This window comes from Paenibacillus fonticola DSM 21315, assembly GCF_000381905.1.
GTDB lineage: Bacteria > Bacillota > Bacilli > Paenibacillales > Paenibacillaceae > Fontibacillus > Fontibacillus fonticola.
Window position 1 is genome coordinate 1 of the sequence record NZ_KB907270.1, and the last position, 57,671, is coordinate 57,671.

Here is a 57,671-nt window from a genome sequence, read left to right on the forward strand (position 1 = left end):
GGCATCGGGTGGAATACTGTCGACTAGATGGTGGATCGAAAAAGCAATGTCATTTTCTTGTAATTTAACTTCTAAATCTAGCGGCAAAACCAATTGATTCATGTTATAATCTTTAAACATAAGGACACTTCTTTCTGATTGGATTTTGTGTGGTAACTTAATTTTATCAGAAGGTGTCCTTTTTTACGTCAAAAATAATAAAAGCCGGTAAACTTTTACTCATCGTAAAAGCTTGCCGGCTATTTTTCGTTAGCGGAGGGTTTTGTCCCAGCCTCGCTATAGCTGCATTAATAAGTCAGCAAGGAGAATACATCGATACCCGGCAGTTTCGCCCGGCCGTTCAACTCGCTCAGCTCGATTAGAAACGCTGTTCCTACCACATTACCGCCCAGCTCGCGCACCAGCTTAACCGATGTGGAGATTGTACCGCCCGTAGCTAACAAATCATCAGCAATCAGGACATTTTGCCCCGGCTTAACAGCATCGCTATGCATGGCCAGGCGATCGGAACCGTATTCCAGATCGTAGCCTACCTCGATGGTGTCATAAGGCAGTTTGCCGCTCTTGCGAATCGGTATAAATCCTACACCAAGGGCATAAGCCAATGGAGCGCCCACAACAAAGCCACGCGCTTCAGGACCGGCGATCAGATCGATTTTCAAGTCCGCCACCATGGTCTTTAGCTCATTGATTGCTTCGCGGTACTTCTCTCCATTGTTAAGCAATGTTGTAATATCCTTGAAGCTGATCCCCGGTTGCGGGAAGTCGGGTATAACGCGAATGTAATCTTTAAAATCCAATACAATCTCCTCCTAATAGTTAGCGCGTAACAGCAGGGTTATATACAAGTAAAATAAATGCTATGGCTACGAAACAATTTGATGATTTGCCATCAGCCATTGGGTAATTTGCGGTATTCCGGCAAAGTGCAGGATCTGCTCCATTTCAGCAAGCTCCCCCAATTCCAAATACCGTCGCGACGAGTCCAGCGGCTGCTTTACCGGTGCCGGATTCATTATAACCATCCCCGATTGACGATAAATAAAGCCTAATTCTTCAAATACCTCCAGCGTCATTAGCAGCATCCGCCTTGTCAGACGGGTACGCGCTATCAGAGCTGCTATCAGCTCATCCTCCCGTACGGGAGAGGCTGCCTGGTGCCTGAGCAGCGCATAAATTTGCTTGAATGTATCTCGCGAAGGCGGTTCAATCGCTTCCTGACGGGACCTTGCCGAATGAAATAAATACACTCTTTCAAGCGATGAGAACATGCCCATCATTTTATGCCATATCTCGGAAGATTCCGGCGTTTCCAGAATAAATAGTATTTTCACATCACGTAGACCCTGTTCATTCATTCCGGCTGCCGCATGGCCCGGAATTACACCAGCTTCCTTATCATATATCCAATAAGGGGTGGAGTTCAATTCATTATTTTTGAGCAAGCTGGTATGCTCCATCATAACCGTAGCGATCATATGCTGTTCGAGCGACCGCTGCGATACAAGACGGCTTCTAACCTCATCCATAGCGGCAGCCGGATCGTGGGAACCCCGATGATCAAACACTTGAATATGCGGCACGGCAAGATCTTGGAGCAGCAGCTGCGGTTTGCGGGAGCCGTTCCATTCGTTGATCTCGGCTTCTGCCACTATATCGACAATGGCTTCTTCTGTAAGATGATAAGCCAGCTCGCCTTTACCGAACGCAACAGCCTCCATCATTGCGCCATTCTGGTTCAGCATCAGCTTCATATGTTTGCCTTCCTTGCCAAGAGGTTTACATTCCAGCAGTCTGGCGCCGCGAATAAGAAACCTGGGACAAGTGTTCCCCATGCCAAACGGGGCAAGGCCTGATATTTGCTCTATGACAGGGAGCGTAATGTCTGACAATTTGCATTCTAAATCCGTGTGCATGACCGGCACAAAATGCTCCTCTCGCAGCACTCCGGCAGCAAAGGCGTTCAACTGCTCTTCAAGCCCGGCCAATTCACTGCGGTGCAATGTCATTCCAGCGGCGGATGGGTGCCCTCCATAATGGTCCAGCAAGCTCTTGCACTCGGTTAGGGCTTCATAAATGTCCAGTCCGGGAATTGAACGCGCCGAGCCTTTGCATATGCCTGTATCCGGATCAATACCTAGAACTATAGTAGGGCGGTAGTATCGATCTAATATTTTGGAAGCAACGATCCCAATGACCCCCGGATTCCAGCCCTCCCCAGCCAGAACAATAACATGGGGAATCGATCCCTTGGCTTCCTTCTGCTCCAATTGAGCAATTGCTTCCTGGACGATGCTGTCAACGAGCAGCTGACGCTCTTTATTCAGGATGTCCAATTGTTCGGCAATCTTCTCTGCCTCTTCCATACTTTGCGTTGTTAACAGAGCGACCGCCTCATTAGCATGGCTCATTCGTCCGCTTGCGTTAATACGGGGAGCCAGGCCAAACGCTACATTATTCGCAGAGACATCTCCCTGTATCTCGCCTTTGAAATAGCCAGACGCTTGAATCAAGGCGGTTATACCTGGAAAGCTCGAAGATGCCATCGCTTTCAGACCGTCGGTCACGAGCAGGCGATTCTCGTCTATAAGCGGCATCAAATCCGCGATTGTCCCTAACGTAACGAGTTCCGTCCATTCGGCAGGCGTGTCTGCCCCGAGCAAGGCAGTGGCTAATTTATAAGCCACGCCGACACCGGCAAGCCCTTTAAATGGATAAGTACAGTAGGGCAATTTAGGGTTTATAAGCGCGTAAGCGGCCGGCAATGTATCCGGGGGTTCATGATGGTCCGTAACGATAACATCGATGCCTTGCGCTTGAGCATAAGCGATTTGCTCTACCGCACTAATCCCTGTATCCACCGTTATTATAAGGGTGAAACCGCGCTCATGAAACTGCTCCAAAGCATGTATATGAAGCCCATATCCCTCTTTCGACCGATGTGGAATGTAGTAATCATAATTTGCGTTTAAATGACGCATTAAACATATCATAAGAGCGGTTGATGATACCCCGTCCGCATCATAGTCCCCATAAATTAATATTTGCTCGCCCTGTTCCACTGCGCGCTTTATGCGTTCTACCGCCTCTTTCATCCCGCTTAGCATAAAGGGATCATAAAGATCATGAATCGTTCCCTGTAAAAATTGCTGCGCCGCTTGTATGCTATCGATTCCTCGGCTTACGAGTAAAGAAGCTAGTATTTCCGGTATTTCCAGCTGCCTGGCTAACGCTACGGCAGCAGCGCCATCACTATGTAAACCAACCCAACGGTACTTCGATTGAAGCAACCTGCCAGCACCTTCCTTCTTGCCCAATTGCTGCTGCCATTGACTGGCTCATTGCAGCAGAGTAGGCATATCATTATTTGATCCTTCATAATTGCTCTTGTAAGGATAGCCCGGATCATAAGGCATCACTTGAATGCTTACATCACTAACCTGTGGAAAGCGATTAAGCAGCAATATTTTGGCACGATTGACGATATGATTCGCCTCCAGGACGGATATACGGGGATTCACGCTAATGATAACGATAACGGAAATATAATGGCCATTATCCTGCAATTTCAATTCGTCCACCGTAATGACGCCGTGAACCCGTTGCACTGTTTCGACGTATTGCGATTTATCCTCTTTATGCACGTTAGATTGTTCCCTGGCATATAGAGCACCTGTGATCAAGCGGTAGCTTCTCCACAGTACAAGGCAAGCTGCAGCCAGGGCAGCTGCCGGATCTAAATACAGCAGCGCCTGCACCCCCCATTGATCTCCAGCCATCGCGCCAGATACGCCGAGAAGAACGATCACAGAACAATACAAGGAGTTTCTGTGCATTTCAATATAAGAACGAGAAGAATTTTCCCGCTGATTCTTATGCTTAAAATGCTGAATTTGAAATATAACTTCCTTTAATGCTATTGAAATGACGATAGCTATCCCGGATATATATCCGGGAGCGATCAAATTACCGCTGAACATGGACGCAATGGAAGTGATAATGACTTGCAGGGCACCCATGAACAAAAATACCGCAAGAAAACACGCTATAAGGGGCTCTGCTGTCCCATTTCTTCTCCCCCCGTACAGATAAGCCTTCTGCTTATCAATCGCTTTCGGCAACTGAATTTTCTCGGCAATGCCCGCTGCTGCATCTGATGCTGAATACAGCGCATCAGCAAGCAATGCGCGGCTGTCAAAGAATAAGCCTGCGACTCCTTTGAACACAGCCAGCGTGACATTGCTTACAATGCCAAGCCAGGCGGCAGAATCAGACGTTACAGCTTGTTCGCGAATCATATTAACCCTCCTGAAACACGTTATGACCGTAAAGAGCGGCAAAGCCGCGTCCTAGTCGAGACGCGGCTTCGCTCCTGCCAAGCAAATGCCTAAACCGCCTGTTAAGACGCTTTGGCCGGTTTGTTTTTTTGCCTGCTCTTAAGTACAAACCACAACGGGCTGGCAATAAATATCGAGGAATATGCCCCGAACAACAGCCCAATTACCATGGCAAGAGAGAACATTTTGATCGATGCTCCTCCAAGCAACAACAAGAAGAGAGCTGCAATAAATACAGTTAATGCTGTATAAAGTGACCGCATAATCGTTTGAGACACACTCTTGTTCACTATAGTAATCAAATCTTCACGTGTCTTCAGTTTGCTGAAGCGTAAATTTTCTCGAATCCGGTCAAAGATAACGATTGTATCGTTAATCGAATAACCGATAATCGTAAGAACCGCTATGATAAAGGTCAAATCTACTTCCAGACGGAAAATGGAGAATAACGCTACAACCATAAAGGCGTCATGCAAAAGTGATACGACGGCAGCGACCGCAAAACGCCATTCGAACCGGATACTGACGTATACGATAATACCAAGACAAGACCATAATACCGCCAGCATGGCATTACGCGCGAGCTCTCTAGCCATTTCCGGATCTACGGTATTAACCTCAAAGGATGCTTCACTGTCGAGCTTCAGAATCTCGTTCTTCAACTGATGATCCTGATCTTCATCCAGCACCTTCGTAAAGCGAATCGTGATCCGATCTGCACCAGGGGTAACATGTGTCCCTTCCGCAATACCAAGCTCTTGTAATATCGGCTCAATTTGTTCTTTCGTGACTGTCTCGGTCAACGAAATATCCACATTAGAGCCCGCTTTGAAGTCAACGCTGTAATTAAGTCCAAATATCGACAGGCAAATAACACCAATAATTGTTAACGCAATAGAGATGGCATAACATCCTCTACTAATATGCACATAATCCAAATTTTTCAATTTACTCTTAAAGCTCACCAATATCACTCTCCTTTACACCGAAATACTTCGGTTGCAGCAACTTGCCAGCTTTGAGCAGCAGGTTGAGCAGGAAACGGGTGAAATAGATGTTCGTTGCGATACTGAGCACAATCTCTACAATCAGGACGAGTGCGAAGCCTTTGACTGCCCCCGTCCCGTAAATATACATCACAACCGCAACGATAATCGTCGTAATATTGGAGTCCATAATCGTACGGAAGGAATGCTTGCCACCAGCCTTTACAGAAGACAGAATGCTTTTCCCCAATCGCATTTCTTCCCTAATCCGCTCATTCGTAATAATGTTAGCATCTACAGCCATACCTACTCCAAGAACAATCGCCGCAATACCTGGTAAAGTTAAGGTAAAGTCAGCAAGCGAGAACACAAGGATAAGCAGCCAAGTGTGCACGATAAGGCCAAAGCTTGCTATCAGCCCGGGAACCCGGTACATTCCTATCATGAAAATAAGAATGAACAAGGAGGCAATTAAGCCAGCCTCAACCGTCTGTTTCAACGATTGCTTCCCTAATGTCGCTCCAACGCTTTGTGAGTATTTCTCTGAAAGCTTAAGCGGCAGGGCTCCGCGGTTAATTTCATCACGAAGATCATTCGCTTCTTGTCTAGTATAGCTTCCGCTGATTGAGGCGGTTCCGTCCGTCATTACCGCTCGCACCGTAGGGGCGGACAGCAGTTCTTCGTCAAGGAAAATAGCCAATTGCTTATTATATAATCGTTCCGTGATTTGGGCGAATTTGTCCTTATCCTTGACTTTGATCACGACTTGCGGCTGATTTAGCTGGTCCATTTCTACATAGGCAGCCCCTTCCACAAAGTCGGTGCCGACCAGCTCAATTTTTTTAAACTGTTCGGGTAAAGTTTCCGTACCGTCCTTACTGCGGAAAGTCAAAGTAGAAGGCTTCTTCATCAATTTCCGGACTTCGTTCTCATCGGTTACGCCCGCTAGCTTCAAGCGAATCCGGTTCGTTCCCTCTGTCGTTACTTCAGGCTCGCTAGTACCCAGCTGATTTGCCCGCTTCTCCAAACTCTGAGCGGTTTTCAGCAAAGACTCTCTAGTCACTTTCGCACCTGCTTCAAAAGGCTCGGCTTCATACAAAATTTCAAATCCGCCTTTTAAATCCAAGCCAAGATGTACGTTACGCAGCAGACCTGGACTAGTCCAAGCCATGATAGCGGTTGTGACGACCACGACGGTTATGAATGCGATGATTCTTTTCATCCCGTACTTCGTTCCCCTTTCGAATTCTCAATATTCCTATTATAGCGATGCAGGAAATGAGCGTCAATTTATCAAATATTGTCGATTTATTTAACTTGCCCTGTTCCGGGCAAAAAAAGAATCCCATTTCTTCAGAAACGGGATCCACGAAATGCGGATAACGTCATATAGTTCATAAATTGGGTAGATTTCAATGAAAGGATATCATTGACCAGTTGATGCAGCTCCGGGTAGCCTTCTTTCTCATATTTATGACTAACGCAATCCCAGATTTCTGTGACGGTCACGTGTTCATAGCCTATTAGCCGAAATTCTTCTACCTTGCTGCGGCATAGAGCTTCGATCGTTTCGTTCAACTGCTTCTCGGCAAACTCCTGTTGATCCATTTCATGATGCCCCTTTCCTGCGAGATAAGCTGTTATAAATTAATTCTACTCGAATAGCCATATTTCCTGCTTCGAAGTTCTTCAATGTCTATATAAACTCTCTCTAAAGAACAGGCATGATTAGACGGGCACAGCATATCCATTAATATATCAGACAAGTTGTCACTAGAAAATGCTCAATTCTGGAAAGAGGGTATCATTTTGAATAAACAGACCTTTATCCAAGGGACGATGATCCTGCTCGCGGCAGGCATTGTCAATCGCATTCTCGGTTTCATTCCTCGCATTCTTCTGCCCCGAATTATCGGTGCCGAAGGCGTAGGTCTATACCAGCTTGGTTACCCTTTTTTCCTCGTCCTGGTTACGATCATTACCGGCGGGATCCCCCTTGCCGTCGCTAAGCTTATTGCCGAAGCGGAGTCTTCAGGCCGCCCCGATCGTTCGACCGCCATACTGCGGACGAGCCTAATTTTTACTGCTTCTGCAGGATTTATCTTTACCATTATATCGCTCATCAGCGCTCCTTTTGTTAGCCGTCATATTCTTACGGATTCCCGGGTATATTATAGCTTTATCGCCATGAGTCCTATGATTGTAATCGTCGCCGTATCCTCTGTATTCCGCGGTTATTTCCAGGGAAAGCAAAATATGATTCCTTCCGCAGCATCATCCATTTTAGAAACAGTAGGCCGTATTATTTGTGTGCTTTGGTTCTCTTATTTGCTGCTCCCGAAAGGTGTGGCTTTCGGGGCTGCTGGAGCGATGCTGGGCGTAGCAGCCGGGGAAATAGTCGGGCTTGCAGTGATCTTGTGGCATTATTGGAAATTCCGTAACAAAGAGCATGCATCTATGACTGCAGCCGAACCGGATCATTCACTAGAAAAGGCACCCGCCCCGAATAATAGCAGGCAGTTTACCCTGACGCTAAAACGAATTCTCCGCATTGCTATTCCGGTTACGGGAGGCCGCCTCGTCGGTTCATTATCCTATATGTTCGAATCGATTACTACGGCGCAAAGCCTTGCCATTGCCGGCATTGCTACAGCGGTTGCCACGGCACAGTATGGAGCGCTGCAAGGAATGATCATTCCTTTGCTGCTGCTTCCCGGAGCGCTTACTTCTGCCTTAGCGGTCTCACTCGTTCCTTCTCTGGCGGAAGCTCAGGCGCGGGGCGATATGCGAACTATACATTTGCGATTGCATCAATCAATTCGTCTCGCTCTCGTTACAGGCGGGCCATTCGCAGCGATGATGTATGTGCTGGCAGAGCCGTTATGTATTCTTATTTATGACAATGGCGAAATTGCCGGCATGCTTAGAATAATGGCCCCCTTCGCCCTGTTTCTGTATGTGCAGGCTCCGCTTCAAGCGGCTCTTCAATCCTTGGATAAACCTGGGCGCGCTCTGCTCAATACGTTAATCGGTGCAATTATTAAAATATCCCTTATCCTTTACCTTGCTTCCAACCCCGATTTGGGCATCTATGGCGCTATTATAGCCATCATCGCCAACTTTATCGTCGTAACTCTCCTGCACGGATATAGCGTTACACGGGAATTGCGTTACCATTTGCCTTACTTCGATATTTCCAAAGTCGTTTGCGGCATGATCATTATGGCCGGAACCGCTGCTTATTTATTCCGCGAAATTCAATTCAGCCCGTACCCGGTCCTGCAATTCAGCGCTGCCGCTATAATTTCAGGTGTTCTGTACGTTGTTTTATGCGGGGTAATGGGACTTATCGATCTGCATGATTTGCGGAGGCTTCCGCTGCTGCGCAGATGGTTCCGATAGCCTTCAATATTTATTCAATAAATTAATATATAATTTTCCCTGATGGTTGATCGAGCAGAAAAAAACTTCCTTGAAGTCCTTAACGCCTCTTGCTTGAATTTGATTTTTCAACCAAAAACGGGTTTTTCCAATTTTGTCCAAATTCTCACTTTGAACTTTGCCGTCCATTATAAGCGACAAAGGGATTTCCTCATATCTGATTTTCGGGAGCACGGGGTTCCTTTTTTTATCTTCCCATGCTTCGCTATCCTTATTGCGTTGGCAGTCGCTATCGCTGCCAAATTCTCTTAAGTTTTTGGGCATAACACTCAATTGCCCGCTCGTCTCCAGCACGGCAAACTCCACATCAGCCACATTATCAATATTGTTGGCTCGCAAGTGCATAAGCAGATCATCGAGATTATAACGCTGTCTTTTCATTTCTTGCCGGTTAATTCGGCCATCCTCTATGATGACACTCGGCTTCCCGTCAAACAAAAAGCGAATACGACGGCTGCGGAGCGATATCATTGCAATGGCGATTTGAATGAAAAGCAGGGTCAGCATAGGAACAAATCCGTCATATAAGGGACGCTGCATATCTTCAATCGCAAATACGGCGATTTCGGCAATCATAACTGAAATCACTAAGTCGAAGATCGATAATTCGCCAATTTCTCTTTTCCCCATTATTCGCATCACAGCAAATGCTGAGAAATACATGAGTACGGTTCGAAGTACAAGCGAAATGAGATGATCAGTCAAGTCGATTCCCTCCATAACAAATTTACCTGGTACGGGCAAAGCATTATACTGATATTCTGGCCTTCTCTAGTGATAACCATGCGAAGCACGTTTTGTTCAAAATGCGGCTTCATTGGCAATTTAGCCCTTTCATTGCTTGCAAAATTTTTTTCTCAATTGTAATAAACCTGCGGGCTTGACCATACAATGGTCATATCAATTAATTAGGAGGAACGAGCCATGGATTTCTTCCGCCGCTTGATGTCATTCCGGCTTTCACACCCCACCCTTTCCGGCTTATGGTACGCGTTCTTATGGATGATGATCGGAGCCTTCGTCTTATCTCTGCTCCTGCAAACGGGGGTACTGGAAGAGCACAATCTTACTTGGCATACTTATATCGTACATTCAGCAGCCTTATTGGGAGGAGGGGTCACCTCCGGAAGGCGGGCCGGACATAAGGGATGGTACCAAGGCTCTCTCACGGGGCTTTTTTATGGCATAATCATTCTGTGCATCAGCTTCCTTGCTCTGGACAATTCACTTAGTCTGACCGACCTTTCTTTACTTCTCCCCGCTGTTCTCACCGGCGCTTTAGGCGGCATGTTTGGGGTCAATTTGCGAAAGAAAAATTAGGTATAGGAGCATATCAAACTACTGGCTGCCAAAAAAAGCAAAAAGAGCCTGCAACAGGCTCTTCTAATTATTTCTGACTTGTGTAGCATGCAGATGATTATGATTCGGATGTAGCTTCCGAAGTGACGCTATGGCTGATGGCGTTACGCTCGAAGGTCAGCTTGGTCGCGTCATTTACAAGAAGAATGACCGTATCTTCGGTCAACGATACAATCGTGCCATGCAATCCGCCAATCGTCACGATCTTATCACCCTTTTTGAGCGCTCTCAACATCGTGTTACGAGTTTGCTGCTTCTTCTTCTGAGGACGAATCAACAGAAAGTAGAAGACAATAAACATAATGGCAAACGGAACAATCAAAGTTAGAATCGAATTTCCTGCCGTCGGAGGTGCGGCTGCTAAATATTGGTACATACATATCCCCTTTTCGCCTAATATCTGTTATTCCTAAAAACCTTTCTCATTGCCAAACAAGCCATACTTCTCAAAAAACTCATCCCGGAAGTCGAGCAGCCTGTCATCCATAATCGCCTGACGAACTTGGCTCATCAGGTTAATCAAAAAGTACAGGTTGTGATATGTAGTCAATCGAAGACCGAATGTCTCATCACTCTTGATCAGGTGCCGCAAATAAGCTCTGGAGTAATTACGGCAAGTGTAGCAGCCGCATTCTGGATCCAGCGGTCCAAAATCATTAGCATATTGAGCGTTGCGCACGACCAGTCTGCCCTGACTCGTCATTGTTGTACCGTTACGGGCAATCCGAGTGGGCAGTACGCAATCGAACATATCCACTCCCCGAATGGAGCCTTCAATTAATGCATCAGGCGATCCCACGCCCATTAAATAACGGGGCTTGTTCGTTGGGAGCAAAGGCACGGTGTAATCAAGCACCTCATACATCAAGTGTTTAGGCTCACCTACACTCAATCCACCAATAGCATACCCCGGGAAATCCAGTGAAGTCAAATCCTTTGCACTCTGTTTGCGCAAATCTTCAAACATACCGCCTTGTACGATCGCGAACAGTCCTTGATCGTGGGGCCGGGCATGACTTTTCAGGCAGCGTTCCGCCCAGCGCGAGGTGCGTTCCATCGATTTTTTTACATAGTCGTATTCTGCCGGATAAGGAGCACATTCGTCAAAAGCCATCATAATATCAGGGCCCAGGGCGTTCTGAATTTCCATGGCCACCTCCGGTGACAGAAACAGCTTGTCTCCATTCAAATGAGAACGAAAATGCACCCCTTCCTCCGTTATTTTGCGCATCTCGCTCAATGAAAACACTTGAAATCCGCCGCTGTCCGTCAAAATCGGCCGGTCCCAATTCATGAATTTATGCAGCCCGCCCGCCTCACGAATAATTTCATGTCCCGGCCGCAGAAACAAATGATACGTATTGCTTAAAATAATTTGCGCATTCATTTCCTTCAGCTCTTCAGGGCTCATCGTTTTCACAGTCGCTTGGGTACCCACCGGCATAAATATCGGCGTTTCGATCACGCCATGCGGCGTATGAACCCGTCCCAGCCGGGCGCCGGACTGCTTGCATGTCTTAATGTGTTCGTAGGTTATTGCTGCTGCCAATATAATCAACCATCCTCTTAACCTTAATATATAAACATCGCGTCTCCGAAACTGAAGAAGCGGTATTTCTGCTCCACAGCTTCGCGATAGGCATTCAGTATATGCTCTCTTCCAGTAAAGGCACTGACAAGCATGACCAGGGTAGATTTGGGTAAGTGGAAGTTCGTCAGCAAGGCGTCCACCAGCTTAAAAGTATAACCAGGATAAATAAATATACCTGTCCAGCCGCTCATTGCCCTGACTGGCCCTTCGCCGCACTGTCCCGCTACGGTCTCCAGCGTTCGGGCCGAGGTCGTTCCTACGGCGATTACCCGCCCCCCTCTGGCCTTGGTTTCATTCAACAGCTGAGCCGTCTCTTCCGTCAAAATATAATACTCCTCATGCATCACATGGTCTTCCACCCGTTCTACTGACATCGGGCGAAATGTGCCAAGGCCTACATGCAATGTAACAAAGGCAATATCAGCCCCTTTACTCCGGACCTGTTCCAGCAGCTCCTGTGTAAAGTGCAGACCGGCTGTCGGAGCAGCCGCTGAACCTTCATGCTTCGAGTACACCGTCTGGTAGCGCTCACGATCATCCAGCTTCTCCTTGATATAAGGAGGCAGCGGCATTTGACCCAACCGATCTAGTATTTCATGAAAAATACCTTCATAGGAAAAGGATAATACGCGTTCCCCCATATCCCCTTCGCTTTCGATCGTTGCCGTCAGCTCATCTCCAAACGTAATTACTGCGCCGGTCTTCAGCTTCTTTCCTGGTTTGACCAGCGCTTCCCACCGGTCATGCCCTAAATTTTTGAGCAGCAAAACTTCCGCCTTGGCACCGGTATTCTGTTTCATGCCAAACAGTCTTGCCGGAATTACCCGCGTATCATTCAAGACAAGCGTATCTCCCGGCTGTAAATATTCAAGAATCTCTGGAAAAATATGGTGCTGTATAGCGCCGCTGGCTTTATTTAAAGTCAACAACCGGGAGGCGCTTCGCTCTGCAAGCGGGGTTTGGGCTATAAGCTCCTCTGGCAGTTCAAAGTCGTACAAATCCACGTTCATATTAGTGTACTCATTCCTTAACGATAGTGACATTCTGATAATAGTGTTGCAAGATGTCCCTGTAATCATACCCGGCGTCGGCCATTCCTTTAGCTCCCCATTGGGATAATCCTAGGCCGTGTCCGTTGCCGTAGCCAATAAACAGGAATTGATTGCTCTGATCCACTGTCCGAGCCGCAGCATCGGCTCCCATAACGACCATACTGCCGCCGCTCCACGACGTTACGCCAGCAGAAGACAGCACAGGCGTACCGGATGTTGCCGTACCGGAGACGGCAGTTCCGCCAGCGCCCAGTACAGTATATCTTCCGGTAGCCGCAATATCAAACAGGGTGCTTGGCAGTCCGCCCAATACCGAGCGAAATAAATCCGGGTATTTCACATCGATAATTTGCCCGTTCGCTTTCATCTGTGTAACCCGCCCGGACTGCCCGCGCTGGGTAATTTCCAAATTCAGGATGGGCGAAGGCACCTCGGTTGCTGTTCTGCCCTTGAGCGATTTCAGCAATTCATCTGACGTATAAGGTCCGCGAATCCAGGAATAGCTATTGGATTCAGCAACTATGCCTAGAATCACCGCCTGATCACCGGGATTCATTTGCGCCACGGGGCTAACGTCCGCTTGAATGAGCGGAATAGGGCGCACATTCGTACTGTTCGCGGTTACTGTCAGCTTCGATAAGCCTGCTGCTGTCGTATCTCCGGTAAGCTTGGTATTATCCTCCCGGATGTAGCCTGTTTTTCCGTTAGAAAGCAGCACATGGTACCATGATTTCAAATCCGCTTGTGCCGCCTTGTCTTCTTCGCTGAGAGTGCTGGAAAAAATGGAATTAGGGTTGTTCCATACTTCGGATGAATCAGCCGTCATCCCTCCGCTGTTGGACGAGAAGATGGCCTCCACAATCCGGTCACCCGATTTGATAACTTCCCCTGCCGTGCTGTTCACGGCCTGGATAATACTGTCCACTTCCCGGTCTACTCCGTTATAAACTTGGCTTAAGGTCGTATCAACCAGACCCGCCACCTTAAATTTATTTCCGGCATCATGATAAAGAGCATAGCTGCGCGCTGCCACAGCCTGTGCCTTCAAAGCTTCCGCAGGCCAGGAGCTGGGCACTTCCGCAGCTACGACGGAATACAAATACTGCTCCAGAGGGACCTCATTTACAAGCGCCAATTGACCGTTCACGGCACTGATCTCAAAATCTCCCCGGTATTTACGGGCCGATCTCTCCGCGACCTGGATCGTAGAGTCATCGCTATCGCTCACGATAAACTTGGCCTCCGCACCGCTTACGGCATAATGATCGATTGCCTTAGGCCCGTTTGTATCCAGTGTCACATCCCGATGAACGATGAGAGCAGGTGCCTGAGGATCGACCGGCATTAAATTTATTTGCGGTTGAGCTTGGACAATCTGCGCCTTCAAGGAGGCCAATCCCGCCTCGTTAACAGCTCCTCCAACCCACACGGCAAATTGGCTTGGTCCGGTCATAACAACCCGCGCTTCTATTTCAGGGATGGCAATCGCTTGACGGTAATTTTCAGCTTCCGCTCTGCTTCCAAACACACCCGCAGCGTAATAGTAGCCACCATATATAGAAGGCTGCTGACTGCCCGCTGCTCCTGCAAGCGCCCCTGCTACGCGCGTTACAGCCTGCTGCGCTTCTTCCACACTAGCATAGGGGCCGGTATATATTTGATAAACCGTATTCCCCCCTTGCTCAGTCGCAATCGCCATTGGCTTATCCGTACCTGTCTGCAGCTTCTTGACCGTCGCGGCGACCGTCTGCCAGTCCGTGCTTTCAAGCGCCTTGACTTTAATCCCGTCCACGCTGAAGCGTACCTGCTCGCCTGCAGCAAATCCAAGCCAGTTCACTGCTCCCGCAGCACTTAGCGGCCCAGTTTGCCACGCCGATTCCGCCTTTAGCGTTACGGCAGGGACGACCGATTTATAAGTACTCCCCATATCCAAATACATCGCCACGCGAACATGCGAATTAGACATTTCATCCGCCTCGGCCCGAGGCTGAAATAACCCGCTAATCAATATTCCCGCAAACAAAGCAGCGGCCCATTTACACTTCACACCTGCATGTTTGTGGTTCCGTCTTAAAATTGATCCCTTCACGCTCCGTCGTCCTCCTTCATCCATGCAATTTGCTGTAACTCCCCCGAGGTGTCCACTTATGATTCCGCTGGCATTGGCAAGCCTAAATGCTGATAAGCAGCAGGCGTTGCCACTCTGCCGCGCGGCGTTCGCTGCAAATAACCGATCTGGAGCAAATAAGGCTCATACACATCCTCAATCGTCTGGCCCTCTTCACCGATCGTAGCCGCGATCGTATCCAAACCGACCGGACCGCCTCGAAAATTCATAATCATCGTACGGAGCATCTTATGATCAATCAAATCCAGTCCCATCGGATCGACCTGCAGCATGTGCAGAGCTTCCTTGGCAATCTCGACCGTAATGTGGCCGTCTCCCCGGACTTGAGCATAATCCCGGACACGCTTAAGCAGACGATTGGCAATCCGCGGCGTTCCCCTGGAACGAAGCGCGATTTCGTTCGCCGCATCCCCTATAATATCGATGCCGAAAATATCTGCCCCCCGGCTCACAATGTAGCTGAGCTCGTCCACCGTATAAAATTCCAAGCGGCTCACAACGCCAAAACGGTCGCGCAGCGGAGCTGACAGCAGGCCTGCTCTAGTGGTCGCCCCGACCAGTGTGAACGGAGGCAAATCCAGCCGTACCGACCGGGCGCTCGGCCCTTTGCCGATCATAATATCCAGGGCGAAATCCTCCATCGCCGGATACAGCACTTCCTCTACGGTCCGGTGCAGTCTATGGATTTCATCAATAAAGAGAACGTCCCCTTCCTGCAAATTCGTCAAAAGCGCCGCCAAATCCCCCGGCCGCTCGATTGCCGGACCTGATGTAGTACGCAGGTTGACACCCAATTCATTGGCGATAATGTTGGCCAGCGTTGTTTTTCCGAGGCCTGGCGGCCCGTACAATAGCACGTGATCCAGTGCTTCATTCCGCATTTTTGCCGCTTCAATATATATTTTCAAGTTTTCTTTAATCTGGTTCTGCCCTATATACTCCGCTAAAAAACGGGGACGAAGACTAAGCTCCACCGCCTGCTCTTCCATCATTAAGTTCGCGGATATGATCCGGTCTTCCATCATGGCTTTCCCGCTCCTTCCCCTTTAACCTGGTCAACCTGCGTAAAGCAGCTTGAGCGCTTTTTTCATGACCGAATCCACTTCTTCGTCCGGTTTGACCGAATCTTTCAGCTGGTTCCACACCCGGTCAAGCTCGGCATCCGTATACCCCAGCGCCTTGAGGCCATCCCTCGCCTCCGGCCATCCCGGATTCAGCCCGGTTTCCTCAAAATCAGACGGCAGCTCGTCAAAGAGGGAAGGCCCCCCCAACCCGTCGAGCTTATCCTTCAAATCGAGAATCATCCGCTGAGCCGTCTTCTTGCCGATCCCCGGCAGCTTGATCAGAAAGCTGATATTTTCCTGCTGGATCGCCGCTACGACGTTATCCGGGTGTCCGCCGCTTAGTATGCCTAACGCTACGCGAGGACCAATGCCCGAAACCTCAATCAGCTTTCGAAACAGCCTTTGCTCCTCTCTCGTCGGAAACCCATATAACAAAATGGCGTCATCCCGCACATGGTGGTGAGTATATGCGGTAACCGCCTGTTCGCCTTTGGCAGCAGCAAATGCATAGGGATTCGGGCAGTAAATCCGATAGCCGATCCCTTGAACCTCCAGCACGACATAATCATTTTCCAAATGGGCTACCTGGCCCCGTACAAAATCTATCATGACCTCAGTACCTCGTTTAACTTCGAATTTAATGTGTAAGAATGCGCATGGCAAACCGCCACGGCAAGCGCATCGGCTACATCGTCCGGCTTCGGAATCGCCTGGAGCTTCAAGAACATCCGGGTCATCTCCTGCACCTGTCTTTTCTCAGCCTTGCCATATCCGACCATCGCCTGTTTGATCTGCATCGGCGTATATTCGGCAATGGGCAATCCCCGCTGGGCCGCTGCCAAAACAATTACGCCCCTCGCCTGGCTTACCGACATTGCTGTCGTTACATTCCGATTGAAAAACAGCTTCTCCAAAGCTACCGCGTCCGGCTTATACTTATCCATCAGCTGAACTATTCCTTCATACACATGAAGCAGCCGCTCCTCTTCAGGAGTATGTGCTTCCGTCTGGATGCATCCATACTGCACAGGAACGCATTTGCTGCCTTGTTTATCAATAAAGCCGAAACCGACAATTGCAATGCCGGGGTCAATTCCTAATATTCGCAAGCTTAATCTCTCCCTGTTTGTTACGGCTTCACTTCTTCTCCCATTCACGAACAGAAGGAAGTTTTTCACGAACTCAGTCCATAAGAAAGCCTATGTCCGCATAACCGAACATATGTATTCACTTTATTATAACAAAAGAATCCATCCTGTTGAGGAAAATCTTTGTAGAACCTTTCAAAGCCAGCAAAAAAGGGGTTGTCCAGAAGTCAGTTTTGACTGACTCTCTGGACAACCCCTTAATCTTCACAGGATGGCTTGGAGGAGTGGATTTGGTGAGAGTGGTGAGAGTGATGGAGTTGGCAGAACTCGCGGGACTGCTCACCCGCAACGGACAGGTGATCCGCTATTTGTTGAAATTGGACCTTTTTCGCTATGCTACGGACACTGGTTCCGTTATTCGACCAAATGGACTGCAATAAACAAGTTTTTTGGAGCAATAGCGGAACGTAGGTCCGTTAACTCTCGAGATTCCTCGTTATTTCATAAATAACGTTCCCTGTGTCCGTTCAAGCCTGCATATACCCAGTTGCCCTGCCAGCCCTAATGATCGGCAGTATATACGCTTTATTCTTCTCTTTGCTGCATAACTTTCTTAGCTGGCGTAGCGGCAAATTCACTAAACGTTGACAGCACGCTGTTATATTCATCCAAATCCTGAATGCGAATCCCTTCATGAAGATGAAGCAGAACGTCTGGAGGGAGTGAGCTTTCCATTGTTTCTACATCCAGCTGAAAGAAAGTTTTTAATACTTTTTGCTTATCCGGCGGCCCGTCAAATAAACTGAAGTTGCCCTGCGGATCGATGCCAAAATACCCGTTTTTTTTGCATGTCTCCGACAATTCATTGATGTGCTGTTCAAACCATACATCGCCTTCAGGACCAATTCGTGCATGCCAGTCTGGATGTTCACCGTATACTTTAACGATTTCCTCCCGGGTCATCGTCCCAAGGACAGTGCTTTCTTGTCCACAAGCATATATTTTGTTCAATCGGACGGTCCGCGGTTGATCGTTAAGCTCTAATTGCTTGAGCCAATCATTTGCTTCTGTAGAGCTTTCCCGCTTTTCTGCCCCTCCGGCAGCTTCTTTAATTTTCCCCAGTGTTTCAAGCGCGATCGGTTTCTTCGCCATTAAATGTTCCATTTGATCGGACAGCAGCAGCCCAATGCAGGCCATCACCGTAACCAATCCACAGCCGCCAATCGTCCAAATCGCACGTCTCCATCTTCTCCAGCGACGTCTCATGTATTTTTTGATACGGAAGATATTCACAAGTATCCCCTTCTATCGGTCCATATTTACTGTTATTGTGACCGGAGGGATAATGAAATATACAGGCTCAGTTGAGGATGATGCGGCTTGTAGCGGGTTGCTGAATTTTGTGCAATAAAAAAAACGTCTGTCGACGTTTTCTAGGAAAACAGACCGCTTTTAGCAGTTGTCTTTTATGGAGATTATGGTATTGTTCAGCTCCGCTGAAAACTAATAAACTCTATTCTCTTAAATATTATGGTCGGGACGACACGATTCGAACATGCGACCCCCTGGTCCCAAACCAGGTGCTCTACCAAGCTGAGCTACGTCCCGAAATAGGCTATGAACATACGGTTTACAATTATTGTTCATTTTTTAAGTCACTTTTAAGATCATACCTATTTCCAAAGAATAAGTCAAGGATTTATTTCCCTTGCCGTAGTCATGTTTGACTTTGCGAAAGTTTGTATACTTCGCGGGCCATTTCTTCAAGGATATAGACGACCGGTATTTGCGTAGTAATATTCGCGTTATTGGCCCATTCTTCCGTAACATAGTAGGAAATGTTGACATCTGCAATTTTTCCGATGGTGCAATGCGGATTGTTAGTAATACTTACTATGTTGCTCCCCTTCTGTTTTAATTGATTGATATGGGAAATAGTAGGCTCCGTTTCTCCAGATACAGACATCGCAATCGTAGTGCTGTTATGCAGAAAATTAGCCATGAGTGGCATATAAGGATCCTTCACATACATCGACAGCTTCCCCATGCTGGAAAAATATCTTGCCCCGTATTCGGCCAATATTCCCGAGCTTCCCGCCCCTGTAAAAATAACGTTGTCGCAGTTAATAATTAATGATACCGCCTCTTGAATACTTGACTTAAAGGCGCCTTTCGAGGATCGCTCCACAAATTCAGCCAAAGCGTATTGACCGCTCTTGACTTGATTTTGCTTGTTCTCGTTCAAATAGAGCTTCAGACGTACCTTGAATTCCGAAAAACCTTCACAGTTTAATTTTCGGCAAAATCTTAATATCGTGGAAGTGGATACATGCGTTTCATCCGCTAGATCCCGGATACGCATATAAATGACTTTATCCATATTTTTACAAATATAATCATATACCAACGTCTCCAGTTCATTAAATGAGGCGATAGTTTTGCTTGAAAACATGCCGCAGTTCCTCCCCAATCCCGCACGATACTTCGTATCTGTTGCTTCATCATACCATGAAACACGTTGTTATTAATATGTAACAAGTTCCTTTCGGCGGTATTCCAGCCTAAATCGTCCAATCCTATTTACGGTCCCCCCTCCTGATGTCTACAATTTTACTCAACAACAAATATGATGTTAGGGAGGCTATCTGACATGTCTGAAGGAATAAAAATTGTAACGATCGGCGGAGGATCCAGCTATACGCCGGAATTGGTCGAAGGGTTAATTAAGCATTATGAAGAGCTGCCTGTACGTGAGTTGTGGCTGGTAGATATCGAGGAAGGAAAAGAAAAGCTAGAAATCGTCGGTAATTTAGCGCAGCGCATGATCCAAAAAGCCGGCCTCGACATTAAGGTGCATCTTACGCTGAACCGAAGAGAGGCTCTGCCAGGCGCCGATTTTGTCACAACTCAATTGCGCGTCGGCTTGCTTGATGCCCGGGCCAAAGATGAAAGAATACCTCTAAGCCATGGGGTATTGGGGCAGGAAACGAATGGGCCGGGCGGGCTGTTCAAGGGACTTCGCACGATCCCGGTCATTTTGGATATTGTAAATGATATTAAAGAGCTGTGCCCGGACGCCTGGCTGATCAACTTTACAAACCCAGCCGGCATGGTTACGGAGGCGGTGCTCCGGTACAGCGATCATAGGAAAATTGTCGGCTTGTGCAACGTCCCGATCGGCATGGAGATGGGGATCGCCAAACTGCTGGACATTGACCATTCGCGTATTCGCGTAGATTTCGCCGGGCTCAATCACATGGTCTTTGGATTGGACGTATACGTGGATGGAGTTAGCGTCAAGGAACGGGTTATCGAGCTGCTCGCCGATCCGTCGAACAGCAGCTTTGTAAAAAATATTGAAGGCCTCGGGCTTGAAGCGGAATTTATCCGGGCATTGAATGTCATCACTTGTCCGTATCACTTATATTACTACAAAAGTGCTGAAATGCTGGAGAAAGAGTTAGCGAACTTTAAAGAAGGAACAACCCGGGCGGAAGTCGTCAAGAAGCTGGAAGAGGAATTGTTTGAGCTCTACAAGGACCCTGAATTAGCGATCAAGCCGCCTCAACTGGAAGAGCGCGGTGGGGCCTATTACAGCGATGCTGCGGTACGCCTGATATCGTCTATTTACAACGATAAGCGGGATATTCAGCCGGTTAACACTATAAATAACGGCGCAATAGCCAATATCCCCTTCGACTCGGCGGTGGAAGTGAGCTGCCTCATTACCAAGGATGGCCCTAAACCGGTCATCAACGGACATTTGCCCGTTGCCGTCCAAGGCCTCGTGCAGCAGATTAAATCGTTTGAACGCGTAGCCGCTGAAGCTGCTGTGACCGGAAGCTACGATACCGCTTTATTGGCGATGACCATTAATCCGCTTGTGCCTTCGGACACAATTGGAAAAGCGATTCTGGACGAAATGCTGGAAGCACACAAAGCCTATCTGCCACGTTTCTTCGCCAAGGCCCAAGCTTAATTATTCAGCTAATAAAAAATTAAAGCAAGGAAGCTTTCCCGTTTTTTGCGGGAAAGCTTCCTTGCTTTTTTTATTGGACATTTCCAATTTACGGGAGTATACTACAAGTGTATATATCGTATATATACAATAAATTTAAGAGGTCAAAATGAACATTTCCATTTTATATTCATTAAAACAGCCTATTTACGAACAGATTATGGAGCAGATTATTGCGCAAATCATAAATGGCGAACTGAAAGCAGGAGATCAGCTGCCGTCGATCAGAAAGCTCGCAAGTGAACTTAAGGTTAGCGTAATTACAACCAAGCGGGCTTATGAGGAGCTGGAAAGAGATGGCTATGTGAACACCGTATTAGGAAAGGGCACCTTCATTGTCGGGCAGGACATGGACAACATCAAGTCCATGCAGCTGGAGGTCATCAGGAAAGAATTAGTACGCATCATTCCTGAATGCAAAAAGTACAATATCGGGCTGACTGAACTACAAAGTTTAGTACAGATCATCTATGAGGAGGAGTAATGTTTTGAAGGACGAAGAGCACATTCTGGAAGTAAACAATATTAGCAAGAAGCTGAAAGGGTTTGAATTGCAGCAGGTAAGCTTCTCCCTCAAAAGAGGTTATATCATGGGATTTATAGGTCCTAATGGAGCAGGAAAGAGCACTACGATCCGCTGCATGATGGGCCTCGCCCATATTGATAGCGGGCAAATCAAGCTGTTTAATACAGATTCTCACACCAATATGAAAGCATTGAAACAACGAATAGGCTTCGTATATGATCAAAATGTTTTTTTTGAAGATTTAACGGTCGAGAAAAACAGGCAAATCATTTCCATGTTCTATGATGAGTGGGACGATAAAATTTTCTACGACTATATCCATAAATTCGGCGTCCCCCTTTCGACGCCTGTAAAATCCTTATCCAAAGGAACAGCGATGAAATTCGCTTTAGCCGTCGCCCTTTCTCACAATGCTGAGCTGATCATCATGGATGAGCCTACGTCCGGGCTTGACCCTATTTTCAGAAAGGAATTGCTGGATGTATTGCAGGAAGTGATCCAGGATGCGAACAAAGCTATTTTCTTTTCAACCCATAACATTTCGGATCTGGAGCATGTCGCCGATTATATTACCTTTATATATGATGGGAAAATTCAGTTCTGTAAAGAAACTGAATCGATACTGGATCATTATGTCACTGTCAAAGGCCCTAAAAGTCTGATGGAACTGGTCGAAGCGCATCGGCCCCTTGCTATAAAGTCAAGCTCGCTAGGCTTTGAAGCTTTCATGGAAAAAGAGCAGCTGGCACTGCTCAATACCAGCCCCGATTTTAAAATAGAACGCCCTGCACTAGAAGATATTATGTACTATCTCGTGAAGTCCAAAAATGATAAAGGAGCCTGAACTCAATGCTGAAGCTGCTTCTAATGGAATTATATACGCAGAAAAAAATTTCCTTTTTTATTCCCGTTATTCTGCTCCCCCTGTTTCTTTCACTAGGCGATAAAATTTCCGGGACAGACATGTTTCCGACACTGATCTTCAGCTTAGCCGTAGGCTTTATCAGTTACTTTATGACAAGCTACTCAAATTCGAATACAGGAGAAACCGACAAACTGCAGTACAAGCTGCTGCTTAGCCTGCCTGTCTCCAGAACATTGCTAATAAGCGCCAAATATGTAATGGTATGCGTCTGGTGGTTAATCTCTTATGCCTGGCTAATGCTAGTACTCCTTATATTAAAGTACGTGGCCCATGTTCCAATAGCACAGCCCATTTTCAACTGGCAGGTCGCCTTCTTCTCTTTATGCTGCTGCTATTTCATGAACTCCATATTTTATCCGCTCTATTACAAATACGGATTTAGGGTAGCTAATGTGATCGGGATTTTGGTGTTCTTTACGCTATCCAACCTTGCTGGAAAAATAAATTCATTGCCGATTCCCGCCAATTTTACCGCTTTGTTATTCGATTATCCGCTAGCAGCTTTTGCTACATTCACAGCTGTCCTGATCCTGCTCACATACACTACTACCCTGTACATTTTCACCAAGGCAGATTATTAAGGCTGACGCAAAGATTGACATTAAGATTGACATTAGGCCTGTACAGATTAAAGCCAAATTAGATTAAGGCCAGTTTTATGGCTTTACAAACTGATTTCATAACTACGTTTACAACGAGGTGACTTATGAATCTTAAAAACTCGAAAATCTTTTCCTATATAATGGCGGCTATATTTCTCATTATAGCCATATCCCAAGCCGTAAGCGGGTATTATGCAGCACTATTTCCCTTTGTGTGTGCTTTGATTTTTTTCTATAGAGGTTTTAAACAGCAATAAACATATCCGTTGTAATAGGCTGGAGCTGTCCAATAAGTCCCTAAAAAAGTCAGATGGAATACACCGCGTTTTCCGCCTAACTTTTTTTACATCTGCCTTTGCTGATGTGATAACGGACACAACGAACGCTATTTGTGAAATAACGAGGAATCTTGGGAGCTAACGGACCTGCGTTCCGCTATGGCTCCCAAAAACCTGTTTAATGCAGTTCAATATCGGAACCGTAGTCACCATATGCCAGCTATTTTATTTGTTTTTATCTTTAAGACAGAGTGCACCCGTATCAGGACATTGGAGCCCCTCTAGGTAATCCGATACATTATAGGGGGTGCATTATTTATGGCATTTTAAAAGTTTCAACACGATCCAGAATCCGTGAAGCGAAGCAATTGGAATACACTTGGCGGAAAAACGGTTATACTTGCCTATCTGTCATTCACTTCATTCCAATTTCCGCAGCCTCCATGTACAGCTGCGGAAATCGCCATAAATCATATCGACAGGCACTCTAATACCAACGTTCATCCATTCGTCTCCGCCTGCCGCTTGGTTCAAACCTTCCACCAGATAGGTCGAGCGAGGATCCAAGCCCTGCAGCCGCAAATAGCGGAAGCCCGAATTGGGTTGGGCCAGTATTTTAAAGTAGCATACAAAAGCCTCCGTGCGTTCCTCATCGACAAACATCCATGCGGCTTCATTGCCTTCAAATGGGCTCAAGAGCCGATAAAAATCGCCGAATTGGACGAGCGGGCGGATTTGTTTGTACAAGCGAATCTGCTCCTCGACCTGTCTCTGTTCAGCCACAGTCAATGCCGACAAATCCAATTCATAACCGAATACGCCGGACATCGCAACATGCCCTCTCATTTCCAGCGGCGTCACCCGACCGACTTGATGATTCGGGACGGCTGTTACATGGGCCCCGATCGAGCTGATCGGATAAACGAGGCTTGTGCCGTATTGAATCCGCAAGCGGCTGATCGCATCCGAATTGTCGGATGCCCATGTCTGCGGCATATAGTAGAGCATTCCGGGATCAAACCTACCTCCGCCGCTGGAGCAGCTCTCGAATAAAATATCGGGAAATCTGGAAGTCAGCGTCTCCAGGACGCGATACAAGCCCAGGATATACCGGTGAGCCGTCTCCCGTTGACGTTCGGGCGGCAGTCCAGCTGAACCGACCTCTGTCATGTGCCGGTTCATGTCCCACTTCACATATCGAATCGGCGCACTTTGCAGCACCTCCGTGAGCTTCTCGATGATGGCGTCGCATACGTCGGTGCGGGAGTAATCGAGCACGAGCTGGTAGCGTCCGGTCGAGCGCGGCCGATCCGGCACATGGATGACCCAATCTGGGTGATTGCGGTAAAGCTCGCTGTCTTCATTGACCATCTCGGGCTCGAACCAAAGGCCGAACTGCATGCCGAGACGTGCGATCCGATCCCCAAGCTGCCTGAGGCCGCCGGGCAGCTTCTTCCGATTGACGTCCCAATCGCCCAGCGAAGACGTGTCATCGTCACGTTTGCCGAACCACCCGTCATCCAGAACAAATAACTCAATGCCATGCTGCCGCGCCTGAACCGCGATCCGCTCGAGCTTCTCTTCGTTAAAGTCGAAATAGGTCGCTTCCCAATTGTTCACGAGGATCGGGCGCTCCTTATCGCGATACGTACCGCGGCAAAGACGCGTCCGATACAGCCGATGGTAGGTTCTGGACATGCCGCCGAGGCCTTGATCCGAATAAACGAGTACCGCTTCGGGTGTTTGGAATGATTCTCCCGGTTCAAGCGTCCACATAAAATCGAACGGGTTCAGGCCCAAGGAGACTCTTGTCGCATCATACTGATCCACCTCGACGCTGGCTAGAAAATTTCCGCTATACACCAGGCTGAATCCGTATACTTCACCAAAGCGCTCGCCCGTCTCCTTGCGCATCAAAGCAACAAAAGGATTGTGCTGCGGACTGCTCACCCCGCGTTTGCTGTCGATCGAATGTATCCCTTTCTCCAGGGGCCTGCGCAGCACATTCCGTTCGTTCGACCATCCGCCGGATAGGTGAAGCAAATCGAAGTCCGCGTCGTCAAAGTCGACGGAGACGCTGGACGCATGGAGCAGCTTCAGTGTCTGCTGGCCTGCATTGACGAAGCGAACGGATCGCGTTATCGCATGAAGCGAATCGTAAACCGAGTAGTCGAGGATGACCCGAAGATCCAATACGCTGTCCGTCAATGTAATCCGCAGCGTGTCCGCTTCTTCCTCGCATTCGACGTATGTGGCAGGCAACCCCGGCAAGCCCGGTTTTCCGGGAATGATCTCGTACGAATCGAACCGCAAATCCGTTGTCGTAGAGCCGTTCTCCTGCTGGATCCGGTAAGCGGGCGTCCTGAAATCAGACGTGCCGAAGCCCGGATATTCCAGCATCAGCGTATCGAGCGAAAACTCGCTGTCCTTGCGATGGGGATACGGATTCGGAGATAGCGGACGGTCGATCGATACGATCGGCTTCGTATCGGAAAATCGATGAATGCGTTTGCCCCAATAGCGATGCGATAAATAACCGTCCTTGACGATTTGAAGCACATAGCTGGTTCTCTCCGTACTCAGATGAAAGGTTTGTTGACGCGCATCAAAATGTATGCTCACCTCAAATGCCTCCTAATCCAAAATAATCTCTATTTAAAGTTGAACAATTGATATGAATGTGTGGCAAGTACGTAAAATGTTCCTACGATCGCTGCTGCTCCCAGATTTTTTTAGAGGATATGGGTTCATAGAAGGTAGAAATCCGGTTACAAAGGCAAACACAAGCTTATGCTCTCGAAGCAGCTTTCTTTCTGAAAGCTTTCAGTTTCTTCGGAATCATTTATCTCTCTTACCTGCATCCCACTTTTTATTTCATCTTATAGCTACCCTTTCACGGCGCCGGTCGTTAATCCCGTCATAAACCAGCGCTGAAGAAACATGTATAGTATCGTAACTGGCAAGGCCGCCATAAGCGAACCAGCTGCTACCCATCCCACGTTATTGGTATTCGGCCCGAAAAAGCTGGCAAGCGATACCGTTATCGTTCGCATTTCGTTTTTTTGCAAGAAAAAGACCGAGAACTGATAGTCATTCCACACGCTTACACCGGCAAGAATCAGGATTGTGGCCGTTACAGGCTTCAACAGCGGCAAGATCATAATAAAAAATAATTTGAATTTCCCCAGGCCATCGATCAGAGCCGCTTCATCCAGCTCCCTTGGAATGGTGTTGATGAACCCCGTATACAGAAATACGGCTTGCGACAAATTGAACGTAACATGAAGCAAAACGACACCCCAATACGTATTCATGCCGTGAATATCAACGAAAAATTGATATAGCGGGACTAGAATGGTCAGCGGGGGAACGATCAGCGCGGAGATGAAAAAGATATACATCACTTTGTTCCATTTCGTTTGATACCGCGCCAACGGATAGGAGGCGCAAGCCCCAAGAAATATAATAAGAATCAGGGACACGGCCGTGATCACGACGGTATTGAGGAAAGCACGATCCATCGACGCGAGATCCCAGGCGTTTGTAAAATTGCTCCAGTCGATCCGTCCCGGCAGCACCCACTTCGAGCTCAGATCACTCATCGGCTTGGCCGAAGTGGTAATCAATACATAGAAGGGAAGAATGTGCAGCAGGGCGATAACAACGGAAAAAAGTTCACGGAATGCTTTTCTTTGACTCATGCATGGACCTCCCTCCGACGAAGAACGACAAGCGCCAGCAAACTGACCAGCGCCACAATCACAAACATGACGTTGCCCAACGTAGCGGCGTACCCCGCATCTTGCGTGCCGAAGTAGGTCCGGTACGACAGCGTGGCCAGCGATTGGGAAGCATAGCCTGGTCCGCCTTTCGTCAGTGCGACGATCACGTCGAATAGTCGCAGACCTCCGATCAAGTTCAGCACGACATTTATGGTGATTGACGGAGCCAATAGCGGAAACGTAATACTCTTGAACCTGTTCCATGCAGAAGCGCCATCGATATCCGCAGCCTCGTAATAATCTTTGGCTATCGATTGAAGCCCAGCTAAGTAAATAATCATGGCGATGCCGAGGTACTGATACGTATTAACGAGCATAATAATCCAGACATTCAACTGCGGGTTGCCGAGAAGGTTGATCGGCTCGTTCTGAAAAAGCAGCACGATATCGTTAAGAGCTCCGCCCTGATACTGGAGGAAGAAATACCAGATATACCCCATGATGAGCGGACTTACGATGACCGGCAAGTAGACAATCGTTCGTGTCAGTCCTCTTGAACGGATTTGTTGATTCAGAAACAGCGCATAAGCCAACCCGATCAGATTTTGAAAAAAAGTGCTGCCTACGCCGTAAATGAACGTATTTTTAAGGACGGTCGATATGTTCTTGTCTTCTAACAGCCGCCTGTAGTTGTCCAAGCCGATCCAATCGCGGGTTTGACTGAACCCGTCCCAATTCGTAAATGAGATTTGCATCCCTTGGATGAAGGGATAATAGATAAGGGAAAGAAACAACAATAGCGTCGGAAGATACATCAGGTTAAGCCAGAATGGCGAGTTGCGTTTCATTCGCATGACGTTTTACCACTCCTTGATAGAAACGGAGGAAGCGCCGAAGGCCCCCTCCATATCAACCTATCTTTATTTTTGTTGCGATCTCAGACGCTCTACATTCTTTTTATATACATCGGACGATTCTTCCGGCGTCATTGTGCCTCCGACGATTTCGGCGGACGTCGACTGCATGACGTCCCACATGCCGCTAGGCAAGTATACGCGGTCAAAATAAGGGAACACCGGCACATCCTTGTACTTGTCGTAAAATTCCGTATAAATGCCGAGATCTGGCGTAACATCCTCCATCGCGGTCGGAGTACCGCTAACTTCCGCAAACTGCTTCATATATTCCGGCTTGGAGAAGAATTCGACGACATCCATCGCCACGTCTTTATGCTTACTATCCTTGAACACGCCCATCGTGAAGCGTTCGCCTCCGGAAAACGTAAGCGTATCTCCTTTGTTGAATGCCGGTACCGGCATGATTCCTACCTTGACATCAGGGTTGATCTTCTGCGCGTCGGGCACGAAGCCGGGGCCGGTGAATATGAAGGCGATTTTCCCTTCAGCAAACAGCTTCGGGCGGTCCGACTCCCGCACGGTCAGCACGTCTTTAGGCATCAAGCCTTTGTCGAACATCTCCTTGAATTTGGCAGCGAGCGGTGTCCAGTTGCTCCAATCGAACGTTCCGTCAAGCAGCTCCTGCGCGTGATTTACCTCGGGGCTGATCAGCATGGCGGTTCCGTAATAATCGAAGAACTGCGCCATCGAGCCTGCATCCGTAGCGGAGAAGAAGAACGGCGTGACTTCCCCGTTGCTGTCCTTCTTAATTTTTTCCCCCGCGGCGATCAGATCGTCCAGTGTTTCCGGCTCTTGAATGCCATACTTGTCCAGCACATCTTTGTTATACGTAATGCCGTCCTTCGCCGCATTCAGCGGCAGAGCATACACTTTGCCCCCATCGTCGGTTACGATCGGCTTCATGGAATCCGTCATCCGGGATACCCAGGATTGTTGGGACATGTCCTCTAAATAATTCCCGTAACGAATAATTGCCCAACCGTGCGTATCGAAAATATCGGGCAGATCGTTCGCCGCCATTTTGGCTTTCATGATGTTCTCGTAGTCCGGACCCGGATATTGAAAATCGAAGGTTACATTCGGATGCTCTTTGGTGTAATCATCGCCGATTTTCTTGTAGAGATCCTGCGTCTCTTTATCGTTCGTCGTGGAGTAGATCGCCAGCTTCACTTCTTCCCCGCTTGGCGACGGAGCTGCCGTGTTCGCCTTATTTGTATTTTCGGCCGTTTGACCGCTGCCGCCTCCCTTGGAACAAGCCGTTACCAGCATAATTGCGATAAGCAGAATAACATAAGGAATTCTTTTAAGCGCTTTCATAGATATGAGCCCTCCTTTTGTACTTGCGATAGATTATCTGTTTCTTGCTACCCTGCATTGCGCCAACGAAATGCCCGATAACCTCCCCCTTCGTCGATGGCTTCCGAGCCTACCCCCGGTATCGGGAACTCTCCGAACCCTCTCGCTTCATTGTTTACTTAACAACTGATAATGTTTACGAGAAAATAATACCATTAAAGCGCTTACAAGGCAATAGTTTATTTAATTTTGTTTTTTTTAGATGAAAATCCCTTTATTTTTTGAAGATTCCATCCGCGATGCGCAATTCGTTTACTAAACTAATTAAAATCATCAAACAGGCGAATAAGCGTGCCTGATTCGTTGCCGCTCACAAAAAAAGAAGGCCATCTAGGCCTTCCTGGATTCGTCCACTTCTATACCAGCTTCCTGCTGCTCTCTCGAACTATAAGTTGCGTCGGGATCAAGACTCGAATCGGGACGCTCCGTCCATGGATCCGTTCCATGATCAGATTGACCGCCGAGCGGCCCATCTGTTCCGTAAACACCTTTACGGTCGTTAAAGGTACGCTGACAAACGATGCCATCTCAATGTCATCGAATCCGGCCAAAGCAACCTCGTTCGGTACCGAAATGTTTTCTTCTTGCAGGGCTCTAAGCGCGCCGAGCGCAATCGGGTCGCTTGCGCAAAAGAACGCCTCCGGCAGATCCCCCTTCTGGATTGCTTGTTTCATCATGCGGTAGCCGCCCGGCGTTGACCATTCTCCCAGGTGCACGTCCTCGGAACGGAACAAATCAAGCTCCTTCAGAATGCGTTCGAAATGAAGCCTCCGCTGCTCCGGCAGTTCGCGCATCGACCGATTTAATCCGTATATGTCTATTTTGCCGCCCAAAAAGCCAATTCGCTTGTATCCCAAAGCAAGGAGATGAGACATCACCTCGTCCATGGCCTTCTGAAAATCCAGTTCCACGGAGTCGAATCGCGTCGGATCGGGACAATGATCTATGAAGACAACGCGATCAGGCCTAGGATATATTTTCTTCAAAGCTTCCTCCTCGATTTTGCCTATAACGATGAGACCGTCAAGCTCCTGCGCCTCGGCCTCCGGCAGTTGCCCGTTCAATCGGTATACGCGATAGACTTCAAGATTGAGATCCGCAATTTGCTTCTCAATCCCTTGCCGGATCATCAAAAAGAAGGGATCCTCATACTCCTCCTCGGGAGAGCACCAAAGCAGCAGACCGATCCTCGGTTTACCGGAGTTGTTTGCGGGCGGCGCTTCTTTCTTCTTCCTCCGCCGCGAAAAATCGTATTGAAGCGCCAAGGCCGTCTCGAAAACCAGCCGTCTCGTCTCTTCCGAGACAGCCATCGTCGGATCTTCGTTTAAAATCCGGGATACGGTGGCGATCGAGACGCCAGCCTTGCGCGCGATATCTCTAATTGTCGACAATTTGAACCAACCAGCTTCCTTCGTTTAGTAAACAAACACATCATAACATTCAATACAATTCCGATCAACCGTTCGCATTTTTTTCAAACGGAGACAGCTTCGCTTTTTAACCACTCTGGCGACCGCTTCTCAATCCTCAGTTTGTAAGGATTACTCGTTCTTATTTGGTTGTTAGCGGAATATTCAGACGTGGTACAAAAAAACGACAGGTCACCCCGCCGTTCATCATTGCCGTTCCATATCTGTTAGCACTCGGTCTATATGTACTTTTTCTACAGCCACCGCATTTTTTCCTTTCGCCTCATATAGAGCTTGGCTGCACACAGCACCGTATGAAAACATGCTGCAAGGCGTTATGGCAATTGGGGTTCCGGCGCCGTTGAGCGGCGCACCTTCAGCTCCGGCCGAAGTACGACCCGCTGCCTGATGGCATCTTTATTTCTCAAATGCTCCAGCAGCAAATTGAACGCGAGCTTCCCCATATGCTCCATCGGTTGGGCGACTGTCGTCAGTGGCGGATCTGTGACGGCAGCAAGCACCGTGTCGTCGAAGCCCACAATTGACAGCTGTTCCGGTACGTGAAGCCCAATCTCCTTCGCCGCTTGCATAGCTCCGATCGCAAGCAGGTCGTTGCAGCAAAATATCGCCGTCGGGCGTTCACCACCGCTGCGCGTCAGCAGCTCGGAAGCGCCTCTTTTCCCTTCTTCGACCTTATATTCGCAGATGACAATGCTGGTGTCGTCAAAAGGAACGTTTGCTTCATCGAGCCCTTGCTTGAACCCCCGAATCCGTTCCCGGCTGCTGCTGACCTTTAGTGTTTCGGAAAGAATCGCCAGCCGTTTATGTCCTAGCCCGGTTAAATGCTGTGCAGCAAGAAGCCCTCCGACATAATCGTCTGCCACGACCGTATCTACGGCCAAAGAAGGCGCTTCGCGCGCAATCATCGCCATCGGAATCGATTTCTTATGGAGCCGATTCAATATTTCTGTATTGTCAACACCCGTGCCGATAATGATGCCATCGACGCTCTTCTGCTCCAGAAGCGCGACGTAACGCTCTACCCGGTCGTCTTTATTATCCGTACTGCAAATAATAACGCTATAATCGGATTGATGGGCTTGATCCTCAATAGCTCTCGCAATCTCTGCAAAAAAAGGGTTGGAAATATCCGGAATAAGCACACCTATCGTATACGTTCTTTTGCCCGTAAGTGCAGATGCGATAACGCTAGGCTGGTAGTTCAACCGTTCCATGATCTTGAAGATTTCCTCGCGCCGTTTCTTGCTGATCTTTCCTTTGCCGTTAATGGCGTTGGAAACGGTCGCGATCGAAACCCCGGCCTCTCTGGCCACATCGTATATCGTAGCTTTCATATTCGCTTCCTCATCACTGGTAGTATACAAGAAGGGGATGAGCGCGTCATCCCCTTTCATCATTATGCTTATTTGCAGTTCATATTGCAATACGGACATTCATTTGCCGTCCGACACAGGACGGGTCATGATCCAGCTATGTTCCGGGTCGTTATGAAACTTCCAGGTCCGGTGCGGCCCCGCCATAACATTCAAATAGTAGACATCATATCCGGGGGGCGCCGATACCGGATGGTACCCGCGGGGAACGAGCACCGCCTCGCCGTCCTTGACGACAAGCGTTTCGTCCAGCGTACGGTCGTCGGTATATACCCGCTGTACAGCGAACCCTTGCTCTGGCTTTACCCGGAAATAGTACGTCTCCTCCAGGAACGACTCCTCCGGAAGTGCGTCCCGGTCGTGCTTATGCGGCGGATAGCTCGACCAGTGGCCATTCGGAGTAAATACTTCTACGACAAGGAGACTGTCCGCCGGCTCCTGCTCGGGCAAAATATTATGAATATAGCGCTCAATATTGCCATAACCGCGCGTTTCGACGCCAACCTGCTCCGGAGTGATCAGACGAGCCTTATGTCCCCCCCGCCCAGGAGCAGAACAAATCGCCAGCTCGACAGCGGTAACAGCCTGCAGCTCAAATCGGTCGCCGTTAGGAATATAAACGGAGTACGGCGGGATTTGCTCGAACACGCTCATTCTCCGGCCGATACCGCGCCATTCTTCTCCGCTTGTCGCTACGTGCGCAATGCCGCTTAGCAGTACGAGACACAGCTCATGGTCCCCTGTCTCCCTCGACAACGTTTGGCCCTCGGAGAGCTTCACCACTTCGAATCCGACATAAGTCCAGCCCGCAGACTCCGGAGTAATCGACAGAACCGTTCCATCGGCGGCTGCTTTTTGTTCTGGAGTGACAATCAATTTTGACAAAGCCAACACCTCCCAATCGCTTCCTTGATTAAGACTTAAACCATCTCCGCCATTTGATGGCGCAGCTCGGTCAGCTCACTTAGCTTCACCGGACGCTTCAGCACATATGAAAACTTCGCGGCGAGCGCAATACGCTCCGCCTGCAGCCCGTCGTTGCCGTCAGCCGGAAGCGGGGTATCGTTTATGAGACTGTCGATGAATATTTGCGTCTCTTCCACATAGGCTTGGGTGTATCGCTCGAGGAAGAAATGCAGCGGCTTCTCGGAGACAACGCCGTCCGCACCGCTCACAACCGCCGAATTCGGATGATCGTTAGCCACGGTTACACTCCCTTTACATCCGAACACTTCCACTCGCTGATCATAACCGTACACAGCCTTACGGCTGTTGTCGATGACGCCGAGAGCGCCGCTCGCGAAACGAAGCGTGATAATAGCCGTATCGACGTCTCCGAACTCGGCGAAGACCGGATCGACCAGTACGGCGCCTTGCACGTACACTTCTTCCACTTCGCTCCCGGACAGGAAGCGCGCCATGTCGAAATCGTGAATGGCCATATCCATGAAGAGTCCGCCGGATACTTTAATGTATTCCTTCGGCGGCGGGCTCGGGTCGCGCGACGTGATCTTCACGATGTGCAGATCGCCGATCGTACCAGCTGCGACGTGCTCCCGTACGCGCTTGAAGTTATGGTCAAAGCGCCGGTTGAAGCCGATCTGCAGCTTTACTCCCGCTTTGCGAACCGCCTCCAGCGCCTCTTCCGTTTGCGCGATATCCATGCTCACGGGCTTCTCGCAAAAGATATGTTTGCCTGCTTGAGCAGCTTGCTTGATCAGCGGCACGTGAGTATCGGTCGACGAGCAAATAAATACCGCATCGATATCAGGATGGTTGATAATCTCCAAGCTGTTCTTTGTGACCAGACCGATGCCTCTTACAGCAGCCCAGGCTTCCAGCTCGGGACCTGCGAACAAATCGCTGACGGCGACGACTTCCGCATTCGGGAACCGAATCAAGTTGTCCGCGTGGATTTTGCCGATCCGCCCCGTTCCGATAATGCCAATTTTAATCTTTATCATATTGTATCCTCCCGCTTTCCCCGCGCAGCCGAATAGTTGAATTTTGGCCCGGCCGACCCCTTGATCGCTTCGCGAGCCGGTATCAAATAATTTCTCGGATCGTAAACTTCCCGATTTTTGTAAATAAGCGCGAATCGTTGCAGTGCATGTCATACGAATGCCTCCGTCTGCCTGTTAACCCCCCGCTGTTACCAGCGTGTAGTCACCATTTTTTTGCGGGTATAGAACTCCACTCCGTCCGTACCGTTCGCGTGAAGGTCGCCGTAGAAAGACTTCTTCCATCCGGAGAACGGGAAGAATGCCATCGGGGCCGGAACACCGAGATTGACTCCGAGCATGCCTGCATCGATCGTTTCCCGGAACAGCCGCATATTAGCCCCGCTTCTCGTAAACAAGCAGGCGCCGTTCGCGAATTCCGAGCGGTTGGCAAGTTCGATCGCTTCTTCCAGTGTCGCTACCCGCATGATCGATAACACTGGAGCGAAAATCTCGTCCTCCCAAATTTTCATGCCGTATTGTACTTGGTCAAACAGCGTCGGGCCTACGAAAAAGCCTTTGCCTTCGGCTGCCGCATCTTTACGGCCATCGCGGAGGAGCAGCGCGCCTTCCTTCTCGCCGATCTCGATGTACTTGAGCGTCCGCTCCTTATGCGGTCCGCGGATAACAGGTCCGAGAAACACTCCTTGCTCCAGACCGTTGCCGATGGTCAGCTTGTCGGCGGCTTCGACCAGGCTGTTGACCAGCGTGTCGCCGATTTCCCCTACCGCCACTACGACGGAACAGGCCATGCAGCGCTCTCCGGCGGAGCCGAAGGCGGCGTTGACGATTTCTTTCACCGTGAGATCAAGGTCGGCGTCCGGCATAACGATCGAGTGGTTCTTCGCACCGGCGAGCGCCTGCACGCGCTTGCCGTTGGCGGAAGCAGTCTTGTACACATATTCGGCCACCGGCTGGGAGCCGACGAAGGAAATCGCCGCGATCGACGGATGCTCGAGGACGCCGTTGACGACGTCATGAGCGCCATGAACGATATTGAATACGCCCGCCGGCAAACCAGCCTCTTGAAACAGCTCGGCAAGCCTATTTGTGAGCAGAGGAGTCCGTTCGGAAGGTTTCAGAACGAACGTATTGCCGCAAGCGATCGCCAGCGGAAACATCCAGCATGGAACCATCATCGGGAAGTTAAACGGCGTAATGCCGCCTATGACACCGATCGGATACCGGTACATGCCGGACTCCAGATTCGTCGCGATGTCCGGCAACTGTTTGCCCATCATCAGATTCGGGGCACCTGCCGCAAATTCGACGCATTCGATACCGCGCTGCACTTCGCCGTACGCTTCGCTGTAGCTTTTGCCGTTCTCAAGCGTGACGAGCTTGGCGAGCTCCTCCCAGTTTTCCACCAATAACTGCTGGTATTTGAACAGGATGCGGGCGCGGCGCGGAACCGGTGTGCGGCTCCACGTTTTGAACGCTTCCTTAGCGGTTTGGACCGCCTGGTCCACATCTTCTTTGGTAGAAAGGGGCACGTAAGCGAGAATTTCTTCCGTTGCGGGGTTATAAACAGGATCCTTCCGGTCGGTCTGAGCTTCCACCCATTGTCCGCCGATCCAGTTTTTTAATAATTGCGTCATGCAGCAAAACCTCCTCGAGTATTCTGGTTAAACCGTAATTTCACCGCGGTTGCATCGTTCGATATAATCGTCTACCTGCGCGGCAGTCGGCATGGCGTCGGAACAACTGTGACTGGAGATGACGATACAGGCCGCCGCGCTTCCGTATTCCATACTGCGTTCCAAGGTCCAGCCCTGCATGATGCCGTACAGAAAGCCTGCTGCATACGAATCACCGGCTCCGAACGTCTTAACTACCTTCGCCGGGAACGTCTTGGCGCGATGGCTCGCTCCGTCCTTCGTATAAGCGATGGAGCCGTCTTTGCCGTGCTTGATGATGACGATTTGGGCTGAATGGTCGAACCATTTGGAAGCCGTCACTTGGTCGCTATGCTCTGGATTGTGCTCGAAACGCTCCATCATGTCGAACTCTTCGCGCGTACCGAGTATGATGTCGCATTTCTCTGCAGCCAGGTTGTAGTAAACTGCGGTTTCCTCTTTCGAAGTCCAAGTGTACGGACGATAATCAAGGTCGAAAGCGATGACGGCGCCCTGCTTCTTCGCGTACGCAAGAGCCTGGAACACCGCTTCGCGTGACGGGCTTTGCGCCAGCGCGGTACCCGAAATAAGCAGCATCTTCGACCTGGCGATCGTCTGCTCGTTCACTTCGCTTGGGGTCAGCTTAAGATCCGCGACGTTATCGCGATACATGAGAATGCTGCAATCCGTGGGGCTCTTGATTTCCGTGAAAGCAAGCCCTGTAACCGCTCCGGTCTTGTCCGTCACGATGTTCCCGGTCTCGATCCCGTTTCGGGTCAGATATTCTTGAATGAAGCGGCCCATCTGGTCGTCGGCGATTTTGCCGATGAAAGCGGTCTTCAGCCCCAGTCGGGACATGCCGATGGTAATGTTCGCCGGGGAGCCTCCGACATATTTGGTGAAAGTGCTCGTTTGCTCCATGGGACGGTTAATTTCATTGGCATTCAAGTCGATGCAAAGTCTGCCGATGGCGGTAAAATCCAGTTCCCGCCCAGCCGGAAATGTGACGTAATTCATGCTTTGTTCCCCTCGCTTTCATTTAAATCAAGGACTCCATATAGGCGATTGCCTTGTTTGCGAACTCGTACGCCGGATACTTCGCCGGATCTTGCTCCCCTTCGAGCATCGCCCAGCCGTTATAGCCGCGTGCCGCAAGCTCCCGAATAATCGGAGAAAAATCGAGATCACCTGTTCCAGGCACCGTGAAGACACCCTTACGGATGCATGTGATAAAATCGCAGCCCTCCGCCTGAGCTTGCTCTAGAACATTTTTGCGAACATCCTTCAAGTGGACGTAAGCGATTCGATCGTAATGCTTGTTCAGCACGTCCAGCGGATCCGCTCCGCCGTAGTAGGCATGACCCGTATCGTACAGCAAGTGCACAAGGCCCGGATCTGTGAGTTCCATCAGCCGGTCAATCTCCTCCGGGCGTTCCACGACGGTGCCGCCGTGGTGATGGTAGGTCAGCTTCAGCCCGTGCTCCTTGGCTATAGTCCCGGCCGCATTTAATCCTTCCGCCAAGTTAGCCCAACCGGCCTCATCAAGACGCAATACCACTTTCTCGTACGGGGTGCGACGCGGATCGAAGTGCAAGGAACCGCCAATCTCGCAGGTGCTGATGACCGTACTGCCCATTTCCTTCAAAAATAGGACATGTTCCCGATATGCTTCGAGCTCCGTTTCCCGGTACGCCGGATCGGAGAAGAGCACCGATTTCCACTGCGAAACGAGCTGTAGGTCCCGCTTAGCTAATTCTTGTTTGAGCAGCTCAATATCGGTCGGATATTTCCTGCCCATCTCCGTGCCATGCAGGCCCAGCTTCCGCATTTCGTCCATAATCTGCTCATAGGTGGTGTCCGCACCGTGTTCCTTGACGTCCTCCCCGACCCAGTTAATCGGATGTGCGCCGAGCCGAAACGGCAATTTCCCCATCGCTTTCGCCCTCCATTGTCGTATCAGATTGTTCTTGCCGCTTGAATCCGTTCCTTCATTTCCAAATGTGCCTTGCGCACGTTTTCGCTGGAGGACACTTCGGGAACGCCGACGTTCCACCATGATTCGTAGCCGGAAGTGTTTGTTCCCGGCACGACGGAAATTTCGATCAGTGTCGTGATAGTTTCGCGCTTTGCGAGCAGCAGCGCTTCCTTCAGTTCATCCGCCGTTGCTGCTTTATAAGCTTTAGCCCCAAGGCTGCGGGCATGAGCAGCAAAATCGATCGGCATATATCCGCCGGTAAGCCGCCCTGTTGCCTGCTCACGGTATCGGAATTCATTGCCAAATCCGTCGCTGCCGTGGCCTCGCTGTAAATTGTGAATGCACTGGAAGCCGTGATTATCGAACAATAAGACCGTAATTTTCCTGCCTTCCTGCAGACTTGTAACGAGCTCAGAGTGAAGCATCAGGTAACTGCCGTCTCCTACCATCGCATATACACCGCGTTCCGGCTCCGCAAGCGCTGCGCCAAAAGCCCCGCTCACCTCATATCCCATGCAGGAGAAACCATACTCCATGTGGTACGTCTTCGGCTCCACAGCTCTCCATACCCGGTGCAGGTCACCAGGTAGACTTCCCGCCGCGCATACGATGACGTCGCTCGGATCGATCGTCTCCTGAATGACACCAAGCGCTCGGGTCTGCGTCAACCCTTGCTCATGCTCAATGGTAAACAGGCGGTCGACTTCGGCATCCCACTGCTGCTTCAAAGCCGCTATTTCTCCGTCCTCGTAGGAGCTGCGATAGGCTTGCGCATGTAATGCTTCGCCCAGCGCCTTGAGACCGAGCTTCGCATCGCAGGTCAGCGCCGCGCCGCTCCACTTGCTCGAGTCAAACGCACTGACGTTGATGTTCACAAACTGCACCGCAGGATTCGCAAAAGCCGACTTGGAGGCTGTCGTGAAGTCGGAGTAGCGGGTTCCGATGCCGATAATAACGTCCGCTTCCTTCGCCAGAAGGTTGGCAGCCAAAGTACCGGTGACGCCGATGCCACCAACATTCAACGGATGATTCCATGGAAGCGAGCTTTTGCCGGCTTGCGTCTCCGCAACCGGAATGGCGAACGCTTCGGCGAATTCGCGCAGCTCCTGAACGGCGGATGCGTACAAGACACCGCCGCCTGCGATGATGAGCGGCCGCTTCTTGCCTTGCAGCAGCTTCGCGGCCCGCTCAAGCGCATCGGTCGCCGCAGGGTGCCGGTCTACGTAATGGACCCGCTTCTCAAAGAAGGCCTCCGGATAGTCGTATGCTTCGGCTTGAACATCCTGCGGCAACGCGAGCGTAACGGCTCCGGTCTCGGCCGGATCGGTCAGCACGCGCATCGCCTGCAGCGCAGCGGTCATCAGTTGCTCCGGCCGAACGATCCGGTCCCAATATTTGCTGACTGCCTTGAATGGATCGTTCGCCGACACGGTATAATCGCTGGTTACTTCAAGCTGCTGCAGCACGGGGTCGGGCTGCCGCGATGCAAAATTGTCTCCTGGCAGCAAAAGCACCGGAATACGGTTGACCGTCGCTGTGGCCGCCGCCGTTACCATATTCAGCGCCCCTGGTCCAATAGAAGTCGTGCAGGCAAAAATTTGCTTGCGATTGCTTTGCTTGGCGAAAGCGGTTGCAGAATGAACCATACCCTGTTCGTTCTTGCCTTGAATGAACAACAGATCGCTCTCCGCCCGTTCGAGCGCCTCACCGATACCGGTGACATTACCATGCCCGAATATGCCCATGACGCCACGAACGAACTTGGTCTCTACGCCGTCGACCGAAATGTACTGCCGATCCAGAAACTGAAGTAATGCCTGAGCCATCGTCAATCGAATCGTTGCCATCGAATCACTCCATTGTTAGTTAATCCTTGTTTTTTTCTTGACTTGTTTCTTTAAAAATTAGGTAAAGCGCTTTACCTAATTGTACAACGATTCTTCACGGTTCTCAATACTAATTTTTTTGACGTTTCAGATTCATCAAAATACTGGCGAATGACGCGCTATGTCGTCTCTTTGCCGGTCCTTGTCGTACGCTTGATATACACACCCGATCCCAGTACTCGGGCCTGAACAGCTCTATGGACACCCTATCTCCGTAACCTATTGCTTCTGCGTTTACTAGAATAGCCTTCCAGGTGCACTCATCCATAGCCCGGCCATTCCCGATGGTGATTCCCTAAACGCTCCGGACGGCTAGTCTTCGATGTCGTCGATATGAAAAACAAAGAAAAAAGTAATCGATTAACTTATTATAAAAAATAACTGCGCAGCTTACGGTCAAAATTCTCCTCTGAACGTAAACACGCAGACAATCGTTACTGTTTATTTGAAGTCGTAGCGCGAACCTTAATTTCAGGAAACATCCTGATTCGTTGGTTTATTTTCTGGCCGCGTTCAATTTTATTAACAATCACTTCCATGACCTTCTGACCCAAATCCCCCACAGGCATTGCAACCGAAGTGAGCTCTGGATGGATAATTTTACACCATACCGTGTTATCGAAGCCAACAACGGACAGCTCTTCGGGAATGGCAACACCTCGTATTCTGGCGGCCCTCATGCTGCCAACGGCCAGTATATCGTTGCAGCCGAATATCGCGCTCGGTCTTTCCGCCAAATCCAACAATCGTCCACCGGTTGCTTCCGCTTCGTCAATTTTATGTCCGCTATACATAATAAGGCTTTCGACCGGATCAATACCCGCGTTCTGCAAGGCAGTCAAATAACCACGAACCCGTTCATTGCTACTGAACGTTTCCTCAGCAATCACGCCTATGCGCCGATGTCCTAAAGCAAGAAGATGCTCCGTTGCTATGATTCCTCCTTGATAATCGTCCACCGTTACGCTGTCGATTAACAATTCAGGTTTTTCGTAGGCAAACAAAACGACCGGCACCTCGTCTTTAAGCAGTTCTTCAAGCATTCTCGTGTTTTTGAAACGTGAAGCGATAATAAATCCGTCAACCTGCTTTTGCCGCATGAGCGTGATATGCTTCGCTTCCTTCTCGGGATCGTTGTCCGTGCTGCACAAAACGATACTGAACCCAAAGCCTTGACCGCTCGCCTCAATACTTTTTAAATATTGCGCGTAAATCGGGTTGTCCATATCAGGTATCAACAGAGCGATTTGATAGGTCAGCTTCCCTTTCATCGCCGATGCCAGGACGTTGGGCTGATAGTGCAGCTCTTCTATGATTTTAAGAACTCTTTGCCTGGTATTGATGCTGATCTTGCCATTGTTGTTAATGACCTTTGAAACGGTGGCCGTCGAAACCTTCGCGAGCCTGGCGATATCATAAATGGTAGGTTTCATAAGCACAGTCCAATCTATGGTTTTTAAACTTATTTTACATCAACGAAACAACATTAGAAACATTGCATCAGACACACGTAGTCATTCGGATCAATATCCCCAGGGGGGAAGTGCGTGCAATCACCTTGTCTGACCAAGCTAATAGATTGAATCTACACCAATCGACACATATCAGATTGCAGCACGCTGTAGGCTCGAAAACCTTGTGGAAACATTCACTATAGTGACCAGCACTCTTTTTATGACAAATTAATTTATTACCCTCATCCGGGAGTTGCAGCGTTTTACACTCGTTCGTTCGTTCGTTCTTTGTAAAGTTCTAGTCAACGTTTCATATTCCGGTGCGGACTTGAATAACGGGGTAATCTGCTCCCCTATGTCATGGCAATGCCCATCTGCGCCTCGGGGTGAATGACTTCTCAATTCTTTGGCATAAGGTCGTAAGTCCAGGGCGCTGAAGAAGACAGGCAAACGTTCTTTGAGTTCAAGCTTTTGAAGTTCTTCAAAGGAAAATAGACTTTCTGGGAGAATATTCATAGTGACTTCCCCCCTTGGGTTTTCTGGTTTGGTCACTTGAAATTTCTCCAAGTTGGGGTGAAGTCCTTTTTTATGTCTGAAAACCTTTGTCTAGTAAGGGCTCAGGTTAATGCAAAATGCTCAACTATAAAATGTCGCATTTTAACTCTCTTCACATTACAGCTCTTGCTTCAAGAAGCTAACACATGATGCACTATAAGATGCCGCTATATAGAGTAAAGTACTGATTACTACAATATGTTTTTCCCCTTGGTCGCTCGAAATAAATTGTAAGGATTGCAGAGGAATAACCGGTACTAAACTTATTGGACTAAAGCTAGCAACAATTATGCTCGAAATTATTATAAAACCTAGATTGAGCATAATGGACTTTATTAAAGTCTTACTAATGACTGATATAAAAAAGACAACTGATATAATAGCTGCATATACAAAATAATAAAACAGTATGTTTTGAATTTGATCGATAGACAGAGACACTTTGTTGAAAATAATAGGAACTCCCATTACTATTGCTACGTGAATGCTGATGATTACAAAACTAACTATCGAAAATACAACGTATTTTGTTGTAATAATTCTATTTCGACTTAGACCCGTACCTATAAGTACACGGAAATTATTAGCACTATAATCACGATTTACGTAGAAGATTGCAAAAATAGTAATGTAAAGCATTAATACAGCGGAAGAACTTACAAAGGCCGTGTTAAGTAAGATACTAGGGTCGCTGACACTTAAAAATATGGAAACTGCCATTACTACAGACATGAGATACAGGAGATTTGGTGAATGGGAGATTTTATACAACTCTACTTTATACATTATTTCCTCCTTCACTGACCTGTGTTAGTCGAACAAAATAATCTTCAATTGTTTCTTGCTGACGATAGTATTCTGTGATTCGGTAGTTCATTTTTACAAGCATAGATAGCAGTTCTTTAGGTACATCTGATATATCCGTTATTGTTATGTCATTATTTTCTGCTATTATTTGGGTAATTCCTTTACTTTTTAAGAAGCCTACTACTTCCACTACATTGTCTTCATGCTTAATCCTAATGAATGGCTCACACTGACGTTCCATTTCTTGAGCAGAGTGCAAAGCAATTAGTTCTCCTTTGTGCAAAATACCGTAGCGTGTTGCAACTTGGTGCAGCTCCGTTAATATATGGCTTGAGATTAGAAAGGTTATTCCTCTTTCACGATTCAATTTTCTTATCAAATCGCGCATATCAATGATCCCCTTTGGATCAAGACCATTAATCGGCTCATCCAATATTAAAAATTTTGGTGAACCGATCAAAGCCATTGCAAGTCCAAGTCGTTGACGCATACCTAAGGAAAACTTACTTACTTTTTTTGAACCGACATCATCGAGGCCAACGATTTTTAGTGTTTCTCCTACTACGGACTTATTACCAATCCTTTTCGCTAATCTGATTATTTCCAAATTGTCTGCCGCAGTCATATCGCCATAACAAGCTGGTTGTTCAATCATGACCCCCATTTGTTTTCGACTATGCGAACTATGCCGATTTGTAGTTGCCCCCATTATGACAATTTCACCTTTTGTCGCCTGGCTACTCCCGGCAATGATTTTCATAAGTGTCGATTTTCCAGCGCCGTTTTCACCTATCAAGCCGAAGATTTCGCCTCGTTCAATCGTTAGCGAGATCCCCTTTAAAACCTTCTGTCCTTTATACTCCTTTGTGAGATTTAACGTTCTCAAAATGATATCCTTTTCCACATGCCCATCTCCTAATTAAGATCCAAATAAGTGATAGAGACTATACAATTCACCCTTTTTATCCATTAACTCTTCAAATGTCCAGCTACCCAGCTATTGAGTAATTTGGATTCTCATGGTCTGCCAAACTATCGGCTAGTTCTTGAAGATAATTCATCATTCAGATGAATTAGAGCCCTATCCAACGTTTCGTCATCGGGCTTGTGGAATCATATGTTGATTTTCATTCAAAAAAATATCCTGCCTCAAAATTGGCAGGATGACAAAATTAAGTGTACGAGCTAAAGCCATTTTACACTAACCGCTATTAAAATCATTAGTTACCCCACCTGCCGAAGCATTTGCATAGGCTTTGTTTGTAAGGACTGTCTGGCCGCAAGCCAGACTACAGCTTCTGTTGTAATAACAGATAGACCAATACCGTAAAGTATCCAAGCTTTGTTTACAACAAGAGAGGTGTGAAAAACAAGTAGTATGACTGCCGATGTTAGCATTATGGACATTGTGACACCTACTAAACCAGCAACGAAAGAAATTATTAAATTCTCTAGTAGTACATCCACCATAATCTTCTTTGATGAACTTCCAATCGCTTTGAATATAGCAATATCGCGATTTTTTTGAATTAACCCGATTACGATTTGATTTCCGATCATTAGAATGGCAGTGATAAATGCAAAAAGGGTAACAACCGAAAAAAATGTGCTCTGCATTTTAATAATATATTTCAAACTATCACTTGCAGTGTCTGATATTAAGTAAGCCATAGCAGACGAAGGGAGATTTTCATTCAACTGTTGAAGCACCTTATCGGTATTAGCACTTGGAACGTCTATGGAGTAAGAGATTCTACTAGGAGAGCCATACTGCAGTAATGTATTCATAGGAATTCTCATTTGTACAGTCTTAACAATACCTGACTGAAAAAAACCTACAATTTTTAATTCAATTACTTTTGTGCCAATTCCAATAGATATTGTATCACCTAATTCAAATCCTAAATTTTTGTAGTCTTCCAGCAACAGTGCTGATTTCTGCAATCCATCTGATGTGGTTAAATCTCTTCCTGATTCGATTTTGTATGGTCTCATTAAGTCGCCAGTATTCGTACCTTCAATAGATAATCTGTTCGTGCTAAAAAATTTATTATTCTTGCCTTTTTCCTGTAAAATGGGGAGTATGTCATTTGAATTAATCCCATTAAGAAAACCGCTAAGCTGAATACCTTTTGACCACTTATCGATATTTATTGCTTTAAAACGCTCCTCTACGCTCATTTCATCTTGAATAGAAGAAGTCACTAATAAATTACCCTTGGATTCAGTTTCAAGTTGAGTTTTAACCGAATCAATAAGATTTTCTGCAATCATATGACTCATAACAGCAGATAGTACGCCCACCGTCAAAGTTACAGTTAATAAACTATTTGTTTTCTTAAAGGATGATAGATTATGAAGCGGTACATACCAGCGTTGTGGTGCAAATCTGCGAAGGGAACCGATGAAGCCAAAAAATAAAGAAAATAAAAAAGCTATACATCGAACAAGAATAATAATGATTAAAAAAACTAGAAAAACAACACACCACGTAATCAATACTTTCATTATCCACGAACGCGATGAATCAATGAACAATGTTTTTTGTAGATAGAGCGCACAGAAAAAGGTTACAAGCAAATCATACAACCTTTTTCTCCAAAAACTTCTTTTGAGCGGAGGGAGAGACATCGTGGTATCTTTTAATAAATCCATTGGCCGGATAAAGATCATTCCCCCCAGCGACGTCCAAGAAGAGAAAACAGGAATGAAAAGACCTAGAAAAAAGCTAACACCTATTGTACGGAAGCTAATATGACCATAGAGCGGAACAGATAACATCCTTCCCAAATATGTAGTCAACCATATGTTAACAAGTAATCCGATTCCTATCCCAATTAAAGTTCCGCATATTCCCATGATTGCACTTTCTCCAAGGAAAAAAAATCGGATTTGCCGATTTTTTAAACCAATTGCCTTCATAGCTGCAATATCTCTCATACGGGAGAGCATAGTCACGCGCATTGTATTGGATACCGTGATGGAGCAAATCCCTAGTGCAAGCAAACTAAATATCTGCAAGACAGGAAGGAGTGTCTTCATATCCTGTAGACGCTGCTGTACCTTATCATTTAATGTAATAATATCAATACCAGGTATATATTCTTTCAGTTGCTCTTTAATAACTTGAGACTCATTGGCTGCAGGTATTTGAAATAGTATTTCATTTACTGATTCAGTATCTATGTTCAAAATTGAATAAAGCTGATTCAGATTAACATAGCCGGCTCCAAAGACGTTAGCATCTCCGTAGGATTCCTCTACATTGTGAACAATACCTGTCAAAGTAAAAGACTGCATGGTTCCATCTAAGGAATTCGGGATAGAAACCTTATCACCAACCTTGGCTTGTAACCGATCCGCGGCACCTTTTGATAGTAAAATAGAATCCTTTTGCATATTGCGAATATTCTCAAACTGCTCCACACCATAATAGGGGTATTTTGTAGGATCAATTCCTTTGATAATTACGCTTGTCGTTCTGCTTTGAGATTTAATCATGGTTTGGCTCACATAAGAAGCTAAGTAATTTATATTTTCGTCTTTATCGAAAAGACTTCCTATCTGAGAATGTTTGAGAGGTTTTAAATAGGATTGGACTAATAAATCTCCGCCAAGCATGGTTTTAGCTGAGTTTCGGATGGAGTGAGGAGCAAGTTCTGCCAAACTAAACATTAAAAAAAAGCATGTAATCCCAACAATAATGCTGAATACTGTAAAAAAAGTTCGCAGCTTACTTCTTAGCAAACTTCTCCAGGCTGATTTAAAAAACATGGATGCTCATCCTTTCAACCTTTAATCATCTCAATGTTAGTGATAAGCCCATCCCGTAAATGAATAACACGATCCGCTCGCCTGGCAACACTGGGGTCATGGGTTGCAATAATAAAACACATATCTAAATCGTCTCTTAAGCTGCAGATAAGATCAATGATCGTTTTTCCTGTTTCCTCGTCAAGATTTCCTGTTGGCTCGTCAGCAATAACAATTGCAGGCGTATTTACTAATGCTCTTGCTAACGCTACACGTTGCTGTTGCCCTCCCGAAAGCTGACTAGGCAGATGCTTGAAGCGTTCCCCCATTCCAACGAGTTCAAGCAACTTTGCTGCACGATTGCGTATGTCGCCGCGTCTGACCCCTTTTAAACCAAATAAGGGCAGCATGACGTTCTCCATTGCATTCATAGTGGAAATCAAATTAAAGGATTGGAAAACAAATCCGATTTTATTAGCTCGACAACTCGATAAATCAGCTTCTGACAAGTTGGTAAGCTCTTGTCCTTCTAAATATACTTGACCGCATGTAGGAATATCTAAAGTACCAAGAATGCCCAATAAAGTTGACTTTCCACTCCCACTAGGTCCCATAATACAAACGAGTTCTCGCCTGTTAAATTCTATATCGATTCCTTTCAAAATTTCTATCGGTCCCGTTTCGAGTAAGTATTCTTTGTGTAAATTTTCAGTTTTAAGAATACTATTCATTTTGTGCAACCTGCTTTCTCTTCCGATTTTTTATTTTTTGTACGATGTACGTTATGGGTTTTATGAGAATAATAACACCCAAAGCAAGAAAACCTTTAATAGAATTTACGTCAAAACTTAGAATAGACGTGAAAATAAATAAAATATACTGTAACATGTATGTCGTTGCAATTGAAAAAGCAATAATATAAACAGAACAATAAGTTAGAAACACAACTTTATACTTACGATTCATATTTTTAATTTCTGAGGCTAATTTATGCCGATATGAACGCAATTGAAGTACATATCCACAAAAACTGTATTTTAGCAATCTAAATGCCCTTGTATGAAGATTGGGGATCCCTAAAATATCAGTTAAAACCCAAAAGCCATCAAATCGTAACGATGGATTTAGGTTGCTAACTACTGTCAACAAGATAAAGTGGTTGGCGATCAATAGGTACTCTGATTGGTTGAAAATAAAAATAATCTGAAAAATTATGAAGACCCATAATTGAAAATATACACCAGAAATATCTACTAAAACACGTTGCTTTCTCGGAAGGCTCCAGGCTTCACTTAAATCAACAAATAGCACCGGCGTTAAGAAGTAAAGACCAATACCAACATCTTTAGGCTTTATATTGCACCGATAAGCAGCAGTCATATGTCCCAGTTCATGAATGAACGCTGACAAATACAAAAGTAATGTAGATACTATCATTAAACGATACGAACTTAGTGCATGAAACAGAGAATATCCATACGAATAGCGAATGAATAGAGTGAATTGTAATATAAGGAGTATGCAAAAGATAATGAATAGAGGGATTGAAAACAAACTTTTTAATATTGAACAAAGCTTCTTCAGCCTACTTGAATCCATAATTGGTGTTCGAAAGGATATAGCAGAATGATGTGCAGCTTTTTTTTCATTCCCCACTATTACGCCTTGTTTTAATAAGTTGCATTCAATCAATGATCTTAATTCATCAAATATAAACACTTCGTTGTATATTTTTGACATTATATCACATAAATTTTCTACGGAGTTAGTTCCATTAATATAAGAAAAGAGAGTTTTAATTTTTTCGCTTACTTTCATTTGTAGACCGTTATCAAATCTAATTAAATATTGTGGAGAAGTTTCCCACACATCCATTGTGTGAACAGTGTAGGGTATCAGTTGTGGATAACCTATCCGTTCTACGTTCATAGGGACATCTCCTTTCGAAGGGATGTATATTCGACAAGGTCCGGCGGTTAAGTATACTAATTTAAAATTTCCGCGGGTTTAACCAGTCCCATGCTTACATGTAAAGTGGATGTCCAGCTTATTGGCCAGTCCTTCGCCTTTCAGTAGCTTAAAAGCTTCATAAAAGGAACGGATACTACGAGTGTTCAGGTTGTCTATCACCAGTACGATTTGCTCCGCATCGGGCTAGTGGACATTAATCAACTTCTGAATACACAGGGTAAAATCCATACGGTTCGTTGATTCAAAACGCGGACGTTCGCTTGGCTCCCAACGGCGTAACATCATAAACGGATTGATGACGCCGTTGTGATTGTATTCATAATCAACACGTTTCGTTTGATTTGGCTTGCCCGTGATGGATAGACAGGTTGTTTTTCAAGATTGGTGATGTTCTTCTTGGATTTAGTCCTTTACCGGTGTTTTCCATCAACTATCCCTCCGATTATGATGATTGTATCGGTTAGCTTATGACAACTATTGGCTTGATCCGTTAAATAGTACTAGGAGTCTCTCTAATGAAGAAACCGATAGTGTTCAATCGCCTTTATTTCTTCACAATAATAAAATGATTGAACACATCTCAAAAAATAATATTTCATAAGTTCAAAACTGACTATAATCCTCAACCATTTTGCACATTCACACCCTATAAATTCCTAAAAATAAAAACCACGTACCCTCATAGAAAGTAATCACTAGGAACCTTATGAGAAGTGAAATTATTCCATTAGCTGAATGAACTTATCTTTATTCTGCTCAATACACGTTGATATCGTTTCGTGAGCATAATTACAGTAAGGACTTACGATATCTCCGTTACGCATCAGATTTGCAAATGCACATCCTCCACCACAAAATAATGAAATGGAACAGTCCAAGCACTTTTCAGAATCGGTTATATCACGATCCCATATTTGGTGAGCTTCAACATTTATTTGATATTCAGGATAAAAAGTAGCAATGGAAATATTGGGTCTACCTACTGATTCTGGGCAGGGGTATATAAGGCCGTCTGTACCGAATGTATAATAGCGTTGGTCTCTAGCACTACATTCCTTGAATAAGGGTACACTTCCTGAACCGAGTGCACATGAATCAGAAAACTGTAAACTATCCCAATTGAACGAACGTATCGACTCCCTAATTCTTGATGTTCGCATTGTCAAAACGGTGCCAAGTTTTGCATTAAACTTATGCATAAATGAATCTAAGTCCCCAAACTTTTTATATAAAGCCACTAATAATTCATGTTCAGGAAGATGATTGGGTAAATCTACACCAAAATGATCTGTAACAGGCGAAATTTGCCAAGCAAAATTGGGCATAGTGTTCCACCCTTGCTGTTCAATGAAGTCAGCTAATTCTTCTAAGTATTCGACATTATCTTTATTTACATTTGTTCGAACTGCAACTCCAAATCCCCGTCTTAAGGCATCAGAAATATTTTTTACAATTCGAACAAACGTACCTTTCCCACCTGCGGTAATCCTTCGCGAATCATGAATCTTTTGGGGACCATCAAGTGATATCTGAAAAAAATCCCAGCTTTCTTTAAAAGGCTCTAACATATCCAAAAACTCATGCAGTTGGGTCCCATTTGTTATGGCATACATCCTGAAACCATAGTGTTCAATCGCACGTTGGACAACTTCAGATACTGCCTTCTTTGTTATTGTTAAGAAAGGCTCCCCACCGTATAGCATCATCTTATGTTGAGAGCCAATAAATCTTCCTCTATCACTTTCCATCTGGATTATTTTATCAACTGCTTCAAACATTTTGTTGATCTGGTCAGGCTCAAGTGCGTGCGATTGTTCATGAATAGAATGGTCTTGAAAACAATAAGAACATCTTAAATTACATGCATAAGTCGTACAAACATTAAATGTAACCCCCCCCTTACTTTTCATAGAAGCTAAATTCATTACTTTCCTGATCTGATAAAGTTTATCCAGTTCAATAGCTCTACTTTCATAAACATAGCCTCGTCTTAAAAAAAAATTAACAAGTTCTTGGGTGTCACTATCAGAATCAAGGGGCATATTATTACTTATACGATCAAGTACTTCTTTTACTTCTTTGCCAAATACATCGATGGCACCAGTCAGGGAATTAATTACAAAATACTGCCCCTCCTGAAGCTTATGAATCGAATTATAAGTGCTTGAAATCATTTCATTGTATCCTCCTTTCAAACAGCGGTGATTCATCTTGCAATATCGCTATATATTTTTCTAAACGATCATGGACTCTTGGACAGTTAGGTTTATCCAAGCTACCATTTACAAGCAAGGCTTCAGTTGGACACCAACCTCCACAAATTGGTGCTGAAGGGCATTCAATGCACTGAGGTATGGTATATGAATTAAAATTGCACCACTTGTTATGCAGCGATTCATTAATCTGGAGTTCGGGAAAAAATTGACCAATACTGTACTCTGGTCTTCCTACCAAATCAGGACATGGATATATATAATTATCAGGACCAAACGCATACATACGCCCCTCTGCCGCTTCACAGAACGTATAATTTGGAGAAATCATTCCAATGTGCCCACCTAGTCGTGGATCTAACAACATGGTCGATCGGTAAAGTCGATAAATTTCCGATCCAAACTTTAGCCGGTTTTTATTCAAAAGCTCTTTGATTTTAGGAGTCGCCGATAGTAATTTTCTTAGAATTTCATAACCCTGCAGGATAGTAGAATCAATTTCTTGACAGGTATGGTTGGTAACTGCAGATAATGAAATAGATAAGTTTTCATAATCTAATAAACCAATATCATCATAATATTGGATCAAGCTTGATATGTGGTCTATATTTTTTCTATCGATATTGACACGCAAAATTACCTGAATGCCAGTTTCTAGGACAGTTCTAACTCCTCGATGAATAACATCAAAAGTTCCCTGTCCACCAACTAAGTAACGACGAATGTCATGTATTTCTTTCGGGCCATCAACAGTGACTAAAACACTCATACGTTCTTTGTATAATTCAAAAATTTCGATGAAGGATTCCAAAAAATACCCATTCGTATTGCAACCGATTTGGAGCTTTCGCTCAGATGCCATTTTACAAATTTTTCCCACAACATTTTTTGTCATAGGTAGAAGAGGCTCTCCACCGAACAAGTTCACCAAACCAGGTTTGTTCCCATTACGTATACTTACTTGATCGATGAACTCCATAACTTTATTCAGTTGCTGATCACTCATAACCTCCATATTTTCATGTTGCGAGTGGCCTTCGAAACAATAGGAGCATCTATAATTACATGCATAAGTTGGACAGACAATATAATGCATCATCTCGCTAGAATCAACAATTGTAGTCGCCTGATTAATTCGTCTCTCTTGATCAAATTCATCTCGAAACAGGTATCCCCGTTGAAGAAGTAATTCAATGCATTCCTCAGACAACTCTGCTTCAGCATCTTCATTTCCATTTAATTGATCCATGATTTGAACGAGCTCATATGAAAAAAAATCGACAGCACCTGTTAATGTGTTTATTAGCAACACTTCATCTCCGACAGGGAAGCGAAGCATATAACGATTTACAATCACTCTTAATCACACTTTCCTTTTGAGAGTTTCATGCGGAGAGCTGCCGGCCCTTGCCTGCAGCTCTCTTTAATTCCACGAAAATCTATTAGAACTGAATACAACAATTCCAGCAACAGTTATCACAACAAATCGTACAATTGAAGCAGAGCATTTCATCGCGATTTTCCAGACTTTCCATTTGGTCAACCAAGCCAGTCCAAAGTTGTTTGTCTTCATTTACAGAACGAACCTTAAATTTGTTTTCACTGGACATACGAAACCTCCTTTCAATTTATAATAGTAATAGGCCGATGATAAGTTCTTGCAAAAGCAACTTGATTTCTGCCTGAAAGTCTTCCCTGTTGATGGTTTGAACTTTTGACTAACATTTTGATATGTCAGCACTTTTACTTAACTTGGTTTTCCGGACAACCTATCAAGTAATATGCAACTTTATGTTATCATCCAAATTTTAGAAGAACAATATATATATGGTGAATTATATGTGAAAATTTTCCCATTCCATTAATAATTAATGCTGCTCATAAAGTGACCTTAGAGACTGCCCTGTTTTTTCACTTAATGGAATACAGTGGAAATAAAGAATGGCGTTTAGGGAAGTCTATCCCAATCGTGAGGGTAGTATTTGCTTTTCATATCTCAAACAATGAGCTCGAAGAATTGCTTGAGTACTAGTGCAATACTGTTTATTTGACTTCGGTGATCATTTTTACCCGCTGCCGTGCAATCTCTTGCCGAACGGCATCCATCACTGCTTTGTCTTGTTGGTTCAAATATTTCGTTGTGTTGCAGGAGCGTCGATTGTCATGATAGTATATCAATCAATGGATTGTTATAAATGTTCATATACAATCAATTTGAACAATCCATAATTTCAGTAGAAATACTGGAGGTAACTCGAATGCTAAAAGTTAATCGGGGTGATAAACGTCCCATCTGGCAACAATTGCTGGACCAAGCGATCCATAATATTACAACTGGAAAATGGCCTCCTGGAGAATTGCTGCTCCCTTCCCGCGAACTCGCACAATTGATTGGCGTTTCCCGTTCAACCATACAGACTGTTTACGAGGAGTTATACAGCCGTGGATACACCGTAACCTCCCGCCGCGGCGGAACGAGAGTTAGCGAGTGGACCTATACGGCTCGTCCTTCAGCAGATGCTGAGATCCAAGGACTCCCCCCTCCCGAATTGCCTTTATTAAACGCTGCAGTCGGCCATTTGCATAGTTGGTTTGGAGGTAAAGAAAATCAAAAAGTAGAGATCGATTTTAGTCCCCATGAGCCGTATTTGGATGAACATTTTCAAAGAAATTGGAGGCAATCATTTTTACAGGCCTCCACAAAATCGGACCTGGACAATTGGGCCTACGGTGACGCCTATGGATTTCTGCCGCTGCGAGAACAAATTCAACGCTACTTGTCACTTGAACGGGGAGTTCATGTAAATATCGATCAAATCCTATTAACCTCAGGCGCACAGCATAGCATCGATTTGATCGCTCAAGCGCTTTTATATGAAGGGGAAACGGTATCGGTTGAAGATCCCGGCTTCCCTGCTGCCTGGATGGCCATGAAGTATCGGCGTATGCAAGTTGTCCCTGTTCCGGTCGATGAGCACGGGCTTTGCGTAGATCATGTTCACCCTGGGTCAAAACTTGTGTTTGTTACGCCATCGCACCAGTGTGCAGTTGGAGTCATTATGTCGGAGCCTCGCAGGCAACAATTGTTGCATATGGCCGCTCAAAACCGGTTTTGGATCGTGGAAGATGATTATGACAGCGAATTTCGTTATCGCGGCGACCCGCTTCCAACCTTGTTCAGCCAGCAGCCTCAGAACACGCTGTATATGATGAGCTTTTCCAAAATGGTCGCTCCTGGTATTCGGATATCGGCAATCGTAGGCCCCAAAGAAGCCATTCGGCAGCTTGCTAAGGTTCATGAATTAACCTATCGCCATCTTCCGATTATGGAGCAATTAACGCTTACTTATTTTATCGAACGTGGTCATTTCATGCGTCATATGAGACGAGTGCGAAATGTATATCGGCGCAGACACGAAGCTATGACAAAGGCCATCATCTCATCAGGTCTGAATGAACACTTTACATTGACCGGCGTAGAAACGGGGCTCCATATGCTTCTCGAGGCTGAACCATCGTTTGATGAAGAAGGGGTAACGAGCTTAGCGCTCGAAAAAGGAATCCGGGTTTATCCGCTTAGCAAGTATTGTTTGGAAAGCGATCGAAAAGGATGGGTTCTCGGTTTTGCTAAAGTAGATGAAACAGCCATAGAAGAGGGCATTTTTCGTCTGGCGGGGATGCTTTTATGAAACAGGCGTCCCCGCTGACGCCGCCTTTTTGCATTTTCGCCATCCCTCTTTAGACCTGCTCAGTACCTGTGTTTATTTTCACACTTCCTATTGTTCATGTTCGGCTTGTTGCACTCCACTCACCCTGTATTGCTTTCTATGAAATTTCCCATGAATCAATAGATGCGCTGCCAAACCCGCGACAAGTCCCCAAAATGCACCGCCGACGCCAAGCAAGGTTACGTTCGCAGCTGTTGCTAAAAACGTAATCAATGCGGTCTCACGTCCCTTCGGATCCGTTAAAGCGCCCGCGAGACTCCCGCCAATTGTGCCAAGCAATGCTAATCCCGCTAATGTTGCGATAAAGGTCGCAGGAAGAATCAAAAACAGAGCAGCCAGTGTCACGCCAAAAATACCGACAACAATGTAGAATATGCCACAGGCAATGCCTGCAATGTAACGTTTTTTCGAATCCTCATGCGCGTCTTTCCCTGTGCAAATCGCTGCTGTAATGGCTGCTACATTAAAAGCGTGCGAGCCGAATGGCGCTGCAAGGAGCGAGCCCAAACCTGTTACGGTCAAAATCGGGTTCGCGCTCGTCTTGAACCCGTCATTACGCAATACGAGCATTCCTGGCATGTATTGTCCCGTCAAAGTAATAACAAACAACGGCAATGCAACGCCCAGCGCAGCATGTAACGAAAACTCCGGAACGACAAATACAGGTGAGGCGATCGCCAATCGGACCGTGCTGAAATCCGCTTTCCCCGTGCTAATCAAATACACCAGTCCAATTGCTAATATGCCTACAATCGCGTAGCGGGATGTAAACCTTCTTAGTACGACATAAGCGGCAAACAGTATAACAACAAGCAATGGGTCAACTTGCGCTCCTCCGAAGGCCGAAATGCCAAACTGCAGCAAAATGCCTGCTAACAAACCGGAAGCGATGCCTGAAGGAATAAGCCGGACGAAACGTTCAAACATGCCCGATAATCCTAGAACAATAAACCCTAAAGCCGAGATGATGTAAGCGCCAATTGCTTCTGGATAAGGGGTTACCGCTAATGCTGAAACGAGAAAAGCCACGCCCGGTGTTGACCAGGCTGTAATAATCGGTTCCTTGTACCGATAACTTAGCCATATCCCGGTTACACCCACTCCAATAGAGATCGACCAAATCCATGAAGCGGTCATTTCGGGACTTAGCCCCGCTACTTTGGCTGCCTGAAATACGAGAATAAAAGTGCCCCCATAGTTGACAATGACAGATATTAAAGCGGCTATGGCCGGCGATATCAAATCACGGCCGCGCAGCGAAGGTGATGCTGTGTTCATATACGTTCTCCTGCCTCTCTCCTAATCGTCCTGATTCGCGTTTTCGTTCCAGTAATATTTGTCCGGCAAGTAGCGTTGACCGAATACGCTTGTTCCTACGCGAATGATGGCAGCTCCTTCTTCGATGGCCACCTGAAGTCACCGGACATGCCCATCGAGAGGAAATTCATGTCTACGCGTGGTATCTGTTTCTCTCTAATTTGCGTTTGAATCCATTTTAATAAGCGAAAGCAATGCCGGGTCTCGGCGTTTGTAGCATTCAGCTTTCTTCGTAGGTCGCCAACAATAATTACACATCTTTGATGTTGCGCCCCGAGGCTTGACAAGCTAATTCCATCTGCTGCCTCACGGTTGTGAGATTTTCTTCAACTAGATGCCCCATGTCTCCTACCTCTTTCGGCTCCTCGTTTGCAAAAGACCCTGTCAAACCTTTTGGCTCCCTTGTCCGTTCCTGACTCATTATTAATTAGTCAAAAGAGATTTCACGGACGCGCTTAATTTCAGGTATTGCGTATAGCGATTCCATCACGTTCTTGGATGCTTTTTTATCGATTTTTAAAATCATGACCGCTGAACCGCCAACTTCGTTGCGACCCACTTGCATCGTGGCAATATTAATGCCGCTATCCCCGAGCAATGTTCCAACACGCCCAATAATGCCTGGTCTATCCTTCTGTGAAATCAACAAAATATAACCCTCAGGTGAAATGTCAACCGGATAGGGACCGATTCGGGCAAGACGTCCCCCGACGCTGGGTAGAACAGCCCCTGTCACCCATCTTTCCTCGATTGCTGTTTTTAATCGAATCGTAATCTCGCTGGACGAGCTTTGCGTTAACAGAGTTTTTCGCTCCACAAGATGAATATCACGAACCTTCGCCAAGTGAACGCTATTTACAACATTGACTTGTTCCGCACCGAGATGGCAGGAAAGTATACCCTTGAGCACATATGGGATTAGTGGCGATGTATCCAGATCAGCAAGTTCGCCCGAGCTTTCTACTGTAACTTCACGTACGGCGCCATCAGTCATCTGGGCAAGCGCTTTTCCCAATTGTTCGCACAATGTGAAGTAAGGTTGTAATTGGTTCAGCAGGCCGGCCGGAATGGCCGGCATATTGACTGCGTTTTTAAACGGTTCATGCCGCAGGATATGGATGACTTGCTCCGAAACATCCAGGGCTACATTCTCTTGTGCCTCCAAAGTAGACGCACCCAGGTGCGGAGTAACAATCATTTTGGGATGCCTTAAAAATGGGTGGTCTGGCGCCGGAGGCTCGTGTTCAAATACATCAAAAGCGGCGCCTGCCACAATCCCTTCGTCGAGCGCTTCAACGAGAGCCGCCTCGTCAATAATCCCTCCGCGAGCACAGTTGATGATACGCATTCCCCGTTTCATGACGTCAAATTGCGGCCTCGCGATCATATGATGCGTTTCATTCGTTAGCGGCGTATGGACCGTCATGAAATCAGCTGTGCGGATGACTTCATCTACTGTCGTCAACTTGATTCCCAGTTTGTTTGCTCTTTCCTCCGACAGAAAAGGATCGTAACCGATAACGGTCATCCCAAACGCGGCTGCGCGTTTGGCCACTTCGATCCCGATACGGCCAAGCCCGAGTACGCCGAGTATCTTGTTTCGCAATTCAACGCCAAGGAATGATTTACGGTCCCACAGCCCAGCTACAGTTTTGGCATAAGCTTGCGGAATATGCCGAGCGAGTGCCATCATCATCGCGAAGGTATGCTCGCACGTCGTAATTGTATTGCCGTCAGGTGCATTGACCACGACAATTCCCCTGGTCGTTGCAGCATCCAAGTCAATGTTGTCCACACCGACTCCTGCTCGGCCAATGACTTTCAAATGGACACCAGCTTCCATGATTCGCCGGGTAACTTTCGTTTGAGAGCGGACTAGCAGAGCATCGTAGGAATGGATAATGGAAATGAGTTCCTCCTCGCTAAGCCCGGTTATTTTGACAACCTCCATATCCTTAGCACGCGTCAGCTGCTGCAATCCAAAATCACTGATCGGATCCGATACCAAAACTTTAAACATCGATCTTCCTCCTTCTCTATGTACCGACAGACTAGTATGTCTGTTAAATAATTGGCTTGTTATTAGGGTTGCCAGCCTATGCAACATTGCATGGATAAATAATTTATATGCTAGTATATCAATAGGTGGATTGGTTATATATATCCAAATGTGATGTATTTGAGCAGTCCAATAAAATAAAAA

At 46.7% G+C, this 57,671-nt stretch carries 47 protein-coding genes, 1 tRNA gene and 2 pseudogenes; 8 read left to right on the forward strand and 42 right to left on the reverse strand.

The features are described 5' to 3' along the window. Positions 1 to 287: 287 nt before the first annotated feature. The 6 genes from G358_RS0122255 to G358_RS0122275 form a co-directional block, all read right to left on the reverse strand. The gene (locus G358_RS0122255; RefSeq protein WP_019639473.1) at positions 288 to 800 is read right to left on the reverse strand and encodes an adenine phosphoribosyltransferase; all 513 of its coding nucleotides are present in this window, start codon (positions 798 to 800) and stop codon (positions 288 to 290) included. A 66-nt stretch (positions 801 to 866) separates the two neighbouring features. Further along, positions 867 to 3,290: a single-stranded-DNA-specific exonuclease RecJ gene (gene recJ, locus G358_RS0122260; RefSeq protein WP_019639474.1), complete on the reverse strand. Its 2,424-nt coding sequence runs from the start codon at positions 3,288 to 3,290 to the stop codon at positions 867 to 869. 48 nt (positions 3,291 to 3,338) lie between these two features. Continuing rightward, entirely contained in the window at positions 3,339 to 4,298 is a 960-nt protein-coding gene (locus tag G358_RS0122265) for a cation diffusion facilitator family transporter (protein WP_019639475.1), read from the reverse strand. 101 nt (positions 4,299 to 4,399) lie between these two features. Beyond that, positions 4,400 to 5,302, reverse strand: coding sequence for a protein translocase subunit SecF (gene secF, locus G358_RS31875; protein ID WP_019639476.1), 903 nt, complete (start codon positions 5,300 to 5,302; stop codon positions 4,400 to 4,402). Further along, on the reverse strand, positions 5,292 to 6,545 hold the full coding sequence (gene secD, locus G358_RS31880) for a protein translocase subunit SecD (protein WP_019639477.1): 1,254 nt from the start codon (positions 6,543 to 6,545) through the stop codon (positions 5,292 to 5,294). The genes secF and secD overlap by 11 nt, the downstream gene beginning before the upstream one ends. Positions 6,546 to 6,676: 131 nt before the next feature. Further along, positions 6,677 to 6,931 (reverse strand): post-transcriptional regulator, encoded by a 255-nt coding sequence (locus G358_RS0122275; protein ID WP_019639478.1) that lies wholly within the window; start codon positions 6,929 to 6,931, stop codon positions 6,677 to 6,679. A 201-nt stretch (positions 6,932 to 7,132) separates the two neighbouring features. On the opposite strand from G358_RS0122275, the gene spoVB reads away from it, so the two are divergent. Further along, on the forward strand, positions 7,133 to 8,725 hold the full coding sequence (gene spoVB / locus G358_RS0122280) for a stage V sporulation protein B (RefSeq protein WP_019639479.1): 1,593 nt from the start codon (positions 7,133 to 7,135) through the stop codon (positions 8,723 to 8,725). A 3-nt stretch (positions 8,726 to 8,728) separates the two neighbouring features. Here spoVB and G358_RS0122285 read toward each other — a convergent pair whose 3' ends face one another. Next, on the reverse strand, positions 8,729 to 9,484 hold the full coding sequence (locus G358_RS0122285; RefSeq protein ID WP_033404326.1) for a YetF domain-containing protein: 756 nt from the start codon (positions 9,482 to 9,484) through the stop codon (positions 8,729 to 8,731). Between the two features lie 204 nt (positions 9,485 to 9,688). Here G358_RS0122285 and G358_RS0122290 point away from each other — a divergent pair, with 204 nt between their 5' ends. Then, on the forward strand, positions 9,689 to 10,084 hold the full coding sequence (locus G358_RS0122290; RefSeq protein ID WP_019639481.1) for a TIGR04086 family membrane protein: 396 nt from the start codon (positions 9,689 to 9,691) through the stop codon (positions 10,082 to 10,084). 97 nt (positions 10,085 to 10,181) lie between these two features. Here the strand turns inward: G358_RS0122290 and yajC are convergent, their stop codons facing one another. The 7 genes from yajC to ruvC are packed head-to-tail and all read right to left on the reverse strand — an operon-like array spanning position 10,182 to position 17,067. Further along, positions 10,182 to 10,499 carry a preprotein translocase subunit YajC gene (gene yajC / locus G358_RS0122295; protein WP_019639482.1) on the reverse strand — a complete coding sequence of 106 codons (318 nt, stop codon included), beginning with the start codon at positions 10,497 to 10,499 and terminating at the stop codon, positions 10,182 to 10,184. 33 nt (positions 10,500 to 10,532) lie between these two features. After that, the gene (gene tgt, locus G358_RS0122300; RefSeq protein ID WP_026342407.1) at positions 10,533 to 11,672 is read right to left on the reverse strand and encodes a tRNA guanosine(34) transglycosylase Tgt; all 1,140 of its coding nucleotides are present in this window, start codon (positions 11,670 to 11,672) and stop codon (positions 10,533 to 10,535) included. Between the two features lie 23 nt (positions 11,673 to 11,695). Continuing rightward, entirely contained in the window at positions 11,696 to 12,724 is a 1,029-nt protein-coding gene (gene queA, locus G358_RS0122305) for a tRNA preQ1(34) S-adenosylmethionine ribosyltransferase-isomerase QueA (RefSeq protein WP_019639484.1), read from the reverse strand. Positions 12,725 to 12,734: 10 nt separating this feature from the next. Then, positions 12,735 to 14,855: a SpoIID/LytB domain-containing protein gene (locus G358_RS0122310; RefSeq protein WP_019639485.1), complete on the reverse strand. Its 2,121-nt coding sequence runs from the start codon at positions 14,853 to 14,855 to the stop codon at positions 12,735 to 12,737. Between the two features lie 56 nt (positions 14,856 to 14,911). Further along, entirely contained in the window at positions 14,912 to 15,916 is a 1,005-nt protein-coding gene (gene ruvB, locus G358_RS0122315) for a Holliday junction branch migration DNA helicase RuvB (protein ID WP_026342408.1), read from the reverse strand. Positions 15,917 to 15,949: 33 nt separating this feature from the next. Beyond that, a complete protein-coding gene (gene ruvA, locus G358_RS0122320) occupies positions 15,950 to 16,567 on the reverse strand; it encodes a Holliday junction branch migration protein RuvA (RefSeq protein ID WP_019639487.1) in 618 nt (205 codons plus the stop codon). Further along, on the reverse strand, positions 16,564 to 17,067 hold the full coding sequence (gene ruvC, locus G358_RS0122325) for a crossover junction endodeoxyribonuclease RuvC (RefSeq protein WP_019639488.1): 504 nt from the start codon (positions 17,065 to 17,067) through the stop codon (positions 16,564 to 16,566). The genes ruvA and ruvC overlap by 4 nt, the downstream gene beginning before the upstream one ends. A gap of 272 nt (positions 17,068 to 17,339) precedes the next feature. On the opposite strand from ruvC, the gene G358_RS33205 reads away from it, so the two are divergent. Beyond that, on the forward strand, positions 17,340 to 17,486 hold the full coding sequence (locus G358_RS33205) for a hypothetical protein (RefSeq protein WP_157274453.1): 147 nt from the start codon (positions 17,340 to 17,342) through the stop codon (positions 17,484 to 17,486). A 145-nt stretch (positions 17,487 to 17,631) separates the two neighbouring features. On the opposite strand, the gene G358_RS0122335 is transcribed toward G358_RS33205, so the two are convergent. The 3 genes from G358_RS0122335 to G358_RS0122345 form a co-directional block, all read right to left on the reverse strand. Continuing rightward, the gene (locus G358_RS0122335) at positions 17,632 to 18,339 is read right to left on the reverse strand and encodes a BofC C-terminal domain-containing protein (protein WP_019639490.1); all 708 of its coding nucleotides are present in this window, start codon (positions 18,337 to 18,339) and stop codon (positions 17,632 to 17,634) included. Between the two features lie 238 nt (positions 18,340 to 18,577). Continuing rightward, a tRNA-Pro gene (locus G358_RS0122340) sits at positions 18,578 to 18,654 on the reverse strand. A 109-nt stretch (positions 18,655 to 18,763) separates the two neighbouring features. Further along, positions 18,764 to 19,498 carry a MurR/RpiR family transcriptional regulator gene (locus G358_RS0122345; RefSeq protein WP_019639491.1) on the reverse strand — a complete coding sequence of 245 codons (735 nt, stop codon included), beginning with the start codon at positions 19,496 to 19,498 and terminating at the stop codon, positions 18,764 to 18,766. A 198-nt stretch (positions 19,499 to 19,696) separates the two neighbouring features. Here G358_RS0122345 and G358_RS0122350 point away from each other — a divergent pair, with 198 nt between their 5' ends. The 4 genes from G358_RS0122350 (at position 19,697) to G358_RS0122365 (ending at position 23,096) form a co-directional block, all read left to right on the forward strand. Then, positions 19,697 to 21,025 carry a 6-phospho-beta-glucosidase gene (locus G358_RS0122350; RefSeq protein ID WP_019639492.1) on the forward strand — a complete coding sequence of 443 codons (1,329 nt, stop codon included), beginning with the start codon at positions 19,697 to 19,699 and terminating at the stop codon, positions 21,023 to 21,025. A gap of 148 nt (positions 21,026 to 21,173) precedes the next feature. Continuing rightward, a complete protein-coding gene (locus G358_RS0122355; RefSeq protein WP_019639493.1) occupies positions 21,174 to 21,548 on the forward strand; it encodes a GntR family transcriptional regulator in 375 nt (124 codons plus the stop codon). A gap of 4 nt (positions 21,549 to 21,552) precedes the next feature. Then, positions 21,553 to 22,434 (forward strand): ABC transporter ATP-binding protein, encoded by an 882-nt coding sequence (locus tag G358_RS0122360; RefSeq protein WP_019639494.1) that lies wholly within the window; start codon positions 21,553 to 21,555, stop codon positions 22,432 to 22,434. A gap of 5 nt (positions 22,435 to 22,439) precedes the next feature. Further along, complete coding sequence (locus G358_RS0122365; RefSeq protein WP_019639495.1) at positions 22,440 to 23,096, forward strand: ABC-2 transporter permease; 657 nt, start codon at positions 22,440 to 22,442, stop codon at positions 23,094 to 23,096. 719 nt (positions 23,097 to 23,815) lie between these two features. Here the strand turns inward: G358_RS0122365 and G358_RS0122375 are convergent. From G358_RS0122375 to G358_RS0122475, 21 genes and pseudogenes are all read right to left on the reverse strand, one after another. Further along, a complete protein-coding gene (locus G358_RS0122375; RefSeq protein ID WP_019639497.1) occupies positions 23,816 to 26,017 on the reverse strand; it encodes an alpha-galactosidase in 2,202 nt (733 codons plus the stop codon). A 263-nt stretch (positions 26,018 to 26,280) separates the two neighbouring features. Further along, positions 26,281 to 27,096, reverse strand: a complete 816-nt coding sequence (locus G358_RS0122380) for a carbohydrate ABC transporter permease (protein ID WP_019639498.1) — start codon at positions 27,094 to 27,096, stop codon at positions 26,281 to 26,283. Then, positions 27,093 to 27,971, reverse strand: a complete 879-nt coding sequence (locus G358_RS0122385) for a carbohydrate ABC transporter permease (RefSeq protein WP_019639499.1) — start codon at positions 27,969 to 27,971, stop codon at positions 27,093 to 27,095. The genes G358_RS0122380 and G358_RS0122385 overlap by 4 nt, the downstream gene beginning before the upstream one ends. Positions 27,972 to 28,037: 66 nt before the next feature. Continuing rightward, complete coding sequence (locus G358_RS0122390; protein ID WP_019639500.1) at positions 28,038 to 29,351, reverse strand: ABC transporter substrate-binding protein; 1,314 nt, start codon at positions 29,349 to 29,351, stop codon at positions 28,038 to 28,040. Between the two features lie 395 nt (positions 29,352 to 29,746). Beyond that, the gene (locus G358_RS0122395; RefSeq protein WP_019639501.1) at positions 29,747 to 30,781 is read right to left on the reverse strand and encodes a LacI family DNA-binding transcriptional regulator; all 1,035 of its coding nucleotides are present in this window, start codon (positions 30,779 to 30,781) and stop codon (positions 29,747 to 29,749) included. A 353-nt stretch (positions 30,782 to 31,134) separates the two neighbouring features. After that, positions 31,135 to 32,154, reverse strand: a complete 1,020-nt coding sequence (locus G358_RS0122400) for a LacI family DNA-binding transcriptional regulator (protein WP_026342409.1) — start codon at positions 32,152 to 32,154, stop codon at positions 31,135 to 31,137. Between the two features lie 99 nt (positions 32,155 to 32,253). After that, complete coding sequence (gene iolB / locus G358_RS0122405; RefSeq protein WP_019639503.1) at positions 32,254 to 33,078, reverse strand: 5-deoxy-glucuronate isomerase; 825 nt, start codon at positions 33,076 to 33,078, stop codon at positions 32,254 to 32,256. Positions 33,079 to 33,113: 35 nt separating this feature from the next. Next, on the reverse strand, positions 33,114 to 34,157 hold the full coding sequence (gene iolG / locus G358_RS0122410) for an inositol 2-dehydrogenase (RefSeq protein ID WP_026342410.1): 1,044 nt from the start codon (positions 34,155 to 34,157) through the stop codon (positions 33,114 to 33,116). A 188-nt stretch (positions 34,158 to 34,345) separates the two neighbouring features. Beyond that, positions 34,346 to 35,791, reverse strand: a complete 1,446-nt coding sequence (locus G358_RS0122415; protein ID WP_019639505.1) for a CoA-acylating methylmalonate-semialdehyde dehydrogenase — start codon at positions 35,789 to 35,791, stop codon at positions 34,346 to 34,348. Between the two features lie 27 nt (positions 35,792 to 35,818). Continuing rightward, positions 35,819 to 36,826, reverse strand: a complete 1,008-nt coding sequence (iolC, locus tag G358_RS0122420) for a 5-dehydro-2-deoxygluconokinase (protein WP_019639506.1) — start codon at positions 36,824 to 36,826, stop codon at positions 35,819 to 35,821. 22 nt (positions 36,827 to 36,848) lie between these two features. Next, on the reverse strand, positions 36,849 to 37,742 hold the full coding sequence (gene iolE / locus G358_RS0122425) for a myo-inosose-2 dehydratase (RefSeq protein WP_019639507.1): 894 nt from the start codon (positions 37,740 to 37,742) through the stop codon (positions 36,849 to 36,851). 23 nt (positions 37,743 to 37,765) lie between these two features. Next, positions 37,766 to 39,631: a 3D-(3,5/4)-trihydroxycyclohexane-1,2-dione acylhydrolase (decyclizing) gene (gene iolD / locus G358_RS0122430; RefSeq protein ID WP_019639508.1), complete on the reverse strand. Its 1,866-nt coding sequence runs from the start codon at positions 39,629 to 39,631 to the stop codon at positions 37,766 to 37,768. Positions 39,632 to 40,104: 473 nt separating this feature from the next. Continuing rightward, on the reverse strand, positions 40,105 to 41,103 hold the full coding sequence (locus tag G358_RS0122435) for a LacI family DNA-binding transcriptional regulator (protein ID WP_019639509.1): 999 nt from the start codon (positions 41,101 to 41,103) through the stop codon (positions 40,105 to 40,107). Positions 41,104 to 41,487: 384 nt separating this feature from the next. After that, positions 41,488 to 41,640: pseudogene (locus tag G358_RS34620) on the reverse strand (transposase); the annotation flags it as partial. Between the two features lie 156 nt (positions 41,641 to 41,796). Then, positions 41,797 to 42,465 carry an ABC transporter permease gene (locus G358_RS0122445; RefSeq protein ID WP_019639511.1) on the reverse strand — a complete coding sequence of 223 codons (669 nt, stop codon included), beginning with the start codon at positions 42,463 to 42,465 and terminating at the stop codon, positions 41,797 to 41,799. Then, complete coding sequence (locus G358_RS0122450; RefSeq protein ID WP_019639512.1) at positions 42,458 to 43,390, reverse strand: ABC transporter ATP-binding protein; 933 nt, start codon at positions 43,388 to 43,390, stop codon at positions 42,458 to 42,460. Before G358_RS0122450 ends, G358_RS0122445 begins: the two co-directional genes overlap by 8 nt. A 320-nt stretch (positions 43,391 to 43,710) precedes the next feature. After that, entirely contained in the window at positions 43,711 to 46,260 is a 2,550-nt protein-coding gene (locus tag G358_RS0122455; RefSeq protein ID WP_019639513.1) for an ABC transporter permease, read from the reverse strand. A gap of 14 nt (positions 46,261 to 46,274) precedes the next feature. Continuing rightward, positions 46,275 to 46,970, reverse strand: coding sequence for an ABC transporter ATP-binding protein (locus G358_RS0122460; RefSeq protein WP_019639514.1), 696 nt, complete (start codon positions 46,968 to 46,970; stop codon positions 46,275 to 46,277). Next, positions 46,963 to 48,168 carry a site-2 protease family protein gene (locus G358_RS30680; RefSeq protein ID WP_019639515.1) on the reverse strand — a complete coding sequence of 402 codons (1,206 nt, stop codon included), beginning with the start codon at positions 48,166 to 48,168 and terminating at the stop codon, positions 46,963 to 46,965. Before G358_RS30680 ends, G358_RS0122460 begins: the two co-directional genes overlap by 8 nt. A gap of 761 nt (positions 48,169 to 48,929) precedes the next feature. Continuing rightward, a complete protein-coding gene (locus G358_RS0122470) occupies positions 48,930 to 50,384 on the reverse strand; it encodes a radical SAM/SPASM domain-containing protein (RefSeq protein WP_019639516.1) in 1,455 nt (484 codons plus the stop codon). Between the two features lies 1 nt (position 50,385). Further along, entirely contained in the window at positions 50,386 to 51,780 is a 1,395-nt protein-coding gene (locus tag G358_RS0122475) for a radical SAM/SPASM domain-containing protein (protein WP_019639517.1), read from the reverse strand. Between the two features lie 901 nt (positions 51,781 to 52,681). Here G358_RS0122475 and pdxR point away from each other — a divergent pair. After that, positions 52,682 to 54,112 (forward strand): MocR-like pyridoxine biosynthesis transcription factor PdxR, encoded by a 1,431-nt coding sequence (gene pdxR, locus G358_RS0122480; protein ID WP_019639518.1) that lies wholly within the window; start codon positions 52,682 to 52,684, stop codon positions 54,110 to 54,112. Positions 54,113 to 54,199: 87 nt separating this feature from the next. On the opposite strand, the gene G358_RS0122485 is transcribed toward pdxR, so the two are convergent. The 4 genes and pseudogenes from G358_RS0122485 to serA all read right to left on the reverse strand — a co-directional run bounded on the left by G358_RS0122485 (position 54,200) and on the right by serA (position 57,488). After that, entirely contained in the window at positions 54,200 to 55,429 is a 1,230-nt protein-coding gene (locus tag G358_RS0122485; protein WP_019639519.1) for a benzoate/H(+) symporter BenE family transporter, read from the reverse strand. A 21-nt stretch (positions 55,430 to 55,450) separates the two neighbouring features. After that, positions 55,451 to 55,695, reverse strand: a pseudogene (locus G358_RS34625) (YggS family pyridoxal phosphate-dependent enzyme); the annotation flags it as partial. A gap of 23 nt (positions 55,696 to 55,718) precedes the next feature. After that, a complete protein-coding gene (locus tag G358_RS34090) occupies positions 55,719 to 55,856 on the reverse strand; it encodes a hypothetical protein (RefSeq protein ID WP_019639521.1) in 138 nt (45 codons plus the stop codon). A gap of 39 nt (positions 55,857 to 55,895) precedes the next feature. Then, entirely contained in the window at positions 55,896 to 57,488 is a 1,593-nt protein-coding gene (gene serA, locus G358_RS0122500) for a phosphoglycerate dehydrogenase (protein WP_019639522.1), read from the reverse strand. Positions 57,489 to 57,671: the final 183 nt, after the last annotated feature.

Excerpts from the sequence above, each read along its gene's own strand:
- G358_RS0122400 (WP_026342409.1), bottom strand. The coding sequence starts at position 32,154 with ATGAAAGCTACGATATACGATGTGGCCAGAGAGGCCGGGGTTTCGATC.
- pdxR (WP_019639518.1), top strand. The coding sequence starts at position 52,682 with ATGCTAAAAGTTAATCGGGGTGATAAACGTCCCATCTGGCAACAATTG.
- iolE (WP_019639507.1), bottom strand. The coding sequence starts at position 37,742 with ATGGGGAAATTGCCGTTTCGGCTCGGCGCACATCCGATTAACTGGGTC.
- G358_RS0122390 (WP_019639500.1), bottom strand. The coding sequence starts at position 29,351 with ATGAAAGCGCTTAAAAGAATTCCTTATGTTATTCTGCTTATCGCAATT.
- G358_RS0122415 (WP_019639505.1), bottom strand. The coding sequence starts at position 35,791 with ATGACGCAATTATTAAAAAACTGGATCGGCGGACAATGGGTGGAAGCT.
- G358_RS0122345 (WP_019639491.1), bottom strand. The coding sequence starts at position 19,498 with ATGTTTTCAAGCAAAACTATCGCCTCATTTAATGAACTGGAGACGTTG.
- iolC (WP_019639506.1), bottom strand. The coding sequence starts at position 36,826 with ATGAATTACGTCACATTTCCGGCTGGGCGGGAACTGGATTTTACCGCC.
- G358_RS0122460 (WP_019639514.1), bottom strand. The coding sequence starts at position 46,970 with ATGAATAGTATTCTTAAAACTGAAAATTTACACAAAGAATACTTACTC.
- G358_RS0122365 (WP_019639495.1), top strand. The coding sequence starts at position 22,440 with ATGCTGAAGCTGCTTCTAATGGAATTATATACGCAGAAAAAAATTTCC.
- ruvB (WP_026342408.1), bottom strand. The coding sequence starts at position 15,916 with ATGGAAGACCGGATCATATCCGCGAACTTAATGATGGAAGAGCAGGCG.
- queA (WP_019639484.1), bottom strand. The coding sequence starts at position 12,724 with ATGAACGTGGATTTGTACGACTTTGAACTGCCAGAGGAGCTTATAGCC.
- G358_RS0122380 (WP_019639498.1), bottom strand. The coding sequence starts at position 27,096 with ATGAGTCAAAGAAAAGCATTCCGTGAACTTTTTTCCGTTGTTATCGCC.
- G358_RS30680 (WP_019639515.1), bottom strand. The coding sequence starts at position 48,168 with ATGAACGTAGAACGGATAGGTTATCCACAACTGATACCCTACACTGTT.
- secD (WP_019639477.1), bottom strand. The coding sequence starts at position 6,545 with ATGAAAAGAATCATCGCATTCATAACCGTCGTGGTCGTCACAACCGCT.
- G358_RS0122445 (WP_019639511.1), bottom strand. The coding sequence starts at position 42,465 with ATGTATAAAGTAGAGTTGTATAAAATCTCCCATTCACCAAATCTCCTG.
- iolD (WP_019639508.1), bottom strand. The coding sequence starts at position 39,631 with ATGGCAACGATTCGATTGACGATGGCTCAGGCATTACTTCAGTTTCTG.
- serA (WP_019639522.1), bottom strand. The coding sequence starts at position 57,488 with ATGTTTAAAGTTTTGGTATCGGATCCGATCAGTGATTTTGGATTGCAG.
- G358_RS0122470 (WP_019639516.1), bottom strand. The coding sequence starts at position 50,384 with ATGATTTCAAGCACTTATAATTCGATTCATAAGCTTCAGGAGGGGCAG.
- G358_RS0122355 (WP_019639493.1), top strand. The coding sequence starts at position 21,174 with ATGAACATTTCCATTTTATATTCATTAAAACAGCCTATTTACGAACAG.
- G358_RS0122275 (WP_019639478.1), bottom strand. The coding sequence starts at position 6,931 with ATGGATCAACAGGAGTTTGCCGAGAAGCAGTTGAACGAAACGATCGAA.
- G358_RS0122350 (WP_019639492.1), top strand. The coding sequence starts at position 19,697 with ATGTCTGAAGGAATAAAAATTGTAACGATCGGCGGAGGATCCAGCTAT.
- G358_RS0122485 (WP_019639519.1), bottom strand. The coding sequence starts at position 55,429 with ATGAACACAGCATCACCTTCGCTGCGCGGCCGTGATTTGATATCGCCG.
- yajC (WP_019639482.1), bottom strand. The coding sequence starts at position 10,499 with ATGTACCAATATTTAGCAGCCGCACCTCCGACGGCAGGAAATTCGATT.
- G358_RS0122455 (WP_019639513.1), bottom strand. The coding sequence starts at position 46,260 with ATGTTTTTTAAATCAGCCTGGAGAAGTTTGCTAAGAAGTAAGCTGCGA.
- G358_RS0122285 (WP_033404326.1), bottom strand. The coding sequence starts at position 9,484 with ATGGAGGGAATCGACTTGACTGATCATCTCATTTCGCTTGTACTTCGA.
- iolG (WP_026342410.1), bottom strand. The coding sequence starts at position 34,157 with ATGATAAAGATTAAAATTGGCATTATCGGAACGGGGCGGATCGGCAAA.
- ruvA (WP_019639487.1), bottom strand. The coding sequence starts at position 16,567 with ATGATAGATTTTGTACGGGGCCAGGTAGCCCATTTGGAAAATGATTAT.
- G358_RS0122435 (WP_019639509.1), bottom strand. The coding sequence starts at position 41,103 with ATGAAACCTACCATTTATGATATCGCCAGGCTCGCGAAGGTTTCGACG.
- G358_RS0122290 (WP_019639481.1), top strand. The coding sequence starts at position 9,689 with ATGGATTTCTTCCGCCGCTTGATGTCATTCCGGCTTTCACACCCCACC.
- G358_RS0122385 (WP_019639499.1), bottom strand. The coding sequence starts at position 27,971 with ATGCGAATGAAACGCAACTCGCCATTCTGGCTTAACCTGATGTATCTT.
- G358_RS0122265 (WP_019639475.1), bottom strand. The coding sequence starts at position 4,298 with ATGATTCGCGAACAAGCTGTAACGTCTGATTCTGCCGCCTGGCTTGGC.